The 57,138-nt window shown below is 67.1% G+C and carries 51 protein-coding genes, 2 tRNA genes, 2 pseudogenes and 2 CRISPR repeat arrays (1 of these 57 only partly in view); of the genes and pseudogenes, 34 read left to right on the top strand and 21 right to left on the bottom strand.

Annotation, left to right across the window (positions count from 1 at the left end; genetic code table 11):
* Positions 1-514, top strand: partial view of a phosphoribosyltransferase family protein gene (locus EDM04_RS09950; RefSeq protein WP_123621639.1) — the 3' portion only. The gene continues 479 nt to the left of window position 1, outside the view; only the last 514 of its 993 coding nucleotides appear in the window; the start codon falls outside the window, past its left edge; its stop codon occupies positions 512-514.
* Between the two features lie 214 nt (positions 515-728).
* Here the strand turns inward: EDM04_RS09950 and EDM04_RS19140 are convergent.
* From EDM04_RS19140 to trmY, 6 genes and pseudogenes are all read right to left on the bottom strand, one after another.
* Positions 729-905: pseudogene (locus EDM04_RS19140) on the bottom strand (restriction endonuclease); the annotation flags it as partial.
* A gap of 18 nt (positions 906-923) precedes the next feature.
* Entirely contained in the window at positions 924-1,235 is a 312-nt protein-coding gene (locus EDM04_RS09935) for a PIN domain-containing protein (protein WP_123621637.1), read from the bottom strand.
* 77 nt (positions 1,236-1,312) lie between these two features.
* Positions 1,313-1,540, bottom strand: a complete 228-nt coding sequence (locus EDM04_RS09930) for a hypothetical protein (protein ID WP_123621635.1) — start codon at positions 1,538-1,540, stop codon at positions 1,313-1,315.
* Positions 1,541-1,692: 152 nt separating this feature from the next.
* Positions 1,693-1,765 (bottom strand) — tRNA-Pro (locus tag EDM04_RS09925).
* Between the two features lie 371 nt (positions 1,766-2,136).
* Positions 2,137-2,688: a CHY zinc finger protein gene (locus tag EDM04_RS09920; protein WP_123621632.1), complete on the bottom strand. Its 552-nt coding sequence runs from the start codon at positions 2,686-2,688 to the stop codon at positions 2,137-2,139.
* Complete coding sequence (gene trmY / locus EDM04_RS09915) at positions 2,669-3,316, bottom strand: tRNA (pseudouridine(54)-N(1))-methyltransferase TrmY (RefSeq protein WP_123621629.1); 648 nt, start codon at positions 3,314-3,316, stop codon at positions 2,669-2,671. The genes EDM04_RS09920 and trmY overlap by 20 nt, the downstream gene beginning before the upstream one ends.
* A gap of 50 nt (positions 3,317-3,366) precedes the next feature.
* Between trmY and EDM04_RS18520 the strand changes: the two genes are divergently transcribed.
* Entirely contained in the window at positions 3,367-3,510 is a 144-nt protein-coding gene (locus tag EDM04_RS18520) for a hypothetical protein (RefSeq protein ID WP_164471116.1), read from the top strand.
* A gap of 37 nt (positions 3,511-3,547) precedes the next feature.
* Here EDM04_RS18520 and pyrF read toward each other — a convergent pair whose 3' ends face one another.
* The 4 genes from pyrF to EDM04_RS09895 all read right to left on the bottom strand — a co-directional run bounded on the left by pyrF (position 3,548) and on the right by EDM04_RS09895 (position 7,131).
* The gene (gene pyrF, locus EDM04_RS09910) at positions 3,548-4,390 is read right to left on the bottom strand and encodes an orotidine-5'-phosphate decarboxylase (RefSeq protein WP_123621627.1); all 843 of its coding nucleotides are present in this window, start codon (positions 4,388-4,390) and stop codon (positions 3,548-3,550) included.
* A gap of 65 nt (positions 4,391-4,455) precedes the next feature.
* Positions 4,456-5,250 (bottom strand): class I SAM-dependent methyltransferase, encoded by a 795-nt coding sequence (locus EDM04_RS09905; RefSeq protein ID WP_123621625.1) that lies wholly within the window; start codon positions 5,248-5,250, stop codon positions 4,456-4,458.
* Positions 5,208-5,978, bottom strand: a complete 771-nt coding sequence (locus EDM04_RS09900) for a hypothetical protein (protein ID WP_123621623.1) — start codon at positions 5,976-5,978, stop codon at positions 5,208-5,210. Before EDM04_RS09900 ends, EDM04_RS09905 begins: the two co-directional genes overlap by 43 nt.
* 118 nt (positions 5,979-6,096) lie before the next feature.
* Positions 6,097-7,131, bottom strand: coding sequence for an AI-2E family transporter (locus tag EDM04_RS09895; protein WP_123621621.1), 1,035 nt, complete (start codon positions 7,129-7,131; stop codon positions 6,097-6,099).
* A gap of 91 nt (positions 7,132-7,222) precedes the next feature.
* On the opposite strand from EDM04_RS09895, the gene EDM04_RS09890 reads away from it, so the two are divergent.
* The 4 genes from EDM04_RS09890 (at position 7,223) to speB (ending at position 10,015) form a co-directional block, all read left to right on the top strand.
* Positions 7,223-8,422 (top strand): aminotransferase class I/II-fold pyridoxal phosphate-dependent enzyme, encoded by a 1,200-nt coding sequence (locus EDM04_RS09890; RefSeq protein WP_123621619.1) that lies wholly within the window; start codon positions 7,223-7,225, stop codon positions 8,420-8,422.
* Position 8,423: 1 nt separating this feature from the next.
* Positions 8,424-8,696 (top strand): hypothetical protein, encoded by a 273-nt coding sequence (locus EDM04_RS09885; protein ID WP_123621617.1) that lies wholly within the window; start codon positions 8,424-8,426, stop codon positions 8,694-8,696.
* A gap of 101 nt (positions 8,697-8,797) precedes the next feature.
* Positions 8,798-9,175: a translation initiation factor IF-5A gene (locus EDM04_RS09880; RefSeq protein WP_123621615.1), complete on the top strand. Its 378-nt coding sequence runs from the start codon at positions 8,798-8,800 to the stop codon at positions 9,173-9,175.
* A gap of 6 nt (positions 9,176-9,181) precedes the next feature.
* Positions 9,182-10,015 carry an agmatinase gene (gene speB, locus EDM04_RS09875; protein ID WP_123621613.1) on the top strand — a complete coding sequence of 278 codons (834 nt, stop codon included), beginning with the start codon at positions 9,182-9,184 and terminating at the stop codon, positions 10,013-10,015.
* A 64-nt stretch (positions 10,016-10,079) separates the two neighbouring features.
* Here speB and EDM04_RS09870 read toward each other — a convergent pair whose 3' ends face one another.
* The 3 genes from EDM04_RS09870 to EDM04_RS09860 all read right to left on the bottom strand — a co-directional run bounded on the left by EDM04_RS09870 (position 10,080) and on the right by EDM04_RS09860 (position 14,319).
* Positions 10,080-12,317 carry a pentapeptide repeat-containing protein gene (locus EDM04_RS09870; protein WP_123621611.1) on the bottom strand — a complete coding sequence of 746 codons (2,238 nt, stop codon included), beginning with the start codon at positions 12,315-12,317 and terminating at the stop codon, positions 10,080-10,082.
* Positions 12,318-12,403: 86 nt separating this feature from the next.
* Positions 12,404-12,655 carry a hypothetical protein gene (locus tag EDM04_RS09865; protein WP_123621609.1) on the bottom strand — a complete coding sequence of 84 codons (252 nt, stop codon included), beginning with the start codon at positions 12,653-12,655 and terminating at the stop codon, positions 12,404-12,406.
* A gap of 89 nt (positions 12,656-12,744) precedes the next feature.
* Positions 12,745-14,319, bottom strand: coding sequence for an amidohydrolase (locus EDM04_RS09860; RefSeq protein ID WP_123621607.1), 1,575 nt, complete (start codon positions 14,317-14,319; stop codon positions 12,745-12,747).
* Positions 14,320-14,400: 81 nt separating this feature from the next.
* On the opposite strand from EDM04_RS09860, the gene EDM04_RS09855 reads away from it, so the two are divergent.
* Positions 14,401-14,850 (top strand): universal stress protein, encoded by a 450-nt coding sequence (locus EDM04_RS09855; protein ID WP_123621605.1) that lies wholly within the window; start codon positions 14,401-14,403, stop codon positions 14,848-14,850.
* A 110-nt stretch (positions 14,851-14,960) separates the two neighbouring features.
* Here EDM04_RS09855 and EDM04_RS09850 read toward each other — a convergent pair whose 3' ends face one another.
* The 3 genes from EDM04_RS09850 to EDM04_RS09840 all read right to left on the bottom strand — a co-directional run bounded on the left by EDM04_RS09850 (position 14,961) and on the right by EDM04_RS09840 (position 16,725).
* The gene (locus tag EDM04_RS09850) at positions 14,961-15,401 is read right to left on the bottom strand and encodes a response regulator (RefSeq protein WP_123621603.1); all 441 of its coding nucleotides are present in this window, start codon (positions 15,399-15,401) and stop codon (positions 14,961-14,963) included.
* Between the two features lie 101 nt (positions 15,402-15,502).
* Positions 15,503-16,306 (bottom strand): hypothetical protein, encoded by an 804-nt coding sequence (locus tag EDM04_RS09845; protein ID WP_164471115.1) that lies wholly within the window; start codon positions 16,304-16,306, stop codon positions 15,503-15,505.
* Positions 16,307-16,353: 47 nt separating this feature from the next.
* The gene (locus EDM04_RS09840) at positions 16,354-16,725 is read right to left on the bottom strand and encodes a hypothetical protein (protein WP_123621599.1); all 372 of its coding nucleotides are present in this window, start codon (positions 16,723-16,725) and stop codon (positions 16,354-16,356) included.
* A gap of 119 nt (positions 16,726-16,844) precedes the next feature.
* Here EDM04_RS09840 and EDM04_RS09835 point away from each other — a divergent pair, with 119 nt between their 5' ends.
* Positions 16,845-18,248 carry a DEAD/DEAH box helicase family protein gene (locus EDM04_RS09835; protein ID WP_123621596.1) on the top strand — a complete coding sequence of 468 codons (1,404 nt, stop codon included), beginning with the start codon at positions 16,845-16,847 and terminating at the stop codon, positions 18,246-18,248.
* Positions 18,249-18,330: 82 nt separating this feature from the next.
* Positions 18,331-19,383, top strand: a complete 1,053-nt coding sequence (locus EDM04_RS09830) for a S66 peptidase family protein (RefSeq protein WP_123621594.1) — start codon at positions 18,331-18,333, stop codon at positions 19,381-19,383.
* Positions 19,384-19,513: 130 nt separating this feature from the next.
* Here the strand turns inward: EDM04_RS09830 and udk are convergent, their stop codons facing one another.
* Positions 19,514-20,212: a uridine kinase gene (gene udk / locus EDM04_RS09825; protein ID WP_123621592.1), complete on the bottom strand. Its 699-nt coding sequence runs from the start codon at positions 20,210-20,212 to the stop codon at positions 19,514-19,516.
* 171 nt (positions 20,213-20,383) lie between these two features.
* On the opposite strand from udk, the gene EDM04_RS09820 reads away from it, so the two are divergent.
* The 12 genes from EDM04_RS09820 to EDM04_RS09765 all read left to right on the top strand — a co-directional run bounded on the left by EDM04_RS09820 (position 20,384) and on the right by EDM04_RS09765 (position 36,819).
* Entirely contained in the window at positions 20,384-21,058 is a 675-nt protein-coding gene (locus tag EDM04_RS09820; RefSeq protein ID WP_123621590.1) for a cyclic nucleotide-binding/CBS domain-containing protein, read from the top strand.
* Positions 21,059-21,144: 86 nt separating this feature from the next.
* Positions 21,145-21,720 (top strand): GNAT family N-acetyltransferase, encoded by a 576-nt coding sequence (locus EDM04_RS09815; RefSeq protein WP_123621588.1) that lies wholly within the window; start codon positions 21,145-21,147, stop codon positions 21,718-21,720.
* 52 nt (positions 21,721-21,772) lie between these two features.
* Positions 21,773-21,846, top strand: a tRNA-Thr gene (locus EDM04_RS09810).
* Positions 21,847-21,873: 27 nt separating this feature from the next.
* A CRISPR array of direct repeats spans positions 21,874-26,131; the repeat unit is 30 nt; unit sequence GCTTCAACCCCACAAGGGTTCGTCTGAAAC.
* Between the two features lie 426 nt (positions 26,132-26,557).
* On the top strand, positions 26,558-27,370 hold the full coding sequence (cas6, locus tag EDM04_RS09805) for a CRISPR-associated endoribonuclease Cas6 (protein WP_123621586.1): 813 nt from the start codon (positions 26,558-26,560) through the stop codon (positions 27,368-27,370).
* Entirely contained in the window at positions 27,367-29,520 is a 2,154-nt protein-coding gene (gene cas8b, locus EDM04_RS09800; RefSeq protein WP_123621583.1) for a type I-B CRISPR-associated protein Cas8b/Csh1, read from the top strand. The genes cas6 and cas8b overlap by 4 nt, the downstream gene beginning before the upstream one ends.
* On the top strand, positions 29,513-30,643 hold the full coding sequence (gene cas7b / locus EDM04_RS09795; protein WP_123621581.1) for a type I-B CRISPR-associated protein Cas7/Csh2: 1,131 nt from the start codon (positions 29,513-29,515) through the stop codon (positions 30,641-30,643). The genes cas8b and cas7b overlap by 8 nt, the downstream gene beginning before the upstream one ends.
* A complete protein-coding gene (cas5b, locus tag EDM04_RS09790; RefSeq protein WP_123621579.1) occupies positions 30,643-31,440 on the top strand; it encodes a type I-B CRISPR-associated protein Cas5b in 798 nt (265 codons plus the stop codon). Before cas7b ends, cas5b begins: the two co-directional genes overlap by 1 nt.
* The gene (locus tag EDM04_RS09785) at positions 31,437-34,118 is read left to right on the top strand and encodes a CRISPR-associated endonuclease Cas3'' (protein WP_164471114.1); all 2,682 of its coding nucleotides are present in this window, start codon (positions 31,437-31,439) and stop codon (positions 34,116-34,118) included. Before cas5b ends, EDM04_RS09785 begins: the two co-directional genes overlap by 4 nt.
* A 68-nt stretch (positions 34,119-34,186) precedes the next feature.
* On the top strand, positions 34,187-34,726 hold the full coding sequence (cas4, locus tag EDM04_RS09780) for a CRISPR-associated protein Cas4 (protein WP_123622151.1): 540 nt from the start codon (positions 34,187-34,189) through the stop codon (positions 34,724-34,726).
* A gap of 2 nt (positions 34,727-34,728) precedes the next feature.
* The gene (gene cas1b / locus EDM04_RS09775; RefSeq protein WP_123621577.1) at positions 34,729-35,721 is read left to right on the top strand and encodes a type I-B CRISPR-associated endonuclease Cas1b; all 993 of its coding nucleotides are present in this window, start codon (positions 34,729-34,731) and stop codon (positions 35,719-35,721) included.
* Positions 35,721-35,981, top strand: a complete 261-nt coding sequence (gene cas2 / locus EDM04_RS09770; RefSeq protein ID WP_123621574.1) for a CRISPR-associated endonuclease Cas2 — start codon at positions 35,721-35,723, stop codon at positions 35,979-35,981. Before cas1b ends, cas2 begins: the two co-directional genes overlap by 1 nt.
* A 113-nt stretch (positions 35,982-36,094) precedes the next feature.
* A CRISPR array of direct repeats spans positions 36,095-36,388; the repeat unit is 30 nt; unit sequence GTTTCAGACGAACCCTTGTGGGGTTGAAGC.
* Positions 36,389-36,615: 227 nt separating this feature from the next.
* Positions 36,616-36,819, top strand: coding sequence for a hypothetical protein (locus tag EDM04_RS09765; protein WP_123621572.1), 204 nt, complete (start codon positions 36,616-36,618; stop codon positions 36,817-36,819).
* Between the two features lie 25 nt (positions 36,820-36,844).
* Here EDM04_RS09765 and EDM04_RS09760 read toward each other — a convergent pair whose 3' ends face one another.
* Positions 36,845-37,363: a CinA family protein gene (locus EDM04_RS09760; protein ID WP_123621570.1), complete on the bottom strand. Its 519-nt coding sequence runs from the start codon at positions 37,361-37,363 to the stop codon at positions 36,845-36,847.
* A 171-nt stretch (positions 37,364-37,534) separates the two neighbouring features.
* Here EDM04_RS09760 and EDM04_RS09755 point away from each other — a divergent pair, with 171 nt between their 5' ends.
* The 6 genes from EDM04_RS09755 (at position 37,535) to yciH (ending at position 44,035) form a co-directional block, all read left to right on the top strand.
* Positions 37,535-38,080 (top strand): hypothetical protein, encoded by a 546-nt coding sequence (locus EDM04_RS09755; protein ID WP_123621568.1) that lies wholly within the window; start codon positions 37,535-37,537, stop codon positions 38,078-38,080.
* Between the two features lie 96 nt (positions 38,081-38,176).
* Complete coding sequence (locus tag EDM04_RS09750; protein WP_123621566.1) at positions 38,177-38,440, top strand: hypothetical protein; 264 nt, start codon at positions 38,177-38,179, stop codon at positions 38,438-38,440.
* A gap of 786 nt (positions 38,441-39,226) precedes the next feature.
* On the top strand, positions 39,227-40,252 hold the full coding sequence (locus EDM04_RS09745) for a MoxR family ATPase (RefSeq protein WP_123621564.1): 1,026 nt from the start codon (positions 39,227-39,229) through the stop codon (positions 40,250-40,252).
* Between the two features lie 4 nt (positions 40,253-40,256).
* The gene (locus tag EDM04_RS09740) at positions 40,257-41,327 is read left to right on the top strand and encodes a DUF58 domain-containing protein (protein WP_123621562.1); all 1,071 of its coding nucleotides are present in this window, start codon (positions 40,257-40,259) and stop codon (positions 41,325-41,327) included.
* Positions 41,324-43,657: a transglutaminase domain-containing protein gene (locus tag EDM04_RS09735; protein WP_123621560.1), complete on the top strand. Its 2,334-nt coding sequence runs from the start codon at positions 41,324-41,326 to the stop codon at positions 43,655-43,657. The genes EDM04_RS09740 and EDM04_RS09735 overlap by 4 nt, the downstream gene beginning before the upstream one ends.
* A gap of 84 nt (positions 43,658-43,741) precedes the next feature.
* Positions 43,742-44,035 (top strand): stress response translation initiation inhibitor YciH, encoded by a 294-nt coding sequence (gene yciH, locus EDM04_RS09730; RefSeq protein WP_004046732.1) that lies wholly within the window; start codon positions 43,742-43,744, stop codon positions 44,033-44,035.
* A 447-nt stretch (positions 44,036-44,482) separates the two neighbouring features.
* On the opposite strand, the gene EDM04_RS09725 is transcribed toward yciH, so the two are convergent.
* A complete protein-coding gene (locus EDM04_RS09725) occupies positions 44,483-45,316 on the bottom strand; it encodes a geranylgeranylglycerol-phosphate geranylgeranyltransferase (protein ID WP_123621558.1) in 834 nt (277 codons plus the stop codon).
* Between the two features lie 97 nt (positions 45,317-45,413).
* Between EDM04_RS09725 and EDM04_RS09720 the strand changes: the two genes are divergently transcribed.
* A complete protein-coding gene (locus tag EDM04_RS09720; RefSeq protein WP_123621557.1) occupies positions 45,414-46,019 on the top strand; it encodes a helix-turn-helix domain-containing protein in 606 nt (201 codons plus the stop codon).
* Between the two features lie 112 nt (positions 46,020-46,131).
* Here the strand turns inward: EDM04_RS09720 and EDM04_RS09715 are convergent, their stop codons facing one another.
* Positions 46,132-47,361 (bottom strand): TIGR04347 family pseudo-SAM/SPASM protein, encoded by a 1,230-nt coding sequence (locus tag EDM04_RS09715; RefSeq protein WP_123621555.1) that lies wholly within the window; start codon positions 47,359-47,361, stop codon positions 46,132-46,134.
* Positions 47,358-47,759, bottom strand: coding sequence for an Htur_1727 family rSAM-partnered candidate RiPP (locus EDM04_RS09710; RefSeq protein ID WP_123621553.1), 402 nt, complete (start codon positions 47,757-47,759; stop codon positions 47,358-47,360). Before EDM04_RS09710 ends, EDM04_RS09715 begins: the two co-directional genes overlap by 4 nt.
* 249 nt (positions 47,760-48,008) lie before the next feature.
* On the opposite strand from EDM04_RS09710, the gene EDM04_RS09705 reads away from it, so the two are divergent.
* The 6 genes and pseudogenes from EDM04_RS09705 to EDM04_RS09680 form a co-directional block, all read left to right on the top strand.
* Entirely contained in the window at positions 48,009-49,253 is a 1,245-nt protein-coding gene (locus tag EDM04_RS09705; protein ID WP_123621551.1) for an ABC transporter substrate-binding protein, read from the top strand.
* Between the two features lie 66 nt (positions 49,254-49,319).
* Complete coding sequence (locus tag EDM04_RS09700; RefSeq protein WP_123621549.1) at positions 49,320-50,075, top strand: helix-turn-helix domain-containing protein; 756 nt, start codon at positions 49,320-49,322, stop codon at positions 50,073-50,075.
* A gap of 96 nt (positions 50,076-50,171) precedes the next feature.
* Entirely contained in the window at positions 50,172-52,697 is a 2,526-nt protein-coding gene (locus tag EDM04_RS09695) for a cation-translocating P-type ATPase (protein WP_123621547.1), read from the top strand.
* 1,042 nt (positions 52,698-53,739) lie between these two features.
* On the top strand, positions 53,740-55,443 hold the full coding sequence (locus tag EDM04_RS09690; RefSeq protein WP_123621544.1) for a zinc ribbon domain-containing protein: 1,704 nt from the start codon (positions 53,740-53,742) through the stop codon (positions 55,441-55,443).
* A 131-nt stretch (positions 55,444-55,574) separates the two neighbouring features.
* Positions 55,575-56,741: an ISH3 family transposase gene (locus EDM04_RS09685; protein WP_123619147.1), complete on the top strand. Its 1,167-nt coding sequence runs from the start codon at positions 55,575-55,577 to the stop codon at positions 56,739-56,741.
* A 237-nt stretch (positions 56,742-56,978) separates the two neighbouring features.
* Positions 56,979-57,138: pseudogene (locus EDM04_RS09680) on the top strand (ISH3 family transposase); the annotation flags it as partial.

Below are 57,138 nucleotides of genomic sequence, written 5' to 3'. Positions count from 1 at the left end.
CCCGCTGTCGGAGGAGAACGACGACGGGGAGAACTACCGAGAGTTTCTCGCGACCGTCGACCCGCACTTCGTCCCCAAACAGCGGATCGGGTGGCTGGTGACGTCGAGACTGGAGAAGTACCGCCCCGAGACGGAGCAGTGGCTCGCCGAGCACGGCATCGAGTACGACACCCTCGTCATGATGGACGTGCCGGACATGGAGACTCGTCGGAAACTGGGTAACTACGGCCAGTACAAGGCGGACGTGTACGAATCGACGGGCGCGGACCTGTTCATCGAAAGCGATCCGAAACAGGCGGCCGCGATCCGCCGGAAAGCGAACCGACCGGTGTACTGCTACGAGACGAACGAGATGCTGAACCCGTCGTTCGTCGGGCGATCGCGACGGGCCGTCTCCGAGACGGTGTCCGGGTTTAAGCAGGAACCGGTGTTGTTCCCGGCGCGATCGGCCTACGAGTACGCTTCGCGGTATTACCATCGGGTAATGCGATCGAGGAAGTCGAAGGAGTGCTGAGGGGGACAATAGAGTCTCGGTAGTCGTTTCTCCAACCACGTTACCACTATTACCCTCGGCGGTATTCGTCCCGTAGATAGGTAGCCGCAACGAACGTATTCTCGAACGCTTCGCAGACGAGGGCGACACCGACGCCCGGGAGATCGGCTTCGATCTTACCGGTACTGTGAGCCCCCGCTGCGTCACCGAGCGCTGTAAGGTGTTGCTCGACGCCGAGCTCCTCGGCGCGCTCCTTCGTCTCCAGGTAGTTCTCCAAGTCGTCGGCCACGTCGTCGACAGCCGACAACTCGATCGCCTGCAGCCGATCGACGAGCGAGTTCGTCTTCGTCGCCGTCTCCCGGAAGTTCGCGAAGCCGCCCGCCGCGTCGACGGCATCAAAAACACTCGACTCTTACTCGGGTTCTACTGACTACTCCAGAACGGCTTCCGGTGGCTTCGCTCCGTGTCGATGGAGCTCGGTATCGAACGTCACCAGCGTCCCGTCGATGTGTGAGGCGCCGGCGAGCATGATCGCGTCCATCGCGGTCACGTACGTCTCTTCTTGGATCGCGTCGGCCTCCTGAATGAGGATCGAGCTGTGACTGACGGGATCAGCGTACGTCCGAACGGTGTTCTCGACTTTCTCGATCCGGCTTCGCTTGAAGTGGTACTTCGTCGCGAGGACGTTTCGAACCTCCATGAGGTTGTAGATGGAGGTGTAGAACTCTCGGTCGCTGTCCAATAGCGCTTACGCGAGATCGGATCGGTCGGTGTCACCGGTGACGATCGCGATGAAGACGTTCGAGTCGACGAAAAACGTCATACGTCTTCGCGCGATTCTCGAACGGCCTCGACAGGGTCGATCTCCGGCGAATCCTCGACGGCGAGTTCCGCGAGCGCTTCGCCGAACTTCAGATCCTCAGCGGGCCGACGATCGTCGTCCGGACGCCATTCCGAGCGTGACATGCCCTTCGGTAGGTGTGGCGGCGTTATAAATTTCCGCCGAGTACCAGCGTCGGCTACGGCCACCCGAAGGCCGTCGCTCATCGAGCGAAAGTGCGGGAGAAGTGGGCCGGCACGAATATTGAATCACAGTCGCAAATCGAAGATTTGCTCCCTGATTCAAATTCGCCCGGCGGCGATTTCACGCCCACTACGGACTCCTCGCTAGCGCTCGTCGTTGCGAAGTGGGGTGAAAATGGGCCGGCACGAATTTGAATCGTGGTTACGGCCACCCGAAGGCCGAAGGATACCAAGCTACCCCACCGGCCCGCACTCGACAGAAGGCCGTTCGTTCTTTTAACCTTTCCGAAAACGGGGGCGATCGAACCGCCTCGGCTGTATGACGGTGTAGGTTCTTGCAAACCGTCGATCGGCGGTGAACTCCTCCAAAGCCCCAGCCGCGAGGGCTCCCGCGACTCACTGCGGTCCTCACTCGGTCGCTTTCGCTCCCTCGTTGCGGTCCTTGCGTCGTCGGGGTTCGCCCTCGCGGCTGCCCCTTTGAGTCCCACCCCGCCCGCGCAGCACCGCAACCTCACCCCTCCCCAGCCTCGCGGCTCCCTTCGGTCGCCGCGTCCCTCGCGCGTGCTCCTCGCGGCCCGTAGGCCCGCTCGCAGGCACGCGCCACCCCACCGCGAAGTGGGTTATAAATCGTCGTCGTCGGTCCCAGACTTCTCCACCGACATCTCGAAGTACCGATCGCGGTGCGCCCGGCAGCCGGGATTGAACGCGGCACCACACTGAGGGCAGGCGTCGTCACCGGGCGACGCCCGGTTGCCCGAGGGACTCCGTCCCTCGCTGTCGTCGGGCTTCGCCCGACTGCCAGAGGCGCGGAGCGCCTCGCTGTCGCCGGACTGCGTCCGACTGCTAGAGCCGTGTTGCGCCTCACCGTCGCCGTCGAGGTACTCGCGTGCGGAGAGCGTCGCGCCGCAGACCCCACAGAGGACCGCCGGCTCGTCGAACCGATCGCGGGGCCAGGGCTCGGCCTCGTGGTCGGTCGCGGCGTCGTGGCACGCGTCGCAGGGGTAGTACGCCGCACAGCAGCCGAACCGGAGCGCGACCACGTCGACGGGGTCGTCCCAGTGGGCGCAGCGCGTCTCCGAGTCGACGGCGACGCCCCGGAGCGGGACCGCGAACCGGTCGTCGGTCGCGGGCGCGGTCGTCGTGCGCCGGTCGTCAGTAGGACTCGTACCCATCGGTGTCGAGCCAGTTGTGGACGACGGAGACGGTGTGGTCGGCGTGGAGCCGCTTCGGCCCGACGCGCACGCGGCGGTCCGCGCGGTCCGCGAGGAGGTCGCGCTCGGCGGGCGCGAAGTCGTTGTGGTCCGAGAGCACGAACACGGGGTCGGTCGGCGGCGCGGCGTCGACGAGGGGGTCGCCGTCCTCGTGGAGCTGGACGAGAGTCGGGTCGGCGTCGGCGGACCCGGCTCCTCGGCCGGATCCGCCGGCGGTCCCGGACCCGTCGAGCAGCCGGTCGAGCGTCGCCTCCAGTCCCATCCGGCGGAGCTCGACGCCGGGCGACACGTCGGCGGGCATGTGGCCGATCGCGTCGTCCTGTGCGTCGAGCGCGTCCCGGATCCGCGCGGCGACGTTGCGCTCGTCCGGGTGGAGGTGCCGGAGGCTGTTCGCGTCGAAGGTGACCGTGAACTCGTCGGCGGCGACGAGGTGGACCCGAACGCCCTCGCGGATCCCGTGCGAGAGGAAGACCCCGCCGGCGACGCACCGACAGAGGAGGTCGAGCCGGCCCGCGCCGGGGAGGTCCGACAGCGAGACCGCGTCCGGGTCGGTGGGCACGTCGTGGCCGATGACGACGAACTGGCGCATACGCGGGGGTCGCCCGCGACACTCATAAGCGACGCGGCCCAAGGAGGACCATGAGCGTCACCGGACTCTGTCAGGTGTGCGAGACCGCACCGGCCACCCACAGCTGTCCGCGGTGCGGGAACGCCGTCTGCGACGACCACTGGGACGACGCCACGGGGGCCTGCGCGACCTGCGTGCAGGGCCGCCAGCAGTGAGCCCGGAGGGCGCCGGCAGCGATTCGGCGCGCGTCCCCTACCGATACCGGTTCAGCCGCTTTTTCAGTCGCTTCGCGGCGTCGCCAGCGGCGCCGAAGTAGGTCCCCTCCTCTCCCGGCCGGCTCGACTCCTCGCCGGCGAAGATGATCCCCCGCGAGGAGTTGACGATCCCCACGTCGACTTCGGCGCCCGGGCGTGCCGCGAGCCCGTGCTCGACCGCGGCCTCCGCGTCGCCGCCCTGCGCCCCGACGCCGGGGACGAGGAAGGGTATCTCGGGGACGATCTCGCGGACCTCGGCCAGCTCCTCGGATGCAGTCGCGCCCACGACGAGTCCGACGTTGTCGTTCTCGTTCCACACGTCCGCGAGCGCCGCGACGCGCTCGTAGAGTGGCTCGCCGGAGGCGAGTTCGAGGTCCTGCAGGTCGCTGCCGCCCGGGTTCGAGGTGCGACAGAGGACGAACACGCCCTTCTCCTCGCGGTCGAGGAACGGCTGGAGTGAGTCGCGGCCGAGGTACGGGTTCACCGTGATCGCGTCGGCGCCGAGCCCGTCGTCGTCGAGCGCCTCGGCGTATTGACGGGTCGTGTTGCCGATGTCGGCGCGCTTGGCGTCTAAGAGGACCGGAACGCCCTTGCCGTGGGCGTAGGCGATCGTCTCTTCGAGCGCGCGCCAGCCGTCGGCGTCCTCGTAGAAGGCCGCGTTCGGCTTGTAGCAGGCGGCGTGCTCGTGGGTCGCGTCGATGATCCGGCGGTTGAACGCCCACCGCGGCAGGTCGGCGTCGGCGACGGCGTCGGGGAGGCGGCTCGGGTCGGGGTCGAGCCCGACCGAGACGACGCTGTCGGTCGACTCGATCCGGTCCGCGAGCGTCTCGAAGAAGCTCATGCCCGCCACTGCGTCCGGGGGCGCGCTAAACGTTGCGTTCCGTCCGGAACCCGGCAGTCGCCCCGTCACTCACCCCGATCGTCCGCGGATCCGTGACCGGCGCACATCGTGACCGTTCCGAACAGGTACCGCTCCTCGGTCACGGTCCCCGCGTTGTCGGAGAGCGCCCGGCACGCGGCCGCCGTCCGCGCGTCGAGCCGACCGAGCGGGTCGCCCCCGGCCACGTCGAACAGCCGACCGTTCAGGCGGGCGAACCCGGCGAGGGCGGCGTTCGCGGGGCGGCTCCCCCGCGGTGCGAACGCCGCGACGGCGACGCTGTCGGCCAGGTCACACCACCCGCTCACGACCGCGTACGGGTCCGGGAACAGCGACGTGACGAACGTCGCGAGGATTGCGTCGGCCGAGCGGATCGGCGGGTCGACGGCGTCGCCCCGCACGAACTCGACGTTCTCCCMCCCCCGCCGCTCGGCGAGCCCCTGCGCTCGCTCCAGCATCGCGCCGGTGAGGTCGACGCCGACGACGCGTCCGGTCGGGCCCACCGCCTCGCGCAGCGCCGGCACGTTGACGCCGGGACCGCAGCCGAACTCGACGACGGTGTCGCCGGGGTCGAGATCGAGCGCCCGGACGCACCCCGCTCGCACGCCCCCGACCGAGGCGGTCGCCCGTGCGAACCAGTCGTAGACCCGCGCCCACGCGGCGTAGCCGCGCTGAATCCGGTGTGCCACGGGTTCCGATTCGTCGTCGGCCGGCGGCGACTCCTCGCCGGAGTCCGACTGCGACCTCGTCCGCGTCGACCGCGACCCGCGACGGTCCCGGGTCACGAGCGGCCCCCGATCGCCGCCGGAGCGGTCTTCGGCCACCACAGCTCGGGACCGTCGCGCGCGACGGTGGAGTAGCACCGCTCGCCCTCGTCGCAGCCCCGCGGCCGCTGGTAGTCGATCCCCCGCTCCTCGAGGTAGGTCACGTACCCGTCGTCCACGCGGTCGAGCTTCTCGTGGCACACCCACTTCTCGCCGTAGATCCGGGACCCCGCGTTCCGGTACGGACAGGTGAACGTCGTCCGCTCGGCGCCTGCCTCGCTCTCGGTCTCGTCGATGTCGACGCCGACCGAGCGGTACGCCAGCCGGAGCCGCCGGACGACTCGCCTCGGCGACGACGCGCCGAGGAAGAGCCCGTGCGCGAGCACGTAGCCGAAGCCGTGGAGCAGCAGCTCGCCGCGGGTCAGGTCGTCGGGGTCGTCGTCGAGCATCGACCGCAGCGTCGCGTACCAGCCGGCGATCTCGGTCACCTCGGCGGCCGTCTCGTCGGCCGCCGCGAGCGCGCGCCGCCGCTCCGGAAGCGGCGCGGCGCCGTCCGAGAGCCGGAACGACGGCACCCCCTCGACGTGTTCGAGCACGTCCTCGCGGAGGACGTCGCCCGCGGCGTACGACTCGGTCAGCGCCGCGAGATCGGGGTACCACTCGCCGATCAGCCTGCCGTACGTCCCGTCGAGTAGGTCGTCGACGCGGTCGGCGGCGTCGTCGCCGTCGGGCGCCGGGGGGAACGCGTCGACGACCCGCCGGAGTTCGGCGGGGTCCGGTCCTGCCATGCGTCGACGTGGCAGGCCACGGACTTGAATCCGCAGGTCGGACGGCGCCCTCGAAGTCGGATACCAGACGGAGTCGGCGGCGGGAGTCGAGACTCGCGTCGCGTCGGTCCGACCGGTTCTACCGCGTTTCATCGTCGATCGCCCGACCTCCGACCTCCTCGACGCCGTCCGCCGCCGCGCCGCGCTCGGAGAGCATGTCGATCACTTCGAGCAGCAGCGACACGACGAGGGGACCGACGATGAGTCCGATCGCGCCGAGCGTGAGGATGCCGCCGACGAAGCCGACGAAGTACAGTCCCGGTGAGATCCTCCCGGTCCAGTCGGCGAGTTGGGTTCGGATCACCGCGTCGGGAAGGAAGGCGATGACGACGAGGCCGATCACCAGCACGGCGATCGCCCGTCCGGTCTCGCCGACGAGGAGGTCACCGGCCCCGAGCGCGACGACGAGGACGCTCGGCCCGACGACGGGGATGAACTGGAGAACCCCGGCGATGACGGCCAACAGCCCCGGCGAGCCGTAACCGAGGATCCGGAACACCGCGAACGCGAGGACGAACGTCCCCGCCGCCGTCGCCGCCTGCAGGACGTAGATCGAGTACAGCGTCTCCCGCGTCCGCTCGTGGAGCCGGGTCGGGATGTCGTGGTATTCGGGCGGGACCACGCCGAAGACGGCGGTTTCGACCGCCCTCGGCCGGTAGAGAATCCCGTACACGAGGAACGTGAAGACGACGAGCTCCAAGACGAGCCGCGGCGCCGCGGCCGCGATCCCCAGCGCGACCTGCCGAAGCCAGACCTCGGCGGCCGCCACGTACGGCACCGTCTCGATGACGAACTCGAACTCGCCCACGCTGATCGGGACGGCGTCAGGGATCTGTCCGAGGATCTCGATCAGCTCCGATCGCCGCCGATACAGCACGTAGAACAGCGGGACCACGAGGAGCACGGCGGCGACGAAGGCGACGACGGTGGTGACGACGCACGCGATCCGGCGGGACAGGCCCCGACCGACGAGCCGCCGACGGACCGGGTACAGGACGTACGCGACGGTGACCGCGAAGACGACGGTCCGCAGCACTTCCGCCAGCACGACCGCGGCGAGGGCGGCCGACACGACGAGCAGCGCGCCGAGTAGCCGCCCCCGGTTGAGAAGCATAGTCGGGACTCGCGTCCGCCGGCAAAAGTCGTTGCGGGTGGCGTTCCGGACGGACCGTAGCACCTAACCTCGCGCCCGCCCGAAAGCGGGTATGCGCATCGACCCGTTCGGCCTCGAACGCTGGTTCGCGGAGTACGAACACGAGGCCGACATCATGCTGGCCGAAAGCGGCGTCCGGTCGCTCGACGCGAGTCGGTTCGACCTCGACCCCGGGAAACTCGGCTACGTCATCCCGACGAACGGCGACCCCGAGTTCCGCGCGTCGGTCGGCGACCGCTACGGCCGGAGCGCCGACGAAGTGCTGTTCACCTGCGGGACCCAGGAGGCGAACTTCCTGACGTTCCTCTCGCTGCTCGGCGACGAGGGCGCCGTCGACGGGGAGGGGGGCGCCGTCGACGGGGAGGGGGGCGCGGACGACGGAGAAGGCGGGGCGGAGAGCCCGCCGTCCGGCGTCGGCTCCGGCACCCACGCGGTCGTCGTCACGCCCACGTATCAGGCGCTCCACGCGGTCCCCGACGCCTTCGGCGACGTGACCCGCGTCGAGCTGGAGCCGCCGGAGTGGGAGCTGGACCCGGACGCGATCGCCGACGCCGCCCGCGACGACACCGCCGTGATCGTCGTGAACAACCCGAACAACCCCACCGGTCGGTACCACGACGAGGCGGCGATGCGGGCCGTCTACGACGTCGCCGTCGATCGCGACGCGTACCTCCTCGCCGACGAGGTGTACCGCCTGCTCGCCGAGGAGCCGCGGCCGCCGGTCGCGAGCTTCGGGTCCCACGGCATTTCGACGACGAGCCTCACGAAGGCGTACGGTCTCGCCGGGCTCCGGTTCGGCTGGATCGCCGGCCCCGAGCCGGTCGTCGAGCGCGCGTGGCGCTGGAAGGACTACACCACCATCTCGCCGAGCCTGTTCGGCCAGCACGTCGCGAAGCAGGCGCTCGGGCGACGCGAGCCGAACATCCTGACGGAGAACCGCGAGTTGGCCGAGACGAACCGCGCGATCGTCGCCGACTGGCTCGATCGCCACGGCCTCGACTGGTACGACCCGGTCGGCGTCAACGGGTTCGTCACGGTGCCCGACGGGTTCGAGGACGGCGAGGCGTTCTGTCGCGCCGTCGTCGAGGAAGAGAGCGTCGTGCTCGCGCCCGGCGGGCTGTTCGGCTTCCCGGACCGCTTCCGGATCGGCTTCGGGCTCCCGACCGAGGAACTTCGAGAGGGACTCGACCGCGTGAGCCGCGTCATCGAGAGCCCGAGCCCGAGCGATCTCGGAGCGGAGGGAGGTGCCTGAAATGGGCTTTTTCAGCGACATCAAGGAGGACGTGGTCGGGTTCGTCCGCGACCCGACCGACGAGCAGAAGGCGCTTTTCGTCGCGGTCGTGGCGATGATGATCGCCGACCGCGCGCTCTGGTGGATCGACTTTCCCTTCGTCGTCCGGACGACCGCGGCGGTCGGCGTCGGGTTCCTCGGCCTCTTCGTCGCCAGCTACCTCCTCACCGGGCAGTTCGTCCCGCCGGACGGCGACGCCGACGAGGAGGAGTACGTCGACGAGATGGACCCCTGACCGGCTCGTCCATCCGGAGCTCCCACCTCCGATCTCGGACCGCCGATCCCCCGCGACGGCGTTCCAAACCGTTTATACCCGCCCCTCCGGAAGTACCGCTTATGCCGCGAGAGCAGAAGCAGGTTCGCGAACTGCAGGAGGGCAGCTACGTCATGATGGACAGCGCGCCCTGCAAGATCAATCACTACAGCACAGCCAAACCCGGGAAACACGGGAGCGCGAAGGCGCGCGTCGAGGGCAAGGGGGTCTTCGACGACAAGAAGCGCTCGCTCTCGCAGCCGGTCGACGCGAAGGTCTGGGTCCCGATCATCGAGCGCAAGCAGGGCCAGGTCGTCAACGTCAACGACGACGAAGTCCAGGTGATGGACTTAGACACCTACGACACGTTCACGATGCGCATCCCCGAGGGCGAGGAGTTCACCTCGGACGATAACATCGAGTACCTCGATTACGAGGGCCAACGGAAGATCATCGGGTAGTCGGCGATGTTTCCGGGAGCGACGACCGACCGCGAGGCTGCTTCGTACGTGGTCGTCGGCGCTCCCTTAGACGCCACGACCACGTTTCAGCCGGGCACCCGGTTCGGACCGGACCGGATCCGGCGTTTCGCCGAGACCTTCGACGACTACGACCGCAGGACCGACAGCGACTTCTCCGCGCTCGGCGTCGCCGACGCCGGCGACGTGCGTCCGTGGGACGACGTGGAAGCGTACCTCGACCACCTCGCCGCCGAACTGCGGAGCGTCACCTACGACGACGCCGTTCCCCTGACTCTCGGCGGCGAACACACCGTCACGCACGCCGGCGTCGAGGCGGTCGAGCCCGACGCGCTCGTCGTCTGCGACGCCCACCTCGACTTACGCGACGCCTACGACGGGAACCCGCTGAGCCACGCCTGCGTCACCCGACGCGCCCTCGACGACCTCGGCGTCGACCGCGCCGTGATCGTCGGCGCGCGCACCGGCTCCGAGACCGAGTGGGACCGCGCCGCCGACGCCGACGTGACCGTCGTGCCGCCCGAGGACGCCCGCGAGTGGATCGACGACTTCGGCGGAGAGGACGGGGACGCGTTCGCCGGCGAGTCGGTGTACTGCTCGGTCGACATCGACGGAGTCGATCCCGGCTTCGCTCCCGGGACCGGGACGAAAGAGCCGTTCGGGCTCGATCCGCGCGAGGTCCGCGACCTCGTCCGCGCGGTCGCGCCCGCGGCGGACGGGTTCGACGTCGTCGAGGTGAACGACCGCGACGACGGGCAGGCCGCGGCGCTGGCGGGCAAGCTCCTCCGGGAGTTCGTCTTCGCCCGCGAGGGCGGGCGGTAGGTCCGCGGCCGGACGCGGCGAGGTTGCCGCCGGCCCCCTCCTCCCCGGCAGACGACGCGCGGCGTCAGCGGTCGACCGACCGCGTCAGTGCGAACACGAACAGCGCCACGAGGAACGCCCCGAGGAACCCCTGTGCGGAGCTGAGGAGCCGGACCGAGAACGACTCCGCCGGCGCCGGGCCGACGATAAACGTGATGAAGCTCTGGAAGCTGAACAGCAGCAGCTCGCCCGGCACCTCGGCCGGGACCCCCAGCGCGGCGTACCCGCCGGCGAAGGCCACGACGACGGCGAGCGACGACAGCATGGTCCAGCCCGGTCGCTCGCCGTACCCCGCGGTCGCGTCCAGGACGGCGTTCGCGAGCCAGTCGTACGCGGCGAGGGCCCGGCCCGCGCCTCGCTTCGTCCGGACCGCCGCGGCGTGGCCGGCGCGGCGGTACCGCATCTCGCGCCTGAAGAACTCCGCGGCCGCGGTCGCGTCCCCGACGGCGTTGGCCCCCGTCTTCGCCTGTTGGTAGGTCGCCTCCAGTCGTCTCGGACCGGGATCGGACTCCGGGAGGTCGGCGGTGCCCTCGGGGTCGTGGAGCCGCCAGCCGGTCGATTCGAGCAGGCCGTGGTGGGGGCTGAACCGGAACCCGTCGAACTCGGTTCCGAGGAACCGAACCGCGGCGAGCGGCTCCACCGGCCCGTCGTCCGCGCCGACCCGGACGCGACCGATCCGGGCGTCCGCGAAGTCGTACGTCACCGTTCCGTCGCCGGGGTGGGCGATCCGGCCCTCGTCGACCGACGCCCGTCGCGCCGTCACGGTCGGCCGGTCGCCCGATCCGACCGGAGCGACGTCGCTGCGAAGGCGACCGACCTCGCTCTCGTCGAGGCGAACGTCGCCGCCGGCCCGGACGTTTTCGAACCCGGCGAGGTGGTCGAACCGAACGGATCGGGCGTCGATCCCCTCGTCGAGGCGTGCGCCGGTCGCGTCGACGGTGTCGCCGAACGTGGTCCGGCTCGCCGTCTCCGGGTCGTGAAAGGCGACCGGCCCCTCACACGCGACCCACCGGAGGTCGACGCCGGACCGGCACTCCGTCCCGGCCAGCGTCAGCTCCGCTCCGAACCGCGTCGCCCGGGCTCGCTCCCCGCCGTTACAGTCGATCTCGCCGTCGACGACGGCGCCGTCGATCGAGACCGCGCCGTCGAACTCGCAGTCGACCATTGAGAGCGGACCGCCGATCCGGGTCGCGGTCGCGGAGAGGGGTGCGCTCGTCTCCGTCCGGTCGAGGGTCGCCCCGCGCGCGAGCTCGGCGCCGTCGAGCCGTCCGCTCCCGGACACCGTCGCGTCCGCGACGTAGAGCCGTCCGTCGAAGACGGCCTCGCGGAAGTCGAACCCGGCCTCGAACGTCGCTCGCTCGAAGTCGACGGCGCCGTCGAACCGCGTCTCGGTGCTGTGCTGCTCCGGGTGGAACTGGACCGGCGCGCCGAACGTCGCGTACCGGAAGTCCGTCGAGCCGTTGACCGTGACGCCCTTGAAGACGACCGGACCGTCGACGGTCATCCCGTGGGCCGCGCTCGCGTCGTTCCCGTTGAACCCGTCGCCGAAGGTGCTGCCGGTGAACGCGAGCGCGCCGTCGACCGACGTCCCCATCGCGCGGACCTCCCCCTCGAAAGTCGCGTCGGCCGCGAGGACGGAGCCGCCGACCGCGACGCTGTTCAGTTCGGTCCGCTCGTCGACCCGGACGAGGTTCGCGCTCACCATGTCGTCGATTTCGGCGTCGCTGAGTGCCAATCGACCCAGGTCCGCCCTCGTAACGCTGAACGAGCCGTCGACCGTCGCGAACGCGAAGTCCGCGACGCCGTCGACGCTCGCCTCAACGAGGTCGACGCTCGCCGCCCGGAGTGCCTGACAGCGGAGGTCGCCGAGACACGTTAGCCCGGCCGCCTCGAAGTCGCCGTCGACGGTCGCACCGTCGAACCGGAGATCGCTACCGACGGTCGCGCCGCCGATCGCCACCTCCCCGACTTTCGCGTCCGCGAGATCGATGGCGTGAGACCGATCGGCGGCGAGCAACGTCCCCGCCGGAAGCGAGAGCCGCTCGATCGTCGCGCCGTGAAAGCGGCGCCGGCGCGGGTCCGACTCCCCGGCCGCGACCGCCGCCTCGAACGCCGCGGTGACCGCCTCCGGACTCGGATCGCCCGCGGGCCGATGGAACGCGCACCGATCGCCGCCGTCCGTCGGGTGGGGACACTCCCAGCCGGCCGGCGCCGCATCGGCGTCCTCGTGAACGTACTCGCACCGACCCTCCGTCTCGGTCATGGCGGGGGCAACGGCGACCGCCCGAATAAAAATTCGCACCCGCGGCGCGGATCGCCGGTCCCGGTCCCGACTCCCGGAGCGGCCGATCAGGACACCTCGGAGAGCCGCCGTCGCACCGCGGTCACCGCCGCTACGGCGTCGATCCACTCGCGAGGGTCCGTACACCAGATGCGGTCGCCCTCGACGCTGACGCAGAACACGGACTCGCTGGAGGGAGCGAGGGTGACTCCGTCGACGTCGGGGCGGTCGCCGAGGTAGGAGTCGATCAGACGTCGTGCGGTCTCGGCCTCGGACCGGAGGCGACTGCCGGCGGCGTACTCGATGGCGATCTCGGCCATGCCTCCGCGTAGGACCTACACGATTAATAACTACCGTCTTCTGGCAGCGCTTGCGGGGTTCCGGGACGGGTGTCGATCGACGACCGCGCTCACCGCCCGTCGTACACCACGTCGCCGTCGACGACCGTCATCGCGACGTCGATCTCTCGGATCGCCCCCGGCTCCTCCCACGGCGACGCGTCGAGGACGGCGAAGTCGGCGCGCTTTCCGGGCTCGACCGTGCCGAACCGGTCCTCGTCGAAGCCCGCGTACGCCGCGCCGCGGGTGTACGCGCGCAGGGCCTCGGTCACCGCGAGCCGTTGTGCCTCGGCCGGGGCGTTGACGGCGTGGTGCACGCCGAGTACGGGGTCCATCGGCATCCCGTCGGAGCCGAACGCGAGCTGGACGCCGGCGTCGAGCATGTCGCGGTAGCGGTTCGTCGCGGCGGTGCGTTCCGGTCCGAGACGCGCCTCGTAGAGCCCGTCGTCGCCCGCCCACTTGAGGAAGTTCGGCTGGACGCTGGCGACGACGCCCGTCTCCGCGAGCCGCTCGATCGCGCCATCGTCGGCGAGTTCGACGTGTTCGATCCGGTGGCGCGCCTCGCCGGGATCGGTCTCGGAGGCCGCCTCGTAGGCGTCGAGGACGGCGTCGACCGCCTCGTCGCCGATGGCGTGCGCGGTGAACTGGTAGCCCGCCGCGGTCGCGTCCGCGACGGTCGCCGTCAGCTCCTCCGGGCCGACGACCCACTGGCCCGTTTCCTCCGGGTCGTCCGCGTACGGTTCGGAGAGCCGCGCGGTCCGCCCGCCGAAGCTCCCGTCGGTGTACGACTTGATCGCGCCCGTCTGCACCACGTCGCCGCCGGCGTTCGTGGACAGGCCGACCTCGCGCAGCGCGTCGAGGTGGTCGCTCCAGTAGTTGATCCGGACGCGCGCGGTCAGTTCGCCGTCGGCGTCCATATCGCGGTAGACGCGCGGGGCGTGGGAGTTCCGGACCATGTCGTGAAAGCCCGTGATCCCCTTCGCGGCGCAGTCGTCGAGCGCGGCCGCCACGATCCGGCGGGTCGCTTCCGGGCCCGGCTCGACCGCCTCGTAGACCGGGTCGATCGCGCTCTCCAAGAGGACCCCCGTCGGCTCGCCGGCGTCGTCGGTCGGCACCGTCTCGTCGGGGACGTCCGCCAATTCGTCCGAGAACCGATCGAGGACGACCCCGTTGACCGCGGCGACGTGCATGTCCTCGCGGAACGCCGCGACCGGGCGCTCCGTCGAGACGCGGTCGAGGTCCGCGCGGGTCAGGTAGCGGTCCTCGTCCCACGCCGATTCGTCGTAGCCGTAGCCGAGCACCCAGTCGGTCGCGGGGTCGTTGTCTTCCCCTTCGATCTCTGCCGCCCGCTCCACCAGCAGATCGACCGCCTCGTCGGGCGAGTCGGCGACCGAGAGGTCGGCGTGGACGAGGTAGCGCCCGACCGTCGTCAGGTGGGTGTGCGCGTCGACGAATCCGGGGATGAGCACGCGCCCGTCGAGGTCGATCACCTCGGTGTCGACGCCCTCGAGGAACCGAACCTCGTGGCTCCGGCCGAGCCGGACGACTCGGCCGTCCCGCACGGCGACGGCCTCGCGGGTCTCGTCGGGGGTCGCGAGCGTGTGTACCTCCCCGTTCACGAACAGGCGATCCGCGGCGTCGGTCATGGCCGATTCCGGGGGTGGCAGCGTGGTAAGCGTTCGGGAAACGGCGACCGATTTATTCGGTGGCGGGAGAAATTTCCGCGTATGTACGACCGGATACTGCTCCCCACGGACGGTAGCAAGGGCGTCGACCGCGCGATCGACCACGCGGTCGACGCCGCCGAGCGCTACGGCGCGACCCTCCACGTGCTCTACGTCGTCGACAGCGACGTGGTCAACGCGTACTCCGGCGACGAGTTCGTCGACGGCTCGGAGGGCGCATCCGAGACGCTCGAGGAGCGCGGCCGCGAGGCGCTCGAGGAGGTGGCCGCGCACGCTGCCGACGCGGGCGTCGACGCCGTGACCGGACTGACGTACGGGGTCCCCCACGAGGAAATTCTCCAGTACATCGACGAGGAGGACATCGACCTGACGGTGATGGGGTCGAAGACCCGCTCCGGGAACTACCGCCGGATGCTCGGATCCGTCACCGAGCGCGTCTCGCGGCAGTCGACCGCGCCGGTGAGCATCGTGAAGACGACGGTCTCGGAGTAGACGAGCTCACCGAGCCCGTCGAAACCCACCGTAGTCGGGGCTTCCGTCCGCAGTCGCTCAGTACGAGTGATCGAGTCATCCGTGATCGAGCATCCGGGAGGCCGTCCCTATCACTCTGCTCGTAGCACTGCCAACTCGAACCCCTCGAACGAACGAACCACGTCGAGGAACTCGAGGGGGTCGATCGGTTTCTTGAGGACCGCGTCTTCGTCCGCGTCGTGATCGAGGTTATAGGACTCGATGAGGTCCTCGTTCATTCCGGTCAGGACGACCACCGGGGTGTCCTCCAATTCGGGGTGGTGTTTGATCTCGTGTAGCACGTCTTCACCGTCCACTCTCGGGAGTTTCAGATCGAGTAAGATGACGTCCGGTCGGGGCGCGTCCGCGTACTCGCCGCGTCGGTAAATGAAGTCGAGCGCTGCCTGACCATTGGTGATCGTGTGGAGTTCGTTCGCGATGTTGCCATCGGAGAAGGCCTCCTCGATGAGGCGAACGTCGCCCGGATTGTCCTCTACCAGCAGGATGACCGCTTCCGATGACTCGGGGTCCATTACGTATCAACTCGGGGTAACAACTATAAGGAATTTTGGAGACGTGTCCCCCGAGGAGAACGTCTGACCGCCCGCGCCGTCTCTCCCGCTCGGAGAGCGGCTCACCCCTCTATCGTCTGTTCGAAGATCGTCTCGCCGTCGGCACAGGTGAGCGCGACGACCTGCTGTGAGGAGCAACACGACGGCACCGCGTTTTCGGACATCGACACCGCGCTCCCGGTGGTCGGGCACTTCGGAACGAACAACCGGAGTCCGGTGAGGAGCTGAGAACGCTCTTTCGCGGTGGACTCCCCCCACCACGGGAGGTGTGCGTCGAGCACGGCCGCCCCCGTCGCGTCGGCGCGCATCGCGGCCTCCGAGGGCCACCGGCCGATCCACCGCCCGTCACACGAGAGCTCCACGCCGGCCTGATCGGTGGTCATCTCAACCGAACTGCTCCTCTCGACGGCGGGCGACAAGGCAGAGAGGGTAGCCGCCGTGACGCCGTCGTACGACTCGATCTCTGCGTTCCAGCGCTCTCGGGCCCGATCGGTGAGACACAGGTCGTCGCCGTCGTCGCAGACTCGCAGCACGCCTTCGGACAGGAGGATCCGCTCGGTGTCGAGGTCGCCCGCGTCGTCGTCGGGTCCGCTCGCGCTCTCCGGCGGGGTCGGTCCCTTGTCGAACCAGCGGAGCACGCGCGCCGGCAGATACCGTTCGGTCAGCGTCGGCGTGCCGGGGACGAGATACCCGCGCAATCCGATCGCGGCCGCCGCGACGCCCAGTACCGCACACGCGAGGTAGAGCGATTCGACTGCGGCGATCGCCGCCAGCGCGATCGCGATCGCGGCGTTGACGATCGTACACGGGAGACACCGGTTGTCCCCCGTGTACCGCGGATCCCGAATCGACTCCACGTAGCGCATTCCCCTCCCTCGGCTGACTCGATACGGCGGTATAATTGTTTCTCCGATCAGATCGCGCCGAGCGTCCGGACGAAGGGGACCCCGACCGCGTCGGTGACGCCCGCGAACGGGAGCACCGCCAGCACCAGCACCGCCGACGCCCAGGCGACGAACCCGACGATCCCGGCGTGGACCCACGAGGTCCCGTAGCGCGCTCGGATGACCCAGACCCACGCGAGAAGCGGGAGGAAGTCGCCGATCAGCGGGACCCACGAGAGGAAGAAGGCCGTGAGTCCCCAGACGATCGCTCCGATGAGCGCCGTGAACACGGCGTGGCTGTAGTCGCGCGTGCCGGTGACGACCGCGGCGGCGATGAAGATGGCCAGCCCGCCGACGAGCAGGCCGATGGCGAACGTGATCGCCGATCCGATGAGGCTCATGGTCGCCCGTTTCGAGGCGAACCACTTGGGGGCGTCGACAGGTGGTCGGAGACCCGTCTCCGCGTCGAAACGCGGGGCGTCTCCTTGCACTTTTGTAAGTCGGTCGGCAACGTCCGCCGATGGACGTCCGGCTGACCTACGAGGACGGGACGATCCGGGTCGCCGCCGGTGACGGGAGGGACGGCGCCGACGCGGGCGACGCCCTCGAGTCGCTCCCGCCGCTCCCCGGCGTCGAGAGCGATCCGCGGTCGGGGACCGGACGCGCCCCGGCCTACCGCTACGGCGCGATCCGCCGGGCCCTGGAGGTCGCCGGGGCGAACGTGGAGGACCACGTGCTGGACGCGAGCGATCGCGCCGCGGAGGCGGCGGGGCTCGGCGACGGCCTCTCGACCGACTACGACCTCCGGGAGTACCAGCGCGAGGCGCTCGACGCGTGGCACGAGGCCGGCGATCGCGGCGTGCTCGAGCTGCCGACCGGGGCCGGCAAGACCGTGATCGCGATCCGCGCGATGGTCGAGCTGGGCGTGCCGACGCTCGTGGTGGTGCCCACGGTCGACCTCTTAGACCAGTGGCAGCGGGAGCTGGAGGCGGAGTTCGACGCGCCGATCGGGCGGTTCGGCGGCGGCGAGCAGCGCCGCGAGGCGATCACGGTGTCGACGTACGACTCGGCGTATCTCAAAGCCGAGGACGCGGGCGACGCCTTCGGGCTCGTCGTCTTCGACGAGGTCCACCACCTCGGCGGCGAGGGGTACCGGGACGTGGCGCGCCTGCTCGCGGCGCCCGCGCGACTCGGCCTGACGGCCACCTTCGAGCGCCCCGACGGCGCCCACGAGACGGTCGCGGAGCTGATCGGCGACCGCGTGTACGCGCTCGACGTGGACGACCTGGCGGGCGACCACCTCGCGCCCTACGACATCCGGCGGATCGAGGTGGAGCTGACGCCCGACGAGCGCGAGCGCTACGACGCGAAACAGGGCACCTTCGTCGAGTACGTCCGCGACGCGGGGATCACGTTCACGAGCGGCAGCGACTACCGGGAGCTCGTCAAGCGCTCCGGCAACGACCCGGCCGCCCGCGAGGCCCTCCTCGCGAAGCAGGACGCCCGCGAGATCATGATGAACGCGCGCCGGAAGGTCGACCGCCTCGAGTCGATCCTCGACCGCCACCGCGACGACCGGGTGATCGTCTTCACCGCCCACACCGACCTCGTCTACCGGCTCTCCGAGCGGTTCCTCCTGCCCGCGATCACCGCCGAGACGGGCGCGAAGGAGCGCCGCGAGATCTTGGAGCGCTTCCGCGAAGGGACCTACGGCCGGGTCGTCGCCGCCAACGTCCTCGACGAGGGCGTTGACGTGCCCGACGCGAACGTCGCGGTCGTGCTCTCCGGCTCCGGCAGCGAGCGGGAGTTCACCCAGCGGCTCGGGCGGGTGCTCCGCCCCAAGGAGGACGGCGGTCGCGCGACGCTCTACGAGGTCGTCAGCGCGGAGACGGCCGAGGAGCGGGTGGCGAGCCGGCGCCGCTGAGGTCGTTGCGGCCGTCAGACTCCTTCATGGGCGCGTCCCACGGCCGGGGAAGAGTTATTCGACGCCGCGACGATCACAGTCCATGCCCGACTTCGTCACGCCGCCGCCCGTCGAACCGGGCGACCGAGTCGCGGTCATGGCGCCGGCGTCGAACGCGCCCGAATCGGCCCGGTTCGTCTACGAGCTCGGCCTCGAACGCATGCGAGAGGTCTTCGACCTCGACCCGGCCGAGTATCCGACCGCGACCGCCGACCCGGAGTGGCTCGCGGACAACCCGAAGTCGCGCGCCCGGGAGGTCATGGACGCCTTCCGCGATCCGGAGGTCTCGGCCGTGATCGCCAACATCGGGGGTCACGATCAGATCACGATGCTCCCGTACCTCGACGGGCAGGTCCTCCGCGATCACCCGACGCGGTTCTACGGCTACTCGGACAACACGAACCTGGCGCTGTTCCTCTGGAATCAGGGGATCGTCTCGTACTACGGCGGGTCGACGCTGCTCGAATACGCGATGGACGGCGAACTGTTCGACTACACAGAGGAGTACCTGCGGCGGGCGCTCTTCCAGGACTCGATCGGCGAGTGGACCGAGGCGGAGGTGTTCACCGACGAGGCCGGCGACTGGGAGGATCCTGAGTCGATCGAGACCACGCGCGAGATCGAACCGTCCGACGGTCGGGTCTGGCGCGGCGGTGATGCGGCCGTCTCGGGGCGGATCTGGGGCGGCTGCCACGCGGTCCTCGTCGAGCAGTTCCTCGCCGACCGCTACCTGCCCGACCCCGACACGCTGGACGGGGCCGTGCTCGCCGTGGAAACGAGCGAGCTGGTCCCCAAGCCGGCCGTCGTCGGCGCGAACCTGCGGGCGCTCGGCGAGCGGGGGCTCCTCGGACGGTTCGACGGCGTGCTCGTGGGGCGCGCCGCCGCGCGATCGCACGTCGAGGACCACCCGCCGGAGTGGCGGGCGGACTATCGAGAGCGCCAGCGCGACGCGATCGCCGACGTCCTCGCGACGTACGCGCCGGACGCCCCCGTCGTCTTCGACTGCGAGTTCGGCCACACGTACCCGACGTGTCCGCTCCCGATCGGTGGTGAGGTCGAGATCGACCCCGCGACCGAGTCGATCCGCCTCGGCTGATCCCGCGGCGGACTCAGGTCCCGGTCGACCGCCGTGCCACTCCCGACGGTAGCGATGGAGATAGGAAAGAAGGGCGTTCGGCGCCGGATCGCCGCCACCGACTCCGAGGGACGCGTTCGGACGGCCCGACTCAGTCGTCGCCGTCCATGTCGAGCGAGCGCTTCTCGCCGAGCTCCTCCTCCAAGCTCCCGCGCTCCCAGCTCCGGACCGCGTCGCCCTCGACCTCGGCGCGGAGCTTCTCCTCTAAGAGGTTCACGGCGACGCTGTTGGCGCCCTCCGGGATGATCACGTCGGCGTGTTTCTTCGAGGGCTCGATGAACTGCTCGTGCATCGGCTTCACCGTCGAGAGGTACTGGTCGATGACGCCCTCCAGATCGCGCCCGCGGTCGATCACGTCCCGCCGGATCCGGCGGAGGATCCGCACGTCGGCGTCGGTCTCGACGAACAGCCGGAGGTCCATCATGTCGTTTATCTCCTCGTCGTACAGCGCGAGGATCCCTTCGAGCACGATGACGTCGGTGGGCTCGACCTCGACGCGCTCCGCTTTCCGGTTGTGGATCTCGAAGTCGTACTGCGGCATCTGCACCGACTGCCCCTGCAACAGGGCTTCGAGGTGTTCCCTGAGAAGCTCCCACTCGAACGCTGAGGGGTGGTCGTAGTTGACGGACTCCCGCTCCTCGAAGTCCAGGTGCGAGAGGTCCTCGTAGTAGTTGTCCAGCGGGATGCGGGTGACGCTGTCGCCGAGGTCGCGGGTGACGAGCCGGGAGACCGTCGTCTTCCCCGCGCCGGTCCCCCCCGCGATCCCGATCACGAACGAGGGAATGGTCATGCCTCCGACTCGAGCGCCGGAGGGTTTGAAGGCTCCTTTTCGTCGTCGTCGCACGCGCGGCTGAGCAGACGACAAACTCCGGCGTTTTCGAGCCGATCGGCAGGCTACGCGAGGAATACGTATAACGATACCGGGGGCACCTTTTAGCCGCTCGCCCTGAAACCTCGGTCCATGCGAACAGACACCACGGTTCGAGACGTGATGCACCGCGAGTTCCTCGGCGTGAGCGAGCCGGACCCGTTGCGCGGCGCGGCGGCGCTGATGGTCGACGAGGGAACGAACTGCCTCGTCGTCCTCCGGGGCGGTGAATCCGTCGGGCGGCTGGGCTGCCGGGACGCGCTCGCCGCGCTCCTCGACGCGGAGGCCGGAGCGGACGGTGGCGACGCCGCCGCCGTTGACGCCGACGCCGTTGACGCCGACGCCGACGACGACGGACTCACGGTCGGCTCGGTCATGGGACCCCCGCTCCCGGCGGTCGCGCCCGACGACGCGCTGGCCGCCGTCGAGGAGCGGCTCGTCGCGGAGGGCGTCGACCGCCTCGTCGTCGTCGAAGACGGCGAGGCGGTCGGGGTGGTCACCGCGAGCGACGTGCTAGCGGCGGGCGCGCCCCGAACCGGAAACGGCGCTCGCGATCCCCTCGGCGACGAGGACGCGACCGGCGACTCTCGGCGCGGGGACGCGGCGATGCTGGGATCCGACGGCGGCGTCGACCCCGCCGTGGAGGCGTCCTCGACCGACGCGTCCGGCTCGCCGACGCAGGGCGTCTGCGAGAGCTGCGGCGCGCTCGTGCCCGACCTCGTGAACGCGAACGGGCAGGCGGTCTGTCCGGAGTGCCGCGAGGTGTGACGCGGCGGCGCTCGCACCGCCCCGTTCGGCTCGGGACCGCCGCCCGCCGGTAGGCTGAAACGCCCGGCGCGCCGACGACCGACCGAATGGCCGACAGCGACACCGCGTGCGTCACGCCCGCCACCGCCGACGACGTCGATCGGGTCACCGACCTGTGGATCGCGCTCGCGGAGGGCCAGCGGGCCCACGGGTCGACGCTGCTCGCCGAGGGGAACCGCGCCGCGGTCCGCGAGTGGGTCTCCCGCTCGGTCGTCACCGGCGAGCTCCTCGTCGCGCGCGACGACGGCAACGCGACCGACGAGCCGGTGGGGTTCGTCGGGTTCGCGCTCGACCGCGGCGGCTACGACCGCGACCGCACCCGGGGGGTCGTGAGCAACCTGTTCGTCGTCCCCGAGCGCCGCGGCGAGGGGATCGGCGCCGACCTACTGGAGGCGGCCGAGCGAGCCCTCCGCCAGGCGGGCGCCGAGACGGTTGCGCTGGAGGCGCTCGCGGCCAACGACCGCGCCCGCGAGTTCTACGCGGAACGGGGCTACGAGCCGCACCGCGTGGAGCTGACGAAGTCGCTGGCGGCGGGCGACGGGGCGGAGGGCGGAGAGGGAGAAGGAGACGACGGCGACCCGAGCGGCGGATCGCGACACGACGACGCCGCCGACAGCGGGTGACCTTCGCGGAAAGCGACACGCACTCATAGGAGGACCGAGTACGCCCGCCTGCGCCAGGGGAGCATGGGCGGTTCATGCACTCGACTTGTAATCGAGACTTCCGGGGTTCAAATCCCTGCCCTGGCTCTAATAGATTCGTTCAACCTTCCTTACGATTCCATCTGATAAGGGTTCGTCTGAAAGCATCTACTACGAAACCGTCCAAGCCATTGAGTGGCCGCTTCAATCCCACAAGGGTTCGTCTGAAACGCGGCACGGGCGATGAAGTACGTCATCCCGACCGAGCTTCAACCCCACAAGGGTTCGTCTGAAACGCGCCCTCGATGTCCTGTGATCCGACGGAACCTTAGCTTCAACCCCACAAGGGTTCGTCTGAAACCAGAGCACGCGAGCCACGTCGTCGAGTACTGGAGGGCTTCAACCCCACAAGGGTTCGTCTGAAACTTCGCCTTTAGCTCGTTTAATCTCTTACTCATTGTCGCTTCAACCCCACAAGGGTTCGTCTGAAACGGTGCGCGAGTGTGATCCCGACGCCCGAGCGCGACGTGCTTCAACCCCACAAGGGTTCGTCTGAAACGCGGAGGGCAACGACGATCGTCGCGACGACCTCGTCGCTTCAACCCCACAAGGGTTCGTCTGAAACTCCTCGCCGTCCTCCTCGTCGTCTAGTTCGATCTTGCTTCAACCCCACAAGGGTTCGTCTGAAACTTCCGCTCTACTACGTCAAGGTCGTGGTCCCGCGCTTCAACCCCACAAGGGTTCGTCTGAAACGCGGTGACGTCGTTCGCGGTCTTCGACCGGGGGTTGCTTCAACCCCACAAGGGTTCGTCTGAAACGCGTTCCTCCGAGCAGACGTTCCGCGCTGCGCTGCGGCTTCAACCCCACAAGGGTTCGTCTGAAACACCGTTGCGAGTGCGACAGCGACGGCTGTCGTCGTGGCTTCAACCCCACAAGGGTTCGTCTGAAACCGACCCGACCACCGAGACGACGGTGGAGGAGGGCGCTTCAACCCCACAAGGGTTCGTCTGAAACGGAGAGATCTCGATGACCGTGACCACCGAGACGGGGCTTCAACCCCACAAGGGTTCGTCTGAAACCACCGCTCGCTCTTCGAGAGCGAGTTCGAGGTGGTCGCTTCAACCCCACAAGGGTTCGTCTGAAACCGTCACCGGCGGCGTCGTCTACTCGGTCGGCTCCGAGCTTCAACCCCACAAGGGTTCGTCTGAAACAGACGTACTGTACAACACCACGCTCCCGCGGATGGCTTCAACCCCACAAGGGTTCGTCTGAAACTCCGCCGGCCCCTGTTCACCGGGGCATCCGGCGGGCTTCAACCCCACAAGGGTTCGTCTGAAACCCGAGGACGGCGAGACCGTAGAGGTCTACGTAGAGGAGCTTCAACCCCACAAGGGTTCGTCTGAAACACCTCTTGCACGCCCGTTTGGGTGATTGACGCCGTGCTTCAACCCCACAAGGGTTCGTCTGAAACTCGGGCGACGGCTCGGATCGACATGACGAACACGAGGCTTCAACCCCACAAGGGTTCGTCTGAAACTGCGTACTTCGACGATTCGAGGTAGTCCTCGACGTCGCTTCAACCCCACAAGGGTTCGTCTGAAAGACGTTCGACCCGCGCTCCTGGAAGTACTTCTCCTTGCTTCAACCCCACAAGGGTTCGTCTGAAAGCGGGGTACTCCGACCCGTGGGCGGTCGTCGACACCGCTTCAACCCCACAAGGGTTCGTCTGAAAGCCTACAGCGACCTTGACCGCCAGGTGTCGCTCCACGCTTCAACCCCACAAGGGTTCGTCTGAAAGCTTCGCGCTCACGTTCATCAGCACGAACACCGCCGCTTCAACCCCACAAGGGTTCGTCTGAAAGGCGTCGGAGAGGCCGACCTCCTCGTCCTCGATGTCGCTTCAACCCCACAAGGGTTCGTCTGAAAGACCCGGACGATCGGCGTCAGCAGCATCATCGGGATGCTTCAACCCCACAAGGGTTCGTCTGAAAGCGGTTGATCGGGTGTTCCATGTCCGCGCGCCGGGCGCTTCAACCCCACAAGGGTTCGTCTGAAAGGAGACGCTCGACGGGGCGAACCTGGGCGGCGGCAAGCTTCAACCCCACAAGGGTTCGTCTGAAAGCGACGAACACCGCCGTCCCGTCGTCGGGCACGGTGCTTCAACCCCACAAGGGTTCGTCTGAAACAAGATTTTTCGGTAGACATTCCGTGTGTTATAACGGCTTCAACCCCACAAGGGTTCGTCTGAAACGCGTATCGCTTTTTGACTACCCACCCCACCCACCCGCTTCAACCCCACAAGGGTTCGTCTGAAACCTGCGGCGTCCTCGTTCGAGACGCGACGGGGCCACGCTTCAACCCCACAAGGGTTCGTCTGAAACTGTCGTTTTGGATGGTCGGCAGGTCCATGCTCTCGATGCTTCAACCCCACAAGGGTTCGTCTGAAACTCGGGGTGTCGGGGTCGCTCATGCGGACACCTCGGGGCTTCAACCCCACAAGGGTTCGTCTGAAACTCGTGATCGTCGAGCAGGAGGGCGAGCCGTGAAAGCTTCAACCCCACAAGGGTTCGTCTGAAACCGCCATGCGGTCACGGGACGACCCGCTAGCCGCGGCTTCAACCCCACAAGGGTTCGTCTGAAACCGCCTCCTCCTGGGGCTGATCGGCGCCGTGGAGCTCGCTTCAACCCCACAAGGGTTCGTCTGAAACCCATCACCGTTGTCCGGAGCGAGGTTCTCGACGAGGCTTCAACCCCACAAGGGTTCGTCTGAAACGACGGCGAAGATGGTGACGACGGTGGCGACTCCGCTTCAACCCCACAAGGGTTCGTCTGAAACAGCGACGGAAGCGCGACCGTCACCCGTGACGAACTGCTTCAACCCCACAAGGGTTCGTCTGAAACGGGAGGCTCAGCCCCATCTGTGCGACGAGTGCGGGCTTCAACCCCACAAGGGTTCGTCTGAAACACCTCGATGTAGTACCGCTGTTCGGCGCTTTCGGAGCTTCAACCCCACAAGGGTTCGTCTGAAACCGTGCGAGCGCGGGATGCAGTACGACGAGGTCGCCGCTTCAACCCCACAAGGGTTCGTCTGAAACCAACGTCGACATCCTCCCCGCGGAGGTAGTAGTCGCTTCAACCCCACAAGGGTTCGTCTGAAACGTACTGGTCGGTCAGGCAGACCAGCGGCCGGTCGCCGCTTCAACCCCACAAGGGTTCGTCTGAAACCACGTTCGAGTACAACCAGACGGCCGGCGAGTGGTCGCTTCAACCCCACAAGGGTTCGTCTGAAACGCGCCGCCGCCGCGTGGGGTTCGTGCGTCCGGCCCTGCTTCAACCCCACAAGGGTTCGTCTGAAACGCGGCCTCCTCGATGAGGTGGAACGCGAGTTCCGGCTTCAACCCCACAAGGGTTCGTCTGAAACTCGCCGATCCGGGTGCCGAGACGAACCTCGATATTGCTTCAACCCCACAAGGGTTCGTCTGAAACGACCAGCTCGGCGACGGCGTGATGTTCTACGACATGCTTCAACCCCACAAGGGTTCGTCTGAAACAGTGGTACGTCGACGACGATCTCGTGCGCGTGGAGGCTTCAACCCCACAAGGGTTCGTCTGAAACCGGTCGTCGCGCTGATCGGGCTGCGCGCAGCCCGCGCTTCAACCCCACAAGGGTTCGTCTGAAACCGCAGAACTTCCGGCAGGCACTGCTGGGGAGGGCGCTTCAACCCCACAAGGGTTCGTCTGAAACTGTTTCTCGCAGGACTCCCGGACTTTGTCCACGTCGCTTCAACCCCACAAGGGTTCGTCTGAAACAACGTCGGCACCGACACCGTCACCCTTCGCGGCGCTTCAACCCCACAAGGGTTCGTCTGAAACATGGTATCGACGACGAGTGGGAGACCGACGATATTGCTTCAACCCCACAAGGGTTCGTCTGAAACGGGATGCGCGGCGGGGAGATCGCGCACCTCTCCGAGGCTTCAACCCCACAAGGGTTCGTCTGAAACTCAAGTTCATGTCGATGGTCGCGGAGATGGAGCTGCTTCAACCCCACAAGGGTTCGTCTGAAACTCAAGTTCATGTCGATGGTCGCGGAGATGGAGCTGCTTCAACCCCACAAGGGTTCGTCTGAAACCGGCCCTGAAACATCTCGGTGGCGTGCGCGTCTCGGCTTCAACCCCACAAGGGTTCGTCTGAAACGCACGTTCACCAACCGATTCACGGACACAACACCCCGCTTCAACCCCACAAGGGTTCGTCTGAAACCGCGGTCCATCCGTACTCGGCATCGGCGGTGAGGCGCTTCAACCCCACAAGGGTTCGTCTGAAACCAGTTTTTCAACGCCTCCGGCGAGCAGATTCACGGGCTTCAACCCCACAAGGGTTCGTCTGAAACTGTGGCCAATTTGCGCGCCACAGAGGGGCTACTGCTTGCTCACACACAAGCGTTTCTGTCGACCTCCAATAGTCACCAAACCCCCCGGGGGTCGACGACACTTCGGAGGGTTTCGGGATACCGATCGCTGACGATTGAGACGGTTTTGCGTCTACTGTCAATGACACCGTGTCGTCTCCAGTTGCAGAGATTACCTCGGATCACCGGTGCACACCACGGTTCCGAAGTATCCGGGTATCCCGCCTAAACATACTCGGTAGCCCGGAGCGAGGTTGTGACACTCTGGTCTGTGAGCGTGGTTGGAGCTTCGAGAGAACTACACGGGAATATGATACTAGTTGGGAAATTTTTATCAGGTTTCCTGACTATCTCGAATCGGAATGAAATGCTACTGCAACAACATAATCTATTGACGACTTGTTTCAAATGCGCGTCGTAGTCCGTCTCTCAGCGCGAGCTGACGCGGCCTACGATAACGCGTACCACCACAAGCTCCGCGGACGGGTGTGGCGGGCGCTCGAGGGAACGGAGTACGAGGACGCTCACGACGCGAACGAGCCGCCGGGCTTCACGTTCTCGAACCCTTTCCCTCCCGGTGACATGGCGGAGGGGGACGATCGGACGCTGCTCGTCGCCTCGCCGGACGAGGAACTCCTCGCGCACGTGGCTCGGGACCTCCAGCGAACGCCCGAGCTGAACGTGGGCGAGATGCCCTTCACGGTCGACGATCTCTCGGTGATCGAGCCCGACGTCGGCGAGCCCGGGAGCACCGGCGTCCTCGAGAGCGGGACCGGACTCCTCGTTCGAATTCCGCCGTGGCGGTGTGAGGAGTACGGTATCGACCACCCCGGCGGTGACACGGCGACGTTCTGGCAACCGGAGTTCGGCATGGAGCCGATCCGAACGCAGATCGAGTCCAACCTCGATGCCAAACACGGGCGACACGCACCCGACCACCTTCCGGGTCCCAGCGATCGGCCCGGAGAGCTCTTCGACGGCTACGAGTTGATCAAGACGTTCGCGGTACCGGTCGAGGTGACGCAGGGACAGACGATGACGTACGTCCTCAGCAAGTGGCGACTCCAGTACACGGTTCGCGACGACCACCACCGCCGTCACCTCAACCTCGCGCTCTCGTGCGGGCTCGGAGAGCGGAACGGGCTCGGACTCGGCTTCCTGAACGTCGCTGAGAAACAGGGCCCATTCGGCGAGCCGGCTTCGGAGGTACACGGCGGATGAGTCTCCTTCCGACCCCTGGTGAGTTCAAGGAGACATACAGTGACGACGAGGAGCTCGCCGAAGAACTCCCCGACCGCCCGATCGCCTCGCTGCGTGATCTCCAGTATCTCTACGGCCGGCTCTACACGCTCGCGACCGCCGGCGGCGGCGAGTTCGCGCCGTACCTCACGCCGGAGAAGTCGACGGACCTGTTCGGGGAGCAGGAGAGCCTGGCGATCCTCCGCGTCGACCTCACGGGCGACGAACCGGCACTCGACCCGGACCGCCCGGTCGAGTTCCGGAGCTACACGCGGGAGGACGTGGAAGCGGTCGCACACGCGTGGTACGATGCCGCACGGGGATTCGACCACAGCGTCACGCATCGTACTGGTGCCGGTAAGGAGCCAGAGAAGGTGGCCGAATACTTGTATCAGCGGCTTACCTACTGGGCGGCCGACGAAGTGATCCAAGAGGCCGCCAGCGAGCACGAGGACGGATGGATCGTCGAATCGCTCGCGGCACTCGGCGAGCGAGATGGCGTCGAAGAGACGATCCTCGACGCCGTGAACAAGCAGATTGAGGGGTCAACGACAGCCTTGACAACCGTCGCGGTCAAGCTCGACTCAGACGGCAACTACGAACTCCCTGGGTCTTGCGGGACCACGGTGTTCAACGAGGCGATGCGCGCTCGCAAGCGCTCGAAGCTCGTCTCGAAGAACGCGGCAACGAACTCCATCGGTCAAGCGACGGACCTCGTCACGGGGCGTGACGGCCCGACCGTCGGAACCGCCGAGGACCCGCTGAACTACTTCCTCGGCAAGCAGCTGGAGAAGTTTCCTGGCCTCGATCCGGACGAGGCGTGGCGGTCACATCCCGTCTCGGAGGATGTCGCCGTCACGCTGATGAACGCCTCGACGTTCATCGACGCCTGTTCGTACTACACGCTGGAGTCGAACGTCTACTACCTCCCGTACTTCTTCGGGCGGCCGACGCCCACGGACGCGCGGAAGCTGTACACTGCCCTGTATAGGGTGGTCAACGAGGGTGATTTAACCCCCGTTGAGCGGATGTACAGTAAATACACCCACGATGACAGCAGGATCTCGAACGCGGATCGGCTCCAGTTCTACGTCGCCGCCGTGCTCCAGCACCAGACCAAGCGGTACGACGTGTTCGGCGACGAGATGAACGCCTCGCTGATGTACCCGGTCGAACTCGCTCGCGAGCACTGTGCGGTCCTGTCCAGCTGGGCGTTCGACGCCGAGGCAGACCTCCCGCATCCGGATGTCCGACCGGCACTCCCCGCACACGAGGAGTGGTCGTTGCTGCGTCCGGACGTGAAGGCGATGGTCGGCTCGATCGCCGGCGGTAACTACTTCCGGTCGACGTTCGCGACGCCGGACGACGACGACACGGTGTCCGCGGACGATCTCCGCATTCAGGCACTGGTCGCGTCGCTTTCGGGAGGATCGATTCCCGTCGCCCGCCTGCTCGAAGAGTACGCCGACCGGCTGGTCCAAGAGAGCGACGAGGACGACGAGGGGTTCCCGTCCATGTTCGTCGCGATGCAACACGCACAGCTGTGTGCGTTCGCGGCGGCAGGTCTGCTGGCGGGCGAGGACGAATCGCTGACGAAACCGGCGGAGTACGCGACATCCCAGATGCAACACGACACGACACAGCGCGCTCGAACCGACGGCGGATCGAAGGCCGTCAAACGCGCACGGAAACTCGAACAGTTCCTCGACGACACGCCGGCGCTTGCACCCGAGAACCCGCAGCGACGCGGGGGGTTCCTGCTCGGCGTCCTCGTCGGGCAGGTCTCTAGCTATCAGCAGTCCTCGGAGAACCGGTCGACGACGCTCGTCGACCAGTACTCGATCAAGTCCGTCACCGGCTCGAAGATCGAGCGGCTCGCAAGCGACGTTCTCGACAAAAACGTCGTCTACTCGCGCGAGAACCGGATGAGTTCGACGATGTACGCCGAGGTCGTCGACGAACTCGTCGAGACGCTCCCTCGTGCAGAGCGTGACGGCGGCTGGGACATCGACACGAGCGAGCTGCGCTACTACTACGCGCTCGGCGTCGCCTACGGCATGAATAATTGGATCCCGGACGAGGAGGCCGACGAACAGACTGACGACGACGCAACCCCCGACACCGATGAGTGAACACGCCTACGCCGACGACGAGTACGAGCCCGTGGAGAACCGTTCGGAGATCGTTTTCTGTTACGACGCGGTCGACGCGAACCCGAACGGGAACCCCCTAAGCGGGGCGAACCGCCCTCGAATCGACCCTCGGACTGAACAGGCTATCGTCACGGACGTTCGGCTGAAACGCTACCTGCGTGACCAGCTCGACGCCGACGGCCACGGCGTGTACGTTCGGAACGTCAAGGGAGACGGGGGCAGCCAGGCCCAGCGATGGGAGCTTCTGGAGAACTGCCTCAAATCTCTCGATCCTGACGAGTGGGACTTGGGAGATCTCGACGAGGAGGAACAGGCGAAGCTGCGCGAAGAGGTGTTCGGTGCCTTCCTCGACGACGCCGCCGACGTGCGATACTTCGGGGCGACGATGAGTATGGACATGCAAGGAAACTACGAGGGATTCGAGGACTACCTCCCGGACCACTTCACGGGGCCCGTGCAGTTCTCGCCGGGGAAAACGATCCATTCGGTCACCGAGAACGAGGAGTACAACAGCCTGACGAGCGTCATCGCGACCGGTGCCGACAAGGAGCAGGGGGGATTCGACCTCGACGACCATCGGATCCAGTACGGCTTCATCGCGTTTCACGGACTGGTCGATGAGCACGGCTCGGACGATACGAAGCTGACGCCCGCGGACGTCGAGCGTCTCGACACCCTCTGCTGGCGGGCGATCAAGAACCAGACGATCAGCCGGAGCAAGGTGGGACAGGAGCCGCGTCTCTACCTCCGCGTCGAGTACGCCGACGAGGGGTTCCACATCGGCGGACTCACCCGCGATCTCTCCGTCGACGAGTCGGCGTCGGAGCCGGTCGACGAGATCAGGAACGTTCGGGATCTCGCGGTCGATCTGACGGATCTCGTTGGTCGACTCGGCCGTCACGCCGACCGCATCGAGCGCGTTCGCGTCGCGACGAGCGACGTGCTGGACGTGACCGTCGACGGCGAGAACCTCACTGCCGGCGCCGAGGTGGGCGACCACGGACTCCACGACGCGCTTCGTGACGCGGTCGGCGACGACGCAGTCGACGTGGTCGACGTGTACGACGAGGCCGCCGAGACGATGCCGAGCGCGGACGACTGATGACCCAGCACTCGCTCGACGACTGGGACGGCGACGACGACTCCGGCTCCGAGTCGGCGGAGTGTCTCTCCTTCGAACTCCGTGGCCAGTGGGGACACTTTCGGCGGGTCGAGGGAAACATCGTCAAACAGACGTATCGGATTCCGCCACGGACAACGATTGCGGGGATAATCGCCGCGATCCTCGGGCTCGATAGGGACAGCTACTACGACGCGTTCGCTCCCAAATGCTCCGGAATCGCAGTCGAACCGATCGAGGAACTGCGGACGATGAACCTTCCACAGAACACGCTCTCGACGGCGAAGGAGGACATGAAAACGGTTCCGACGCGGGGGCACGCCCGTATCTCGATGCCGGACTCGACCGAATTACGCCAGCAGCACAACTACGAGGTACTCGTCGACCCGGCCTACCGAATAGACCTTCAACTCGACGATACGGAGCTGTTTGAGGAGCTTCGGAACCGTCTAGAGGAGGGAACGAGCCACTACCCGCCGAGCCTCGGCCTCTCAGAACATCTCGCCGAGGTGGAGTATCTCGGGGCGTTCGATGTTGAATCAGGAGAGGTCGCGGACGCGGACGTTGACTCGGTCGTCATCGAGGCGGTCGACGATGTCGAACTCGCACCCGGGAACCCCGTTCGTGTCGAGCGATCGCCGGGATTCATGGCGGCCGACGACGGCGGACGAACGACGACGAAGTTCCTGTCGGTGGCTTACTCACCGGACGCGGAACCGGTTCGCGTCCACAACGTCGAGACATCGCGCGTGGACGGACGGCGGGTGATGTTCAGTTGAACGGACTCGATGTCGACGCACCACCGTCGCACCTTCGCGAACGCGACGGTACCGACGTGCCGCTGGACGGACACCTCGCAGACGTCGTAGAGCGGATCGAGGCGATCGTTCCGGAGGGAGCGACGACCGCAGACGGCAGCGCAGTCGTCGACATCGCCCGACGTATCGCATGGGTTCACGACATCGGAAAGCTCACGACGTGGTTCCAAGAGCACCTCCACGCCGACGCTGACGATCTCGATCTCGGCGGACCCTCCCACCACGCGCCGCTCGGTGCACTCGTGGCGTACTACGTGCTCGACGCCGCCGGGTTCGAGGATGACGACCCGCTGGTCGGCTTTCTCGCGGTCGCGAGACACCATGGCCAACTCCCGAACACGGCCAACTACGTTGGCAAGGCAGCCGCCGAGCGCGACGAGGGACCACTCCGCCGACTGTTTCGTCAAGAGACCTTCGAGCAGGTCGCAAACATCGACGCGAACGAGCCAGCCGTCGCCAACGCCCTGATCGACCGTGCGACAGGCGGTGAGGGATCGTGGAAGGAGTTCCGTGACTGGATGCGCTGCGCTCGCGAGCAAAAACGCTTCACCGATATCGGCGGTCACGTGCTCAGCTCCCCCGACCTCGTCTTCGAGGCGCAGTGGAAGCTGAATGAGGAGTTCTACGACGGAGTTCTCCAGACTTGGAGCGCGCTCGTACTCGCAGACAAGACGAGTGCCCGCCATTTGACGAATGTGGTGGACCTCCCGTCGAAGGAGGTGTACGGAGCGTCCCCGCCGAGACGAGCTGCGATCGACGCGAAAGTGAGGGCGCTCCAGCGGGAGACCGAGCACTCGGGCGTCGACGACCGAACCCGCTCGCTTAACGAGAAACGGGAACAGGCGCGGGGAGAAGTTCGTTCACGAGCGGAGGATTTCGCAGAAGCGGGCGACTCAGTCGCAACGCTCACGCTGCCGACAGGGCTTGGGAAGACACTCACCGGACTCGACGCCGGACTGACCGTTCTCGACCGGAAATCGGGAGACGGACGACTCGTGTATGCGCTCCCGTTCACGTCGATCATCGACCAGGTGGCTGCGGAAAGCGAGTCCGTATTCGACGTCGATCGTGTCGACAGCGACGTGTTGACCGTCGACCACCACCTCTCGGAGACGCGCGTACCGCTCCCTAGATCGCCCGAGGAAGTGCCCGACGACGCCCGAGCCGATGCGGAGGCGATTCTCGGTGAGAGCTGGCGGTCGGGGATGGTCGTGACGACGTTCGTGCAACTGTTCGAGAGTCTCGCGGGACCGGGAAACGTTCAGTCGATGAAGCTGCCGTCCCTCTACGATAGCGTCGTGGTACTCGACGAACCGCAGGCGCTTCCTCACCGGTGGTGGGCGCTCGTCGAGCGACTTGCGCGCCTCCTCGTCGAGGAGTACAATGTGACGGTAATCGCCATGACGGCCACCCAGCCGAAGCTGTTTACCGAAAGCGAGAACGACGAGACGCCGGATCTCGTTCCCGACCCTGAACGATACTACGAGGGACTCGATCGCGTCCACTTCGAGCTCCACCCGTCCGTGGAGGCTGCACTCGACGGCGATCCGGTACCGCTCGATTACGACCGTGCCGGCCAGCAGCTGGCCGAAGTCGCAGTCGAGGGGGTGTCCGTCCTCTCGATCTGCAACACCATCGATAGTGCGCGCGAACTGACTCAGTCGGTCGAGCAGTACGCCGATCCGCTCGTGGTCAACGAAGTGTACGACTGCGTGCTCGCGAACGTGACTGAGAAACCCGCCGACGTATCGCCCGAAACGACAGTTAAGCGAACGCTCAATGAATGGGGTGGTAACCGGCCGCTTCTCGTTCACCTCACAACTCGACACCGGCCAGTGGATCGTCAGCACCTCATCGACGTCGTCATCGAGCTGACGGAGCGGAACCTACCGATCGTCTTCGTCTCGACGCAGCTCGTCGAGGCGGGCGTCGATGTGAGCTTCGACCGCGTGTTCCGGGACTTTGCCCCGCTCGACAGCATCGTCCAAGCGGCGGGCCGATGCAACCGGTCGTTCGACCGCGAGACGGGTCTCGTGACAACTTGGGTTCTCGAACCACCGGAAGGAAGGGAGCGAACGCCTTCGACGGCCGTGTACGACCGCGGCGGTGACAGTCTGACGAAGCTCTCCGCGCTCGCACTCGACGAGGTGTACGAGGGGGAGCCAATGGACGAACACACCGTCACACGGACTGCAGTGAAGTCCTACTTCGCGAAAATCGACGAGCGCGGAGTCGGGGATCCGGAGTATCTTAACTACATCCAGAGAGCGGACGCCAAGATGCTCGGGCGCCTCTCGCTGATCGACGAACGGCCGGCGGTCGAAGTTATTGTCACACGAACGTGCGAGGAGAGAGCCCACATCGACGAGCTCCGAGACGCCTACCGTGAATACGATTGGGAAACGGTCGAAGAGAAGACGGAGCTACTGAAACCGCTGCAAGTCTCCGTTCCGATGTACGGACGCGACGAGGAGGAACTGTTCGCTCACTGCGAGCCAGTCTACGGCGAGGACGGCCATCCCCACGACGAGGATGGCCGCCTGCACATTGACACCCGGCAGGCTCGGTTCGACGATTACTTCGACGCTACCGAGGGGGTCGTCACGCCAGACAATTCTGTGGAGGCACGACTCCTATGACTCCGACAAACGGGACCGGTGGAAGTGGTGGTGGAAAATCCGACGCTGCTGGAGGTGACTTCGATAGAATGGACCCCGTCGACCGTCTTCGAGAGACCGTCGCCGGGGAGCGCGACGACGACCCCTTCCGCGTGACGGGTGTGATGATGCAGTATTACGTCGTCTGTAAGCGCGAACTGTGGTTCGCCAGCCGGCATTTGGAGATCGACCGGGAGAATCCCTCCGTGGTACGCGGCACGCGCGTCGACGACACGGCCTACGAGGAGGAACGAGAGAACCTCTCGCTCGGGATGGTGTCGCTCGATCTCCTGCAGGACGGGCGCGTCGTTGAGATCAAGCCCTCCTCGTCGCTGGTGGAACCGGCGACGATGCAGCTGTCGTACTACTTGTGGTATCTCGAGGAGTTCGCGGATGTCGAGCGCGACGGCGTGCTCGTTCACCCGACCGAACGAACGCGCGAACCGGTCGAACTCGACGACGAGCGTCGCCAAAAGGTGGAAGACGCGATCCGCGGAATCCACCGCGTCGTCACGAGCGACACGCCGCCCGAAGCCGCCGAAAAGCCGTTCTGCTCGTCGTGTGCGTATCACGACTTTTGCTGGTGTTGACAATGGATAAGAACTACCACGTGTTTTCCGACGGACAGATAGAACGACGAGACGACACGCTCCGCGTCGTCACCGACGACGGCGATAAAAAGCACATTCCAATCGAGCACGCGGAGGCCGTGTACCTCCACGGACAGATCGACTTCAACACGCGCTTCGTTTCGTTCCTCAACGACGAGGGAGTCGCCGCCCACGTGTTCGGTTGGAAGGACTACTACGCCGGTTCCGTCATGCCGGAAAAAGGCCAAACGTCCGGCCGGACGGTCGTCGCGCAGGTTTCCGCCTACGAGGACAGCGACCATCGGCTCCGGATCGCTCGTGAGTTCGTCGCCGGAAGCATTCACAACATGCGGTCGAACGTCTCGTACTACCACAACCGCGGACGGGACCTTCGACAAGCGCTCGACGCCCTCGAGGACGCGGCCGGGCGTGTGGGCGACACCGACGATGTGTCCGAGCTAATGGGCGTCGAAGCAACCGCTCGGAAGGCGTACTACGGAACTTTCTCGACGATTCTCCCGGATAAGTACCCGTTCACGGGGCGGCGATTCGACCCACCGACCGACGAGGTGAACAGCGTCGTCTCGTTCGGTAACTCACTGGTGTACGCCAACTGCGTCTCGGCGATCCGCGCCACCGCACTCGATCCCTCCGTGAGCTATCTCCACGAGCCCGGAGAGCGGCGCTATTCGCTCTCGCTCGACATCGCCGATCTGTTCAAGCCGGTGATCGCGGACCGCGTGATGTTCCGGCTGTTCAACCGCCAACAGCTCTCCGAATCGGACTTCCGCTCCGAGGTCGGAGCCTGTCTGCTCTCCGAATCCGGTCGCAAAACGTACACCAGGGAGTTCGAGAAAACCCTGGAGGAGACGGTCGATCATCCCCGGCTCGATCGGAAGGTGAGCTATCAGTACCTTCTGCGATTGGAGGCTTATAAGCTCAAAAAGCACCTTCTCGCCGACGAGCCGTATGAAGCGTTTCGGAGGTGGTGGTGATGTACGTCGTGTTGGTCTACGATATGGAGGCGGAACGAACTCAACGAATGTTGAAACTCTGCCGACGCTATCTCACCCACGTACAGAACTCGGTGCTCGAAGGGCACATCACTGAGGGTGATCTCTCAAAGCTCGAAAATTCTATCGACGACCTCCTGATAACCGGTGAGAGTGTGATAATTTACGAGCTTTCGTCAGAGACGCTCCTCGATCGAACGGTCTACGGCGACGACCCTACCGAAGACAGGCGATTTCTCTAATCAGCACAGACAGCGACCATCGACCCCAGGGGGGATCGGGGGTTATTGCGGGTCGACGGAAACGCTTGTGTGTATGTAGCCAGTATAGCTCTTGTGGCGTTCGAATCTGCCATGGTTTCAGACGAACCCTTGTGGGGTTGAAGCATGGCGCAGAAGCACGCCATCATGCACACCGAGGACGTTTCAGACGAACCCTTGTGGGGTTGAAGCTCACCCCCGGATGCGATTTGGGCGACGCGACTCCGCCGTTTCAGACGAACCCTTGTGGGGTTGAAGCGACGGCGACTATCAGGGGTCGCCGAAGTCGCTCGGTTTCAGACGAGCCCTCGTGAGATTGAAATCTTAGACACATATCTTAGATGAATATCTTAGGACTAGTTACAGACGGCCCCGTGTGAGATTGCATCAGCCGGACGAGACGGAACCGGAACGATCCCACGACCCAGCGCGGTAGGCACGAGTGGATATCTGTAGATGATATCTAGTAACTCTCCGATCCACGCTTCCACCGTGATCTGTCTGTGCTATAATCTCCGTTCGATTTTCGCGTCGGTAAGTCTGATACCGGCATCCGGTCGCGGTAGAAGTCTCCTCTCGCAGATCCGTTTATATCCGTCCGCCGCGGATCCGACGTATGGACCGGACCGACACCCTGCTCTTAGGCGTGTCCGGCGTCGTCGCCGCGCTCGTGTTCGCGGGCGCGCTGTCGGCGGGGGCGCTGTTCGGCTTCGACGAGTCTCCGACGCGCCCGATCCGGCTGCTCGCCGCCGAGCCGCTGGCGTGGATCGTCGTCGCCGCACTGCTCGTCGCCGTCGTCGGCCACGCGTACATCGACTGACCGGGGATCTCTCCCGCTCTCGCCGTCACTCCTCGGCGTCGACCTCGCGAATCGTTCGGACCAAGGCGTCCAGCGCGGCGTCGACCGCCTTCCGCTTCACCGCGGAGCGGTCGCCGTCGAGGACGACCCGCTCCGTGCGGACGAACGACTCCTCCGTCCCCCACGGCGCGGCGTAGGCCACGCCGACGTACACGAGCCCCACCGGCTTCTCCGCCGTACCGCCGTCCGGTCCCGCGATCCCGGTCGTCGCGACGGCCCACGTCGTGTCGGCGCGGTCGCGGGCGCCCGCCGCCATCTGCTCGGCGACCGGTGCGCTCACGGCGCCGTCCGCGTCGAGCGATTCGCGGGAGACGCCGAGCACCTCGCGTTTGGCGTCGTACGCGTAAGTCACGAACCCGCGGTCGAAGTAGGCGCTCGCGCCCGGCACGTCGGTCACTCGGGACCCGACGAGCCCGCCCGTCAGCGACTCCGCCGTCGCGAGGGTCTCCTCGCGCTCTGTCAGCAGTTCGTTGAGGCGCGCGGCGAGGCCGGCCGAATCGGTCATGCGTCCCCTGCGGGCGACACGCCCCTGAGGTTTACGCCGCGGGGCGCCGAAGGGCGACCGTGAGCGACACCGACTGGGACGACCGCTTCGCGTCCGGCGAGGATGCAAGCGGCGGGGGCAAGGGGAGCGACGAGCGTGGCGAGAGCAACGAGCAGACCGCAGAGCGAACGGATGGCTGACGGCGACGCGCCCGGCGCGGTCCTCCGGAACCTGGTCGCGGAAGCGGTCGACGCCGACGGGGACGCCCCCCTCGACGGCGATTTCGACCTCGTCGAGCGCGGCGACGAACCCGGGCCGGCGGCTCGACTCGCCGCGCTCGTCGGCTCGGAGAGAGCGGTCGTCGGAGTCGTGCCTCGCGCCGATCGCGCCCTCGCGCGTCGACTGCCGGGGAACGGCGACGAGGGCGGCGACGGGGATCGGGCCGTTGACGGCGGGGGGGACCGGGCGATCCGGCTCGTGTTCACCGGGCGGGCCGCGGACCGGCTCACCGGTCCCGCGGGGACCGCGGTGCGGTCGGTCCTGGCCGAGCGCGGGATCGACGCGTACCGCCACGACGGCGACTCCCCGCTCGGGGTGCTCCTCGTCGGCGATCGGGCCGTCGTCGGGCTGTTCGACGAGGACGGGCTCGCCGCGCTGCTGTGGTCTGACGCTCCCGCGGTCCGGGAGTGGGCGGCCGCGACCTGCCGGCGCTACCTCTCGGCGGCCGAGCCGGCGTGAATGCGCGCGCATCGCGGGGACGCGCCGCCGTCGAGAGCGGGCCGCGTCGCGAGAGCGCGCCGCATCGTTTTTGCACCCGTCCCGCGAAGGGAGGGTATGAAGGCCCTGCTGCTGTTGGTCGCCGGAATCGGCGGACTGGTCCAAGCGCTCGTCCCGCGGCGGGTCGTCCGCCTGTGGACGAGGGCGCTGTACCGAAACGCCGGGGAAGCCGAGCCCCGCGAGTGGGTACACGTCGCCGCGCGCGCCGAGGGCGCGGTGATCGTGCTCGCGGCGCTCGTCGGACTGTACAGGATCGCGTCGGCCGAAGACGACGAATCGGCCGACGACGTGGGCACCGACGTCGAGCCGGTCGCCGCGTGACGAGGGAGTCAGCGGGTCCGAACGCGGATTCACCCGAACGACGCCGTTGAGATCCACCGCTACTGATCTCTTTCTGTACCGATCAGTGTGGACACGGTTTTGAGTGATGACGAGAGTGGGTATATCGATATGGTGGAGTGGTTGTTTATAAGTGATCGAGTGGCGTTGCTGTCGGCTGTTTATAAGTGATCGACCACTCTGGGGTGAACACTTCCAAAGCCCCAGCCGCTGTGGACGGCGCACGCTCGCTGCGCGCCTCACTCGGTCGCTCACGGTGTTCGCTCCCTCGTTGCGGTGCTTGCGTCCCCTGCGCCGCCCRCAGCGGCTGCCCCTTTGAATCCCACCCAACCGCACAGCCTCACACCTCCCCAGCCTCGCCGCGGCCGCCACAGGCGGCCGCGGGCTCCCTCGCGCGTGCTCCTCGCGGCCTGTCGGCCGCTCGGAGGCACGCGCCACCGCATCGTTCTTTATAAGCGATCGTTGCCGTCACTCACGATTGTTTAAATACACCCTCTCCGCTGCCGATCTGCAATACTCACTCCCGCTCTCAATCGCCTCCGGGCCGTGTCGACCGTATTCGGGAGGCTCACGCGACGACGATCGCAACGTATCGGCGGAACGCATATGCCGCTTCCACCCCAACTCGCTTCATATCGATGACAGTGGGTACCACTCGCACGATCGACCTCCGGCGGGACGGCGTACACCCGAACCGGACCGGCGCGCGCCCGGATCGGATCGCCACACGTGGACCGCGAGCCGCGGTCCGTGACGACGGGCGACGACATGACTGATCCGGGAGAGGCGGGCCCGCTGGGGACGGGCGTCGGCGAGAACGGGAGCGGGACGAGAGGGGATGCCTCCGGCGACGGCGACGCCGCGGGAACCGCCATGGAGCCCGCGGCGGTGGCCGAGCTCGCCGAACGCGTCGCCGACAACGTCGAGGAGGTGATCGTCGGGAAGCGGGAGGCGGTCGAGCACGTCGTCGTCACCATGCTGGCCCGCGGCCACCTCCTCGTCGAGGACGTGCCGGGCGTCGGGAAGACCACCCTCGCGAAGGCGGTCGCGCGCTCGATCGACGGCTCGTTCAAACGCGTCCAGTTCACCCCGGACCTCCTCCCCTCCGACGTGACGGGCGTCAACGTCTTCGACCAGTCCGCCGACGAGTTCGCGTTCCAGCCGGGGCCGGTGTTCGCCAACGTCGTGCTCGGCGACGAGATCAACCGCGCGCCCCCGAAGACGCAGTCGGCCCTCCTCGAGGCGATGGAGGAGCGGCAGGTGACGACCGACGGGGAAACCCGCGATCTCCCGGACCCGTTCTGCGTGATCGCGACCCAAAACGACGTGGAGCCCGGCCAGACGTACGAGCTGCCGGTCGCCGAGGTCGACCGGTTCACCAAGAAGATCCGGCTCGGCTACCCCGACACCGACGAGGAGGCCGAGATCATCGGGCGGATGGCCGGCGACCACCCGGTCGAGGCGGTCGAGCCGGTCGCGACGGTCGAGGACGTTCGGCGCGCGCGGGCCGCGGTGGGCGGGATCGAGGCGACCGAGGAGCTGCGCCGGTACGTGGCGCGGCTGGCGGTCCACACCCGGCGGCACGCCCACCTCGGCGTCAGCCCACGCGGGAGCCTCGCGCTGCTGCGTGCCGCGCAGGCGCGGGCCGCGCTCGACGGCCGTGCCTACGTGATCCCGGACGACGTACAGGCCGAGGCGCCGACGGTGTTCGCCCACCGGATCCGGTCCGAGTCCGGCGGCGCCGACGGCGCGGAGATCGTCGCCGACGCCCTCGAACGGGTCCCCGTGGAGTGAGCCGATGCCGAAGCCGACCCTCACCCGGCGCGGTCGCGTCGTCGGCGCGGTCTGCGTGATCGGCGGCCTGCTGGCGCTCGCGGCGGGCGGGCGCGCGCTCGACGCGGTCGTCCTCCCGGGAGTCGTCGCGCTCGTCGCCGGCTACGTCCAACTGGCGCGCGTCGAGGACCCGGCGGTGCGTCGGGTCCCCCCGTCGGACGGGTTCGTCGGCGAGCGCGGCGAGGCACGGATCGAGCTCCGCCCGGCGACCGCGGGGGCGTCCGGGACCTACCTGGCGGCGGTCGACGACGACACGGACGACGGCCTTGAGGGCCCGGAGACGCCGATCCGCGCGTCGATCGGTGAGGGGCCGGTGACGTATCGCGTCCGGTATCTGCGACGGGGAGAGCGTCAGTTAGGCCCGGTGAGAGTGACCGCGACCGACGTGTTCGGGCTCTTCGACCGCGAGGTGGTCGTCGACGACACCGACGCGGTGACCGCGTATCCGGCCTGTCACCCGATTCCGGCGCGGTTCCGGCGGGAGCTGTACGCCGCCGACGCGGTCGGCGTGAGCCGGCGGCGCGAGGAGTTCGACCGGCTGCGGGAGTACTCCCGGGGCGACGCCCTCCGGGACGTGCACTGGCCGACGACCGCGAAGCGCGACGAGATCGTGGTCAAGGAGTTCGCCGCGGAGACGCGGCACGGCCGGGTGTCGATCGCGGGCGAAACGACCCGCGAGCGCGAGGGGGCCGACGCCCTCGCGAGCGCGGCCGCCAGCCTCGCGCTGGCCCTGCTCGACGACGGCGTTCCGGTCGACCTGACGCTGCCGGCCGGGAGCGCGTCGGTCCGGCCGGGTCCGCAGGGACGGCGGGCCGTCCTCGAACTGGCCGCGGTGACCGGACCGGGAGAAGTCGCGGTCGACGACGCCGACGTGGAGGTGATCGCCGACGTCGACGGGGCGCGGTACCGGACCGGGGGGCGAACCGTCGCCGTCGACGACCTCCGGGCGTCGGAAGGCGACGGCGAGTCGGGCGCGGAGCCGTCGCCCGAGCCGACGTCACCGTCTCCGACCGAATCGGAGGTGCGCGGACGGTGAGGGGTCGCGTGTCCGGGGATCGGCGGTGGGTCGACGCCGCGAGACGGCGCGCGTCGGGAGCGCTGCCGGACCTCGGCCGCGAGGAGGCCGACGAGCCCGCGGACGACTGGAGCGGGTTCGCGGACCCCGCGGTCGTCGGCGTCGCGCTCGTCACGGCGGCGTACCTCGGCGTCTTCCTCGAAGCGACCGACGTGGTGGGCGGGACGGCAGAGACCGCCGCGGCCGTCGCGGTCGCGGGGGTCTCCGGCGCGGTCCTCGCGCGGATCGTCACCGAGCGCACCGCCGTACGGCTGACGGCGGTCCTCTTCGCCGCGGGGCTCGTCGGCTACTCTCTCGCGGTCCCCGCGAGCCGGCGGGCGCTCTTCTCGGTCGAGAGCGTCGCGCTCGACGTGGTGTCGCTTCTGACCGGACTCTCGATCCTCCGGCTCGCGGTCGCTGACGTGTGGGTGCTCGCTGTCGCGCCGGTGCCGACGTTCCTCGTCGCGTACCTCGCCGGCCGAGGGCGACACGTCGGCGCGACCGCGGTGGCCGGCGGCACGCTCGGGTTCCTCGTGTGCACCGGCGACGCGGGAGGGCTGGCCGCGCTCGTCGGCGTGATCGGCGCCGCTACCGCCGCCGGGCTCTCGACGCTGTCGACGCCCGACGCGCTCCGGAGCCACGGCGACCGGTTCGCCGCCGTGCTGGCGGCGATGATCCTCGTGAGCGCGACGGTCACCGTGCTCCCGGCGGGCGCGGCGCAGCCGTGGGGGGCCGACCGCGGCCCGACGCTGGAGTCGTCGCTCGGCGCCGGCGACGAGGTCGAGGTGGTCGGGACGACCCGGCTCTCGCCCGAGGTGCGCTACGAGATCGAGAGCCCGGTCGAGTCGAACTGGCACGTCGCCGCCTACGACACTTACACCGGCGACGGTTGGGTGCGGTCGGGCGAGCGCTCGACGCTGGAGGGGAAACTCGACGGCCCGCCGGGCGAGGCGACGACCGCGAACGTCACCGTCACCGCGCGGACCGAGTCGACCGCGCTGCCCGCGCCGTGGCAGGCCGTGGACGTTCGGGAGGCGGGCGCCTCGACCGCGCAGGTCGACGAACGCGGGACGATCCGGCTCGGCGCCGCCGTGCGCCCGGGCGAGGAGACGACCGTCGAGAGCCGGGTGCTCGACGCTGAAGCGGCGCAGCTCCGGAACGCCAGCACCGAGTACGACCCGGCGATCGAGGAGCGGTACACCCAGCTCCCGGAGAGCACGCCGGACCGCGTCGGCGAGCGCACCGAGGCGATCGTCGAGGCGGCGGACGCCGAGAACCCCTACGATCGGGCCGCCGCGATCGAGCGGTACCTGATCGAGGAGTACGAGTACTCGCTCGCGGTCGAGGAGCCGGACGGCGACGTCGCCGACGCGTTCCTCTTCGAGATGGACGCCGGCTACTGCGTCTACTTCGCGACGACGATGGTCGCAATGTTGCGCTCGCAGGGGGTCCCGGCGCAGTTCGCGACCGGCTACTCCGAGGGCGAGCGCGTCGGCGAGGACCGGTACGTCGTCCGCGGGCAGGACGCCCACGCGTGGGTGAAGGTGTACTTCCCGGGGCACGGGTGGGTCGCGTTCGACCCGACCCCGCCGAACGAGCGCGACACGGCCCGGAGCGAGCGCCTCGCCGAGGCCCGCCAGAGCGGCGAGACTGGCGTCGACACCGAGGAGTCCGAGCCGAGCGACGGGCCGACGCCCGCCCCCGAAACCGACGCGTCCACCGACGCGGAAAACGAAACGCTCCCGGAGGCGAACGGGAGCAACGGGACCGCCGGCGACGGGGCGGGCGACGCCACCGGGACCGACACCTCGATCACCGAGGAGGGATTCTCACAGGAGCGGCTCATACAGAACGGAACGGCGGCCGGCGCGGCCGGCGCAGGCGAGGGCGAAGGCGGGCTCCCGATTCCGTCCCGAGAGACCGTCGCGTACTGGCTGTTCGTCGTGACCGTCGGCGTCGTCGGCGCTCGGCGGCTCGGCCTCGGGGCGCGCGCGCGTCGCGCCGTCCGGATCCGGGTGCCGTGGGGGCGAGGCGACCCCGCCGAGGACGCGAGGCGGGCGTACGCCGACCTGGAGCGCCTGCTGGCGCGGCGGTACCGCGATCGGCGACCCGGAGAGACGCCGCGGGCGTACCTCGACGCCATGTCGCTCCGCGACGGCGACGAGCGCGTGAAGGCGGTCGGGGAGGCGTACGAGCGGGCGACGTACGCCGGGTCGGTGACGCGTGCGGAGGCGGACGAGGCGCGGCGGACGGTCCGCCGGCTCGCGCTGGAGCGAACGCCGGTGATCGGGCGGCTGTTCGACCGGGAGTGAGGGGGGCGAGGTGGCCGTCTTGGCGTGCGCGATAGGGGCACTCCCGACACTATTTAATACGGGCATCTTGTAGTTCTGACCGTAATGTCGGAAGTCTGCTCGACGTGCGGACTGCCCCAGGAACTCTGCGTCTGCGAAGACGTCGCGAAGGAGTCCCAGCAGATCAGCATCCGCATCGACGAGCGCAGGTACGGAAAGGAGGTAACGGTCATCGAAGGATTCGACCCCAAGGACGTGGACATGAGCTCCCTCTCGTCGGATCTCAAGTCGAAGTTCGCCTGCGGGGGCACCGTCGAGGACGGCGCCATCGAGCTGCAGGGGAACCACTCGGGTCGCGTGGAGGACTTCCTCCGCGACAAGGGCTTCAACGTCGCGTGACCGTCACCTAACTGTCCGTCGTCGAGCGTTTTTCGATACGCTGATTCGTTGAGCGACTGCGCTGTCGAGCGATTCGGTCGGTTCTTTTTATAAGTCGTCGATCGGCACGAACACCGCCAAAGCCCCAGCCGCGAGGCCGCCAGACACTCGCTGCGCTCCTCACTCGTTCGCTCCGCTCACTCGCTGCGGTGCTTGGCGTCGTCTCTGGCGGCCTCGCGGCTGCCCCTTTGAGTCCCACCCCGCACCGCACAGCCCCACACCTCACGCCTCCCCAGCCTCGGCCGGCGGCGACCGCGGAACCGCACCGCGTCGCGGTCGCCGCCGCCCTCCCTCGCGGTCTGCTCGCGCCCTTAAGAGGGCGCGAGCAGGCGCGCCGGATATCGCTCTCTCGGAAGTAGGGGGAGAGCGTCGCCGTCGGTGTCGCCATCGCGCTCGGTGCGACTCACCTCAGACGAGCAGCACGGTGCGGCCGACGACGAAGGCGACCGCCGCGAGGAACGTGCCGTATTTAAACCGCTGCTGGGCCGCCGTCGGGTCGGCGAACGCTTCGTAGCAGGCGTACAGCATGACCGCGTCGGCGACGGCGACGACGAGGAGGTAGGCGCCGCCGAACGTCCCGGCGAGGTACGGGAACGGGCTGGCGGCGACCGCGACGAGAAGGGACCCAGTCGCGATCCACAGCGACCGCCGCTCGCCGATCGCGACGGGGAGCGTCCGGAGCCCCTCCTCGCGGTCGCCGACCACGTCCTCGACGTCTTTGATCACCTCGCGGGCGAACGTCGAGAGCGCCGCGAGCAGCGCGAGGGCGACGACCGCCGCGGGGCGGCCGACCGCAGCGCCGCCGAACAGGAACGTCGAGCCAACGAGATACGAGACGAGGGCGTTGCCGAGCCCCGGCGTGCCCTTGAAGACCGTCGTGTAGGTGACGAGGGCGACGAGGTTGATCCCGGCGATGGCGAGCGCCAGCCGCGGGAGCGCGAGCGCGAGGGCGACGGCGGCCGCGAACCAGACGCCGGCGATCCCGAGCGCCCCGCGCGGCGAGACCGCTCCGCGCGGGATCGGGCGGTCGGGCTGATTTATCGCGTCGATCTCGCGGTCGAAGTAGTCGTTGATCGCGTTGCCCGCGGCGACCGCGAACGCGGTGGTGACCGCGGCGAGCGCCGCCGGAGCGAGCGCGTCGCCGGCGCCGGCGACGAACGCGCCGGTCGCCGTGAGGACCGCGGCGGCGACGCAGTTGCCCGGGCGTGCCAGTTCGAGGGCTCCGCGTGCTGTCTCGCGCACGTCGTCTCCGTGCACCGCGGCGCGGCATATAAACCGCGCGTTCTCGCACACTGAGGATCCGCGGAGCGGCTAAGCCCGCGGGCGAGCAAGCGACCTCATGGCCGAAGCCGCAGGGGACGGACGCCGCCTCCGCGTCGACCTCGACATCGATCCGAGCGACGACTGGGACTGCCCCATCGTCTCCGAGACCGCCGACGCGAGCGACGTGGCCGTCAACGCGGTGGGCCACGAGTGTACCGTCGACGTCCAACCGGCCGACGACGACGGGCTGGTCCGCGCCCGCGGCGAGGTCTCCGACGACTGCCTCTGTCGGATCTTCCAGGGGTTCGGCTGCGTTCCGCACGTCCGGCGCGTCGAGGACGGCACCATGCTCGTGACCGCCTACGTCGACGACCGAGACACGGTCCGCGACGTGGTCGGCGAGCTCAGGGAGGTCCTCGATCACGTCCGGCTGGTCCGGCTCGCGGTCGTCGAGGGACCGGAGGCGACCGAACAGGTGACCTTCGATCTGTCCGCGCTCACGCCGAAGCAGCGGGAGGGGATCGAGCTCGCGGTGGCCCGCGGCTACTTCGACGACGACCGCGACGTGGGGCTCGGCGAGCTGGCGGCAGAGCTAGAGATCAGCAAGTCCGCGCTCTCACAGCGGCTCCGGACCGCGCAGGCGACGCTCGTCACCGACGTGTTCGACGAGGTCGAGCGGTGAGCTGCGCGCGCTTCGTTCTTAAAACCGTCAGACGACGGCGGACGCGACGCGGCGGCGGGGGATGACGCGCTCGTCCCTCGCCCCGCACACGACGTGAGTCCCGACCGGTAGTTCAGTCCGCGTCGGCGACGGATCCGGAACCGATCCGGCTCAGCGCCGCGTTTCCGTCGCGTTCGGCCTCGGTGAGGTAACACTTCGGGTCCGGCGCGAACGGGTCGTCGTGGGCCGCCAACGCGCGGAGCCGCGAACCGCCGCGGCAGACGCCCTTGTACGCGCAGTCCGCGCACCGCCCGGAGAGGCGGTCCTCGCGCTCTCGGAGCGCCCCGAGCAGCGGGTTCGACTCGTCCGACCAGATCGCGCCGAACGAGCGGTCGCGGACGTTGCCGGGCGAGTACCCCTGCCAGAACTGCGTGAGGTGGACGTTGCCGACCGGGTCCACGTCGGCGACGCGCTCGCCGGTGGGGTCGCCGCCGTTGCGTTGGAGGTACCGGTAGATCAATCGGGCGCGGTCGGTCCCCATCTCGCGGTCGGCGTACTCGACGAGGTGGCCCGCGTCGGCGTAGTTGCCGACCAGCAGCGTCTCGATCTCCTCGCCCGCCTCGTGGTACTCGCGGGTGAGGTCGCACAGGTCGGCGACCGCCCTCCGGGTCGCCTCGGGGCTGAGGTCCACGTCGGAGATGTCGGCGCCGCGGCCGCCGTAGTCGAGGTGGTAGAAGCAGAACCGGTCGACGCCGGCGTCGACGAGCAGGTCGACGACGCCCGCCAGGTCCTCGACGTTGTGCTCGGTGATCGTGTACCGGAGCCCGGTCTTGAGCCCGACGTCGAGACACGCCTCGATCCCGCGGACGGCGGCGTCGAACGCCCCCTCCTCGCCGCGGATGCGGTCGTTACGCTCGGGGAGGCCGTCGACCGAGACGCCCGCGTACTTGAGCCCCGCCGCCTTCAGTTCGCGGGCGCGCTCGCGGGTCAGGAGGGTCCCGTTCGTCGAGAGCACGGGCCGGACCCCGCTGTCGGCGGCGTGCGCGACCAGCTCCGGGAGGTCTTCGCGCACGAGCGGCTCGCCGCCGGAGAAGAGGAGCACCGGCACGCCGAACTCCGCGAGGTCGTCGATGAGCGCCTTCCCCTCCGCGGTCGACAGCTCGTTGGGCGCGCCCTCCTGGTCGGCCGCCGCGTAGCAGTGCTCGCAGTAGAGGTTACACCGCTTCGTGGTGTTCCAGACGACCACCGGACGCTCCTGTTTGTCGTTCGTGATCTGGGGCTCCTTCGAGCCGTCGGCCGCGTCGTACCGGAGCCCGTCGCTCTCGGCGTCGAGGTCGCAGAGCAGCTTGCTGACGGAGATCATCGGGACCCCTCCGCGCCGTCGGTGTCGGCCGCAGGCGCCCCGCCGCACGAGACATGCGGGGTTCCCTCCGTCTCCTCGTAGACGCGCGGCTCGTCGGCGTCGTCCGCGGGCGCGTCGGCGTCTTCTCCACCGTCCGCCTCGTCGTCTTTCCCCTCGTCCGCGAGCGACTCGACGGAGTACCGGTGCGTCTCGTCGGCGGGGCACACCCACACGTCGCGGGCGTACCACGCGAAGAGCTTGCTCGCCTCCTCGTGGGCGGCGTCGGGCGTCGGCGCGGCGACGGTGCCGACGTGACGGAGCGGGTCCGCCTCCTCCTCGCGGACGAACACCTCGAAGCGTCGGCCGTCCGCGGAGCGCGCCCCGTCCGATCCTCCGGTCCGGTCCGTCTTCTCGACCATACCCGGGGTACGCACGACCCACCGAACCAGTTTTCGAGGGTTCCCACGGCCGCGAAACGCGCCCGAACACGTTCGGCCAACGGACAGCATAAATCTGATTTCGGTATATCAAATCGGTTCTGCGAGGCGGAGCTCCGCGGTTCCGGGGCCGAGGCTGGCCGGCGACGTCGCCGACCGTGCGACTCGTCGACGATTTTGGTCTGCCTAAAAATCGAAGGCGTTATTACGTTTTAGCCTGGCCTAAAACACATGGCAGAAGACCACGCGACGAGAGAGCAATCGGGACGAAATCGGCCGACTCGACGGGATTTCGTGACGTACGGCGGTTCGGTCGCGATCGCCGGGCTGCTCGCCGGGTGTTCCGACGGCACGGGCACCGGATCGACGGACGGCGAGGCGGGAACCGCCGGCAACGAGAGCGACGGGGACGGGAGCGACGGGGACGGAAGCGACGGGGCCGACGAGGAGGAGTCCGACGACGAGCCCGCCTCCGAGGCGTACGCGGTGACGATGGAGCCGGTCGGGTCGGTCGAGTTCGACGCCGTTCCCGAGACCTGGGTCGCCAACAACGGGAGCTGGGCGGACATGGGGATCGCGCTCGGACAGGCCCCGCCGGAGGCCGTGTACCTCGCGTCGCGGTACCACACGCAGTACTACGACGAGATCCCGGGACTGAGCGTGGACAAGAGCGGAATGGCCTCCCTGTGGGAGAGCGAGCTGGACGTCGAGAGCTTCCTCGAGCTGGGCGAGGAGGCCGACGTGTTCGTGATGGACCCGAACTTCCTCCTCGGTCGGACCAGCAACTGGGAGCGGGAGGACATCGACCAGATCGAGTCGACGGGGGCCCCGTTCTTCGGTAACAGCATCTTCTCGCGCGGCTACGAGTGGCACGACTACGAGTACCTCACGCTGTACGAGGCCTTCGAGAACCTCGCCGAGGTCTTCCGGGAGCGGGAGCGCTACGAGGCGTTCGACGCGCTTCACGACGAGTTCCAGAGCGGGCTGGACGAGGTCGTTCCCCCGGAGGACGAGCGCCCGTCCGTGGCGATCATGTGGCCCCAGCCGCTGGACGAGCCCACCGCGTTCTCCCCGTACCTCATCGACGAGGGGACGAGCTTCAAGCAGTGGCGCGACCTGGGCGTCGAGGACGCCTTCGCCACGACCGAGGTCCGGGACTTCCACAGCGACCGCGGGCAGATCGACTACGAGACGCTGCTCGAGATCGACCCCGACGTGCTGCTGCTCCGCGGCAACGAGGCCAAGACGGCGGCGGAGTTTCGGGATACCGTGGTCTCGTTCATGGAAGACCACAACGTCGCGAGCCGGCTCACCGCCGTCGAGAACGGGGACGTCTACCGGGGCGGGTCGCTGTACCAGGGGCCGATCACGAACCTCGTGTTGACCGAGCGGGCCGCCCGTCAGGTGTACGGCGTCGAGGAGGAGCTGTTCGACCGGCAGCGGGTCGCAGACATCGTCAGCGGCGACTTCGAGTAGCTCGGCGCACGAGATTCGGTGACGAGCTGACCCACGTGTTATGCCTCCCGGGCGCCTACCGCCCGTATGCGCGAACTCGTCTTCGCCCTCGAGTACGAGCCGGGGCGCAACAGGGTGGCCGACGCGCTCGCCGACCACCCCGACGCTCGGGTCCGGTCGCTGTCGGTGCACGCCACCGACGACCACCTGTGGCGCGTCGATCACGCGGCCGGCGCCCCGGCCGCGCTCGACGACGTCGAGGCCGCGTTCCTCGACGGCGACTACTACGCCGACTGCCTCGCGGCCGAGGACTGCGGCGCGGCCCAGACCACCCGCGTCATCGACCGCACCGACGACGCGCTGGTGTTGTACACCGACTGGGAGCCCACGCCCGCCTGCGCGTCCGTGCCGCACATCGCGCGCGACCACCTCGGGGAGAGCGCCCTGTTCGAGACGCGCCACGAGGGGCGCCACTACACGTGGCGGCTCATCCACTCCGGCGAGGGCGACGTGGGCGCGTTTTTCGACGACCTCCGAGACGCCGTCGGCGACGCCGCCCGGACCGAGCTGCTCAAGACGGCGAGCGCCTCGGGCGCGACCGGCGGGTCGGGGGCGGACGGGAGCGAGATCGGTCTCAGTCCCGAACAGGAGGCCGCCTTGCGGGCCGCCGTCGAACACGGCTACTACGAGTCCCCGCGCGAGGTCGACGTGGGCGGCCTCGCCGACCACCTCGACGTGCCGCGGTCGACGCTCACATACCGGCTCCGCCGGGCGGAAGAGCGACTCGCGAAGGCGCACGTCGCCGAGGGGCGGGTCGTCGACGCCGGGCCGGAGACGCACTGAGCCGTCGAAATCGAGACGCGCCGGGAACGTCACGACCCGTGTCTGTTGGAATATTCCAACTAAGGCTTATCGAGAGACGGCCCTTCCGTTCACGTAATGAGAGACGGCTCAAGCGGACGCGGCGAGGTCGACGGTGAAGGGGCCGACGCCCCCGCCGCCGGGCCCGTCGCCGCCGACGGCGAGTCCGGCGGAGACGGGAGACGCAGGGAGCTGACCGCCCGCCTCGCGGTCCCCGAGATGGACTGCCCCTCCTGTGCCGGCAAGGTCGACACGGCGCTCGGGCGCCTCGACGGCGTGACCGAGACCGCGCTCAACCCCACCGCCGGGACGGCGACGGTGACGTACGACCCAGATGTCGTCGACGAGGACGACGTGGTCGCGGCGATCGAGAGCGCCGGCTACGAGGTCACCGGCGGGCGGTCGGCGGGCGAGGGGAACGGCGGCAACGCCGCGGGCGACACTGGGGGCGCCGACGACGCGGGCTCCGGCGGGGTCGCCGTCGCGCCCCCCGCCGAGGTCTGGACGACGCCGCGAGCGAAGAAGACGTGGCTGGGCGCGGTGCTCGTGGTCGCCGGGCTCCTGTTCGAGTTCGTCCTGACCGCGCGGAACCCCGCGGTCGCGAGCGTTCTCGGCGCTCCCCTCTCGCTCGCCGACGTCCTGTTCCTCGGTGCGGTCACGGCGAGCGGGATCCCCGTCATCCGCGGCGGCTACTACTCGGCGCGCAACCGGAGCCTCGACATCGACCTGCTGATGGGGACGGCGATCGTCGCGGCGACGGGGATCGGCTACTTCGTCGAGGCCGCCACGCTCGCCGTCCTCTTCAGCGTCGCCGAGCTGTTAGAGGACTACGCGATGGACCGCGCCCGCGACTCCCTGCGCGAGCTGATGGAGCTGTCGCCGGACGAGGCCACCGTCAGGCGGGACAGCGGGGCGTCGGAGACGCCCCGAGCAGACGGCGAAGCCGTCGACGGCGAGGAGTCGACCCTCCCCGCCGGCGACGTGGCGGTCGGCGAGACCGTGGTCGTCCGGCCGGGCGAGAAGGTCCCGCTCGACGGAATCGTGACCGAGGGCGAGAGCGCGGTCGACGAGTCGCCGATCACGGGCGAGAGCGTCCCCGTGGACAAAACGCCCGGCGACGAGGCGTTCGCGGGCGCGATCAACGAGGAGGGGTACCTCGAGATCGAGGTGACCTCGACCGCGGGCGACTCGACGCTCGCGCGGATCATCGAGCTGGTGCAGGGCGCGCAGGCCGAGAAGACCGAGACCGAGCGGTTCGTCGACCGCTTCGCGGGGTACTACACCCCGTTCGTGGTCGCGCTGGCGATCCTGACGGCCGCGGTCCCGCCGCTCGTCATCGCGGAGCCGATCGCGGTCGACGTGGCGGGCTACGGCGTCACGTTCGCCGCGGACTGGGGGACGTGGTTCGTCCGCGGGCTCACGCTGCTGGTGATCGCGTGCCCCTGCGCGTTCGTCATCTCGACGCCCGTCTCGGTCGTCTCCGGGATCACGAGCGCGGCGAAGAACGGCGTGCTGATCAAGGGCGGCAACCACCTCGAGGCGATGGGCGAGGTCGACGCCGTCGCGCTCGACAAGACCGGGACGCTCACCAAGGGCGAACTCGCCGTCACCGACCTGCTCCCGCTGGGAAACGCCGACGAGGCGACGCTGCTGCGCCGGGCCGCGGCGCTGGAGCGGCGGAGCGAGCACCCGATCGCGGCGGCGGTCCTCGACCGCGCCGACCGCGCGGGCGTGACCGACCTCCCCGAGCCGACGGGCTTCGAGAGCCTAACCGGGAAGGGGATCCGCGCCGAGATCGACGGCGAGACGTACTACGCCGGGAAGCCCGCGCTGTTCGAGGAGCTCGGATTCGACCTGTCGCGGGCGCGGGCGGAGACGGACGGCGGGGTCGTCGCCGAGGGCGGCGAGAGCGACGAGACCGATCCGGACGCCGCCGACGCCGCCCCCGGCGAGTTCGCCGAGGGGGCCCTCGCCGCGCTGGAACGCGAGGGGAAGACGGTCGTGCTCGTCGGGACGGCGACGGAGCTGACCGGGGCCGTCGCGGTCGCCGACGAGGTCCGTCCCGACTCGAAGCGCGCGGTCGAGCGCCTCCGCGAGCTCGGCGTGGAGCGCGTCGTCATGCTGACCGGCGACAACGAGGGGACCGCGCGGGCGATCGCCGAGCGGGTCGGCGTCGACGAGTACCGCGCCGACCTCCTGCCGGAGGAGAAGGTGGACGCGATCGAGTCGCTGCAGGCCGCGTACGGCGAGGTGGCGATGGTCGGCGACGGGATCAACGACGCGCCCGCGCTGGCGACCGCCGAGGTCGGCGTCGCGATGGGCGCGGCGGGGACGGACACCGCCTTAGAGACCGCCGACATCGCGCTGATGGGCGACGACGTGGCGAAGCTCCCGTACCTGTACGCGCTCTCGCACACCGCCAACGGCGTCATCCGCCAGAACGTCTGGGCGAGCCTCGGCGTGAAGTTCCTGCTCGCGCTCGGCGTGCCGCTGGGACTCGTGAGCGTCGCCGTCGCCGTCGTCGTCGGCGACATGGGAATGAGCCTCGGCGTCACCGGTAACGCGATGCGGCTCTCCGGCATCGAACCGGAATCGTTCGAGTAGGCGGGACGATCTGTCCGGCCGCCCCGCAACGCTCGAACGAACATGAACGATTATTACAGATGCGCTCATCGGGGAGGACGTGCCGCCCGTAGTACACGGTTGACCCAGGCTCGGAATCGGAGGCGGCGGTCGGTCCCGAGGGCCCGAGCACGCGCGAGACGAGCATCGAGACGGAACCGGCGGCGTCGGCCGGCGAGGACCCGGTCGACTCCGAGGCGACCGGCGACCTGCCGACCGCGGCCGAGGCGGTCGCGCGCTCCGCGGCGACGTTCGACGCGGCGGACACGGGGAAGATTCCGAACGGAACCGACCGTCGGAACGCGTACGCGGGGTCGTGTCACGGCGGCGAGTGACCGACCCGTCCCTTTTAGGCCACGAATCGACTACGAGCCACCGGCCGATGACGATGCACCGCTCCGAGCCGCCTCGGCACCGGCGATGACGAGCCCTATGAGTGCCGAGGCCAAACTATTACCGAGCTTTAAGATTGCTTGTTTATCATAGGAAACAGAGCACAGATTGCACGCGCAACCGGAGTCTCAAGGCCATCGATACTAAGCTGGGTTCGATCACCGCTAGCTTGTCGGGCGCCTTTGAGTTGGTCTTGGAGGTCGTCGATTTTTTTTTTGGAGTTACTTGACTGCCTGGCCCTGTGTCTGGATGAACGGGGCGCCGCTGTCTCGAGACATCCGAGCTTCTTGAATGAGTTCGTAGAGGTAAACGCTTAGGCTGGCTCCCTTGTGTTCGGCCTCCTCCCACTATTCCTCTTTGTATTGTTAGCGGGTAAGAGCTCGGATCTGGTCTTGTTTTCGTGGAGCATTTGGCAGCTCTGTTCGTTGTCAGAGCTGGCTAGAGGTGCTTCTGTCATACGAGAATCGCCAAATAATAATTCTGACGTTAGAGTATTGATGTTATTGGTAGAAGTCCAGTCTGTGGATCAAGCTCTTGTCAGTAACAGTAGGGAGAGTTTGGCACGAAAATTATCATATCTGAAACTGTAGTGTGAACAGATAAGGGAGATTAGTCAAAACACTGAGCAAGCATGGCGTGTCCACAGTGTGGAGGGGAAATCAGTCCAGAGGCATCTTTCTGTTCTAATTGTGGGCACAAACTTGACCCCGCAAAATATTCTGAGGCTTCTATTGAGCAGATTGTACGTGATTTATCCTCACGACAGTCTGTCAGATTAGTCGGTGAAATTTGGGCCGAGAGAGGATACAAGACGAAACCAATCAAACATAACGGTTCAGTATATGTTCTTGCGAAATCACAGAAAGACGACGAGAAGGACCTAATTCAGATTGGTGTTGAGGACGTGTTCTCTGAGCAGAGAGCCGAGAGTCTGAGCTCACTACAAGAGAACAGAGGTTTTGATAGGGCATACTTCTTCTCGACGAATACTGTCGACTCCACTGAGATTGACCAAACTGAATCAGACCAACTGGAATATTTAACTCCTGAGAAACTCAGTACACTAGTTCAACGACTGGACTTGGAGCAGTTTGTTTCTACAGAGCTTTCGGATGCTATCTCAGAAACTCCGGAAGCTGAAAGTACTGGTCAAGAGGATCCAGACTCTGATTCTACAGAGATTCCGTCAGAGCCATCATCCGCAACGAAAGAGGACCGTGCAGCACAGATAATCAGTCAAGCGGCGGGGTCGTCAGTTACCGAAAAAAGATTACTTGAGCAGGGCTCCACGGGATTCTTATCAACTGCCAACTTGAGTGAAGCCCCACTTATTGAGTACTTGGATGCTGGTGAGAATCCACAATTTATCTTCCAAAACGACATCAAAGGTATCTCTATTGAACAATATGGAGATGTTCAACCGGATGACGACTATCGAGCGTTTGTTGCGATTACCGATCAGCGAATTCTCTGTGTTATTGGGCAGGAGAATGAGGACTCAGTAGTTACAATTCCATACGGAGAGCTTCAATCGGTTGAATCCGCAACGGGGATGTTCAAACACCGGATTACCGTTTCAGATGACAGCAGAGATATCGACCTGTATATTGCAACTGAAGCGATTGATGACGAGAATGAGGTAGGTGCTGCTGAAGACTTTATCGCAGCCCGACTTGGTACAGAGGCGGGTTCGAACCTACGCGTTACTGTTGACGGGCAGCCACTTAATTCGGTTTCTCCCGATGAGCTTGAGGACGAGGCGACTACGCTGGAGATGATTGGTGCAGTTGCTGTCCTCTTGGTGGGTGGTGTCATCGTGCTCGCAGTCTTAGGAGGCATCATTGGCGTATTGACATCGCCGAGTGATGCTGACACGGGTAGCACGGAGCAACAGTTGATCGAAAAAGACCCAGGCGATCTCGTTATTGGTCTTCAACAGTTGGATTCGGGGTGGCAGCGTCACCCGGATGGTCCCCGTGGATACACTCTCAGCCGAGCAGATAGGGATGCGTATGCTGCCTACTGGAACCCAGATGAAAGTTCACAGTATACTGGAATCACTGGATTGGTCTCCGAAGTTGCACTTCTAAATACGACCACGAAATCTGAAGAGGTCTATTCACGAGAGGTAGCAGATATAAAACGAAATTACGCAGTGAATGACGTTGATCTCGGAGATGAAGCGATATTATATGAAGATGGGAACGAGGTTTATGTTGTTTTCCGATACAGAAATATGGTTGGAGCAATCACCTACTCGCAACCAATGAGCATTGGACTACAAGAATCCAAGGCGAAGCAATTCTCCCAAGACGTCATCGATAACGCAAAATGAGCGGTAATGGATTCGTCTCAGTGTTCAGATAGTCGTTGCCAACGAGCTTCTTGAATGAGTTCAACCAAATAGCGACTCAAGCTTCAGTACATCACAAAGCCGGTTAGTTGAGACGTCTGCTTGCTGAAGGTGTGTCTAATACCAAGCAAGCAGACGGTGAAATTCACGAGGACCAGCTTCTTAACTTCCTCGTCAACTCCCTTGACGAGGAAGTTGCCCTCACACTCGCTGAAAACGCTGAACTCGATGCTGAAGACATCTACGAGGTCCTCGTCGGCGCGTGCGCCGACGGGACCTCGGTCTCAACGCTCTGTGAGAAAAGCGAAGATGCTCCCCACGAAAATTCGGTTCTCTACCATCTCCGCACCAAGTTCGATCTTGAGACGCTCGAACAAGTCGGAAACGCGCTCCTTCAGAAGGACGTCCTCGACGTCCTTCCCCAGCAGGTGGAGGTCGTTTCAGACCTCCACCTGCGGCCCTACTACGGCGACGAAGATGGGACAGACGGCTTGTATCACTCACAAGCGAAGCGTGGAACGACTGCGTTCCACGCCTACGCCACACTCTACGCGCGTGTGAAGAACAAACGCTACACGCTGGCGGTGCGCCGTCTCGAAGACGGCGACACCGCCAGCAGTGTCCTCGCAGAGTTTCTCGGTATCCTCGACGGCCTTGACCTCGAGGTCAAGGCCGTCTTTCTTGACCGCGAATTCTACGACAGCAAGTGTTTGACGCTGCTTCAGGCACACAACCACGCCTACGTCATGCCGATCGTCCGCTGGGGACAGACGATCAAGCAAGAACTCTCGGAAGGCTGGAGTCGCGTGATTCAACACGACATGACGGCGAAACTCGACGGTCACAGCTGGACCGTCGAGTTTCCCGTCTACATCGACTGTACGTACCAAAACGGACGGTACGACGAACATGGAGTGGCGCGTCACGGCTACGCCGCTGACGCGCCGTTCATCAATTCACCACGAGACGCTCGATACCACTACGCGAAACGCTTTGGTATCGAGGCCAGCTACCGACTCTCCGAGCAAAGTATTGCGACGACCTCGACACAAAATCCGGTCGTACGGCTGCTGTACGTCGTGGTGAGCTTGTTGTTACAGAACGTCTGGCGGTATTTACACTGGGAGTACGTGGCGACGCCCCGCCGTGGAGGGCGTCGCCTCTGGAAGTGGTCGTTCAAGGAGTTCATCAACATGATTCAACGGGCAGCGTGGACGGCCCTCGCGACGCGTCGGGCCGTCCCCGCAAACCGACCACCAGACGACCGGTTTACTCGCTAATCTCCGACCGGGCTAGCCTCCGCCAGGAGTGGCGACGCTGTCGCGTCGGCGGCAGCCGCCGCCGACAGCGACAGCTCTCCGTCGGTTCGTCGACGATCTTCTCGTCAAGACCACCCAGCACAACCGCTCCACCACAGAACTCAGGCTTCAGAAACAGCTAGCTGAGGATGCTTTGTGAGGTACTGAGACTCAGTACATCACAAAGCCGGTTAGTTGAGACGTCTGCTTGCTGAAGGTGTGTCTAATACCAAGCAAGCAGACGGTGAAATTCACGAGGACCAGCTTCTTAACTTCCTCGTCAACTCCCTTGACGAGGAAGTTGCCCTCACACTCGCTGAAAACGCTGAACTCGATGCTGAAGACATCTACGAGGTCCTCGTCGGCGCGTGCGCCGACG

The organism is Halorubrum sp. CSM-61 (assembly GCF_003781945.1).
Lineage (GTDB): Archaea > Halobacteriota > Halobacteria > Halobacteriales > Haloferacaceae > Halorubrum.
Note: the sequence above shows the minus strand (reverse complement) of the source record. Positions and strands in the feature narration are given on the sequence as shown.

Coding starts and splice junctions, on each gene's coding strand:
- EDM04_RS09715 (WP_123621555.1), bottom strand. CDS start 47,361: ATGATCTCCGTCAGCAAGCTGCTCTGCGACCTCGACGCCGAGAGCGAC.
- EDM04_RS09690 (WP_123621544.1), top strand. CDS start 53,740: ATGGCGTGTCCACAGTGTGGAGGGGAAATCAGTCCAGAGGCATCTTTC.
- trmY (WP_123621629.1), bottom strand. CDS start 3,316: ATGCGCCAGTTCGTCGTCATCGGCCACGACGTGCCCACCGACCCGGAC.
- cas8b (WP_123621583.1), top strand. CDS start 27,367: ATGAGTCTCCTTCCGACCCCTGGTGAGTTCAAGGAGACATACAGTGAC.
- EDM04_RS09865 (WP_123621609.1), bottom strand. CDS start 12,655: ATGGCCGAGATCGCCATCGAGTACGCCGCCGGCAGTCGCCTCCGGTCC.
- cas7b (WP_123621581.1), top strand. CDS start 29,513: ATGAGTGAACACGCCTACGCCGACGACGAGTACGAGCCCGTGGAGAAC.
- EDM04_RS09820 (WP_123621590.1), top strand. CDS start 20,384: ATGCGAACAGACACCACGGTTCGAGACGTGATGCACCGCGAGTTCCTC.
- EDM04_RS09830 (WP_123621594.1), top strand. CDS start 18,331: ATGCCCGACTTCGTCACGCCGCCGCCCGTCGAACCGGGCGACCGAGTC.
- EDM04_RS09740 (WP_123621562.1), top strand. CDS start 40,257: ATGCCGAAGCCGACCCTCACCCGGCGCGGTCGCGTCGTCGGCGCGGTC.
- EDM04_RS09920 (WP_123621632.1), bottom strand. CDS start 2,688: ATGGGTACGAGTCCTACTGACGACCGGCGCACGACGACCGCGCCCGCG.
- EDM04_RS09850 (WP_123621603.1), bottom strand. CDS start 15,401: ATGGACCCCGAGTCATCGGAAGCGGTCATCCTGCTGGTAGAGGACAAT.
- EDM04_RS09760 (WP_123621570.1), bottom strand. CDS start 37,363: ATGACCGATTCGGCCGGCCTCGCCGCGCGCCTCAACGAACTGCTGACA.
- EDM04_RS09890 (WP_123621619.1), top strand. CDS start 7,223: ATGCGCATCGACCCGTTCGGCCTCGAACGCTGGTTCGCGGAGTACGAA.
- EDM04_RS09765 (WP_123621572.1), top strand. CDS start 36,616: ATGGACCGGACCGACACCCTGCTCTTAGGCGTGTCCGGCGTCGTCGCC.
- EDM04_RS09755 (WP_123621568.1), top strand. CDS start 37,535: ATGGCTGACGGCGACGCGCCCGGCGCGGTCCTCCGGAACCTGGTCGCG.
- EDM04_RS09845 (WP_164471115.1), bottom strand. CDS start 16,306: ATGCGCTACGTGGAGTCGATTCGGGATCCGCGGTACACGGGGGACAAC.
- EDM04_RS09885 (WP_123621617.1), top strand. CDS start 8,424: ATGGGCTTTTTCAGCGACATCAAGGAGGACGTGGTCGGGTTCGTCCGC.
- EDM04_RS09720 (WP_123621557.1), top strand. CDS start 45,414: ATGGCCGAAGCCGCAGGGGACGGACGCCGCCTCCGCGTCGACCTCGAC.
- EDM04_RS09710 (WP_123621553.1), bottom strand. CDS start 47,759: ATGGTCGAGAAGACGGACCGGACCGGAGGATCGGACGGGGCGCGCTCC.
- EDM04_RS09870 (WP_123621611.1), bottom strand. CDS start 12,317: ATGACCGAGACGGAGGGTCGGTGCGAGTACGTTCACGAGGACGCCGAT.
- EDM04_RS18520 (WP_164471116.1), top strand. CDS start 3,367: ATGAGCGTCACCGGACTCTGTCAGGTGTGCGAGACCGCACCGGCCACC.
- cas6 (WP_123621586.1), top strand. CDS start 26,558: ATGCGCGTCGTAGTCCGTCTCTCAGCGCGAGCTGACGCGGCCTACGAT.
- cas5b (WP_123621579.1), top strand. CDS start 30,643: ATGACCCAGCACTCGCTCGACGACTGGGACGGCGACGACGACTCCGGC.
- EDM04_RS09835 (WP_123621596.1), top strand. CDS start 16,845: ATGGACGTCCGGCTGACCTACGAGGACGGGACGATCCGGGTCGCCGCC.
- yciH (WP_004046732.1), top strand. CDS start 43,742: ATGTCGGAAGTCTGCTCGACGTGCGGACTGCCCCAGGAACTCTGCGTC.
- EDM04_RS09855 (WP_123621605.1), top strand. CDS start 14,401: ATGTACGACCGGATACTGCTCCCCACGGACGGTAGCAAGGGCGTCGAC.
- EDM04_RS09840 (WP_123621599.1), bottom strand. CDS start 16,725: ATGAGCCTCATCGGATCGGCGATCACGTTCGCCATCGGCCTGCTCGTC.
- udk (WP_123621592.1), bottom strand. CDS start 20,212: ATGACCATTCCCTCGTTCGTGATCGGGATCGCGGGGGGGACCGGCGCG.
- EDM04_RS09695 (WP_123621547.1), top strand. CDS start 50,172: ATGAGAGACGGCTCAAGCGGACGCGGCGAGGTCGACGGTGAAGGGGCC.
- cas2 (WP_123621574.1), top strand. CDS start 35,721: ATGTACGTCGTGTTGGTCTACGATATGGAGGCGGAACGAACTCAACGA.
- EDM04_RS09860 (WP_123621607.1), bottom strand. CDS start 14,319: ATGACCGACGCCGCGGATCGCCTGTTCGTGAACGGGGAGGTACACACG.
- EDM04_RS09750 (WP_123621566.1), top strand. CDS start 38,177: ATGAAGGCCCTGCTGCTGTTGGTCGCCGGAATCGGCGGACTGGTCCAA.
- EDM04_RS09705 (WP_123621551.1), top strand. CDS start 48,009: ATGGCAGAAGACCACGCGACGAGAGAGCAATCGGGACGAAATCGGCCG.
- pyrF (WP_123621627.1), bottom strand. CDS start 4,390: ATGAGCTTCTTCGAGACGCTCGCGGACCGGATCGAGTCGACCGACAGC.
- cas4 (WP_123622151.1), top strand. CDS start 34,187: ATGGACCCCGTCGACCGTCTTCGAGAGACCGTCGCCGGGGAGCGCGAC.
- cas1b (WP_123621577.1), top strand. CDS start 34,729: ATGGATAAGAACTACCACGTGTTTTCCGACGGACAGATAGAACGACGA.
- speB (WP_123621613.1), top strand. CDS start 9,182: ATGTTTCCGGGAGCGACGACCGACCGCGAGGCTGCTTCGTACGTGGTC.
- EDM04_RS09745 (WP_123621564.1), top strand. CDS start 39,227: ATGACTGATCCGGGAGAGGCGGGCCCGCTGGGGACGGGCGTCGGCGAG.
- EDM04_RS09700 (WP_123621549.1), top strand. CDS start 49,320: ATGCGCGAACTCGTCTTCGCCCTCGAGTACGAGCCGGGGCGCAACAGG.
- EDM04_RS09880 (WP_123621615.1), top strand. CDS start 8,798: ATGCCGCGAGAGCAGAAGCAGGTTCGCGAACTGCAGGAGGGCAGCTAC.
- EDM04_RS09930 (WP_123621635.1), bottom strand. CDS start 1,540: ATGAGCGACGGCCTTCGGGTGGCCGTAGCCGACGCTGGTACTCGGCGG.
- EDM04_RS09900 (WP_123621623.1), bottom strand. CDS start 5,978: ATGGCAGGACCGGACCCCGCCGAACTCCGGCGGGTCGTCGACGCGTTC.
- EDM04_RS09815 (WP_123621588.1), top strand. CDS start 21,145: ATGGCCGACAGCGACACCGCGTGCGTCACGCCCGCCACCGCCGACGAC.
- EDM04_RS09895 (WP_123621621.1), bottom strand. CDS start 7,131: ATGCTTCTCAACCGGGGGCGGCTACTCGGCGCGCTGCTCGTCGTGTCG.